Annotated in this window: 51 protein-coding genes (1 of these 51 cut by a window edge); 28 read left to right on the top strand and 23 right to left on the bottom strand. The window is 65.7% G+C overall.

The features are described from left to right. A protein-coding gene (locus B5X73_RS15555; RefSeq protein ID WP_079522470.1) for an MFS transporter crosses the window boundary here: on the top strand, positions 1-735 show its 3' portion. Its footprint begins 702 nt before the window's first position; only the last 735 of its 1,437 coding nucleotides appear in the window; its start codon lies beyond the left edge, outside the window; its stop codon occupies positions 733-735. Here B5X73_RS15555 and B5X73_RS15550 read toward each other — a convergent pair. Next, positions 667-1,911 carry a carboxylate--amine ligase gene (locus B5X73_RS15550; protein WP_139382805.1) on the bottom strand — a complete coding sequence of 415 codons (1,245 nt, stop codon included), beginning with the start codon at positions 1,909-1,911 and terminating at the stop codon, positions 667-669. The genes B5X73_RS15555 and B5X73_RS15550 overlap by 69 nt on opposite strands. A gap of 113 nt (positions 1,912-2,024) precedes the next feature. Continuing rightward, complete coding sequence (locus tag B5X73_RS15545) at positions 2,025-2,306, bottom strand: hypothetical protein (RefSeq protein WP_197056550.1); 282 nt, start codon at positions 2,304-2,306, stop codon at positions 2,025-2,027. Between the two features lie 161 nt (positions 2,307-2,467). Here B5X73_RS15545 and B5X73_RS15540 point away from each other — a divergent pair, with 161 nt between their 5' ends. After that, on the top strand, positions 2,468-2,677 hold the full coding sequence (locus B5X73_RS15540; RefSeq protein ID WP_079522468.1) for a hypothetical protein: 210 nt from the start codon (positions 2,468-2,470) through the stop codon (positions 2,675-2,677). Here B5X73_RS15540 and B5X73_RS15535 read toward each other — a convergent pair. From B5X73_RS15535 to B5X73_RS15510, 6 genes are all read right to left on the bottom strand, one after another. After that, positions 2,652-3,086, bottom strand: a complete 435-nt coding sequence (locus B5X73_RS15535) for a hypothetical protein (RefSeq protein WP_079522467.1) — start codon at positions 3,084-3,086, stop codon at positions 2,652-2,654. The two genes, B5X73_RS15540 and B5X73_RS15535, sit on opposite strands and share 26 nt — an antisense overlap. 77 nt (positions 3,087-3,163) lie before the next feature. Further along, positions 3,164-3,844: a basic secretory protein-like protein gene (locus B5X73_RS15530; protein WP_079522466.1), complete on the bottom strand. Its 681-nt coding sequence runs from the start codon at positions 3,842-3,844 to the stop codon at positions 3,164-3,166. A gap of 182 nt (positions 3,845-4,026) precedes the next feature. Further along, positions 4,027-6,462, bottom strand: coding sequence for a GH92 family glycosyl hydrolase (locus B5X73_RS15525; protein WP_079522465.1), 2,436 nt, complete (start codon positions 6,460-6,462; stop codon positions 4,027-4,029). Between the two features lie 25 nt (positions 6,463-6,487). After that, a complete protein-coding gene (locus B5X73_RS15520; protein ID WP_254857313.1) occupies positions 6,488-7,867 on the bottom strand; it encodes a glycoside hydrolase family 125 protein in 1,380 nt (459 codons plus the stop codon). Between the two features lie 53 nt (positions 7,868-7,920). Then, positions 7,921-10,608, bottom strand: coding sequence for a beta-mannosidase (locus tag B5X73_RS15515; RefSeq protein ID WP_176167867.1), 2,688 nt, complete (start codon positions 10,606-10,608; stop codon positions 7,921-7,923). Next, positions 10,605-13,223, bottom strand: a complete 2,619-nt coding sequence (locus B5X73_RS15510) for a TonB-dependent receptor (RefSeq protein WP_079522500.1) — start codon at positions 13,221-13,223, stop codon at positions 10,605-10,607. The genes B5X73_RS15515 and B5X73_RS15510 overlap by 4 nt, the downstream gene beginning before the upstream one ends. Positions 13,224-13,946: 723 nt before the next feature. Between B5X73_RS15510 and B5X73_RS15505 the strand changes: the two genes are divergently transcribed. Continuing rightward, entirely contained in the window at positions 13,947-15,602 is a 1,656-nt protein-coding gene (locus B5X73_RS15505) for a DUF3300 domain-containing protein (RefSeq protein WP_176167865.1), read from the top strand. A 45-nt stretch (positions 15,603-15,647) separates the two neighbouring features. Here the strand turns inward: B5X73_RS15505 and zwf are convergent, their stop codons facing one another. From zwf to recQ, 4 genes are all read right to left on the bottom strand, one after another. Continuing rightward, positions 15,648-17,501 (bottom strand): glucose-6-phosphate dehydrogenase, encoded by a 1,854-nt coding sequence (gene zwf / locus B5X73_RS15500; RefSeq protein WP_079522462.1) that lies wholly within the window; start codon positions 17,499-17,501, stop codon positions 15,648-15,650. After that, complete coding sequence (locus B5X73_RS15495; RefSeq protein ID WP_079522461.1) at positions 17,498-19,324, bottom strand: glycoside hydrolase family 15 protein; 1,827 nt, start codon at positions 19,322-19,324, stop codon at positions 17,498-17,500. The genes zwf and B5X73_RS15495 overlap by 4 nt, the downstream gene beginning before the upstream one ends. 76 nt (positions 19,325-19,400) lie before the next feature. Further along, on the bottom strand, positions 19,401-21,059 hold the full coding sequence (gene ybaL / locus B5X73_RS15490; RefSeq protein WP_197056549.1) for a YbaL family putative K(+) efflux transporter: 1,659 nt from the start codon (positions 21,057-21,059) through the stop codon (positions 19,401-19,403). 252 nt (positions 21,060-21,311) lie between these two features. Beyond that, positions 21,312-23,126, bottom strand: a complete 1,815-nt coding sequence (gene recQ, locus B5X73_RS15485) for a DNA helicase RecQ (protein ID WP_036115609.1) — start codon at positions 23,124-23,126, stop codon at positions 21,312-21,314. A gap of 148 nt (positions 23,127-23,274) precedes the next feature. On the opposite strand from recQ, the gene B5X73_RS15480 reads away from it, so the two are divergent. Then, complete coding sequence (locus B5X73_RS15480) at positions 23,275-23,565, top strand: hypothetical protein (protein ID WP_079522460.1); 291 nt, start codon at positions 23,275-23,277, stop codon at positions 23,563-23,565. A 6-nt stretch (positions 23,566-23,571) separates the two neighbouring features. On the opposite strand, the gene B5X73_RS15475 is transcribed toward B5X73_RS15480, so the two are convergent. Next, complete coding sequence (locus B5X73_RS15475) at positions 23,572-23,934, bottom strand: MGMT family protein (protein ID WP_139382804.1); 363 nt, start codon at positions 23,932-23,934, stop codon at positions 23,572-23,574. 74 nt (positions 23,935-24,008) lie between these two features. On the opposite strand from B5X73_RS15475, the gene B5X73_RS15470 reads away from it, so the two are divergent. After that, positions 24,009-24,413 (top strand): hypothetical protein, encoded by a 405-nt coding sequence (locus B5X73_RS15470; RefSeq protein WP_036118298.1) that lies wholly within the window; start codon positions 24,009-24,011, stop codon positions 24,411-24,413. Between the two features lie 36 nt (positions 24,414-24,449). Here the strand turns inward: B5X73_RS15470 and B5X73_RS15465 are convergent, their stop codons facing one another. Both B5X73_RS15465 and B5X73_RS15460 read right to left on the bottom strand, forming a co-directional pair. Further along, on the bottom strand, positions 24,450-25,574 hold the full coding sequence (locus B5X73_RS15465) for an inorganic phosphate transporter (protein ID WP_036115614.1): 1,125 nt from the start codon (positions 25,572-25,574) through the stop codon (positions 24,450-24,452). A gap of 13 nt (positions 25,575-25,587) precedes the next feature. Beyond that, positions 25,588-26,217, bottom strand: coding sequence for a DUF47 domain-containing protein (locus tag B5X73_RS15460; RefSeq protein ID WP_036115617.1), 630 nt, complete (start codon positions 26,215-26,217; stop codon positions 25,588-25,590). 138 nt (positions 26,218-26,355) lie between these two features. Between B5X73_RS15460 and B5X73_RS15455 the strand changes: the two genes are divergently transcribed. Further along, a complete protein-coding gene (locus tag B5X73_RS15455) occupies positions 26,356-27,681 on the top strand; it encodes a hemolysin family protein (protein WP_079522458.1) in 1,326 nt (441 codons plus the stop codon). A gap of 30 nt (positions 27,682-27,711) precedes the next feature. Here B5X73_RS15455 and B5X73_RS15450 read toward each other — a convergent pair whose 3' ends face one another. After that, on the bottom strand, positions 27,712-28,482 hold the full coding sequence (locus B5X73_RS15450; RefSeq protein WP_079522457.1) for an RNA methyltransferase: 771 nt from the start codon (positions 28,480-28,482) through the stop codon (positions 27,712-27,714). A 135-nt stretch (positions 28,483-28,617) separates the two neighbouring features. Here B5X73_RS15450 and B5X73_RS15445 point away from each other — a divergent pair, with 135 nt between their 5' ends. Next, complete coding sequence (locus B5X73_RS15445; RefSeq protein WP_036118304.1) at positions 28,618-29,421, top strand: inositol monophosphatase family protein; 804 nt, start codon at positions 28,618-28,620, stop codon at positions 29,419-29,421. A 148-nt stretch (positions 29,422-29,569) separates the two neighbouring features. Further along, the gene (locus B5X73_RS15440; RefSeq protein WP_079522456.1) at positions 29,570-30,652 is read left to right on the top strand and encodes a metallophosphoesterase; all 1,083 of its coding nucleotides are present in this window, start codon (positions 29,570-29,572) and stop codon (positions 30,650-30,652) included. On the opposite strand, the gene hda is transcribed toward B5X73_RS15440, so the two are convergent. The 3 genes from hda to B5X73_RS15425 are packed head-to-tail and all read right to left on the bottom strand — an operon-like array spanning position 30,649 to position 33,498. Continuing rightward, positions 30,649-31,344 carry a DnaA regulatory inactivator Hda gene (gene hda, locus B5X73_RS15435; RefSeq protein WP_079522455.1) on the bottom strand — a complete coding sequence of 232 codons (696 nt, stop codon included), beginning with the start codon at positions 31,342-31,344 and terminating at the stop codon, positions 30,649-30,651. The genes B5X73_RS15440 and hda overlap by 4 nt on opposite strands. Beyond that, the gene (locus B5X73_RS15430) at positions 31,341-32,507 is read right to left on the bottom strand and encodes an AI-2E family transporter (protein ID WP_079522454.1); all 1,167 of its coding nucleotides are present in this window, start codon (positions 32,505-32,507) and stop codon (positions 31,341-31,343) included. The genes hda and B5X73_RS15430 overlap by 4 nt, the downstream gene beginning before the upstream one ends. A gap of 4 nt (positions 32,508-32,511) precedes the next feature. Continuing rightward, positions 32,512-33,498 (bottom strand): DUF2066 domain-containing protein, encoded by a 987-nt coding sequence (locus tag B5X73_RS15425; protein WP_176167864.1) that lies wholly within the window; start codon positions 33,496-33,498, stop codon positions 32,512-32,514. A 136-nt stretch (positions 33,499-33,634) separates the two neighbouring features. Here B5X73_RS15425 and purM point away from each other — a divergent pair, with 136 nt between their 5' ends. From purM to B5X73_RS15410, 3 genes are all read left to right on the top strand, one after another. Beyond that, positions 33,635-34,672, top strand: coding sequence for a phosphoribosylformylglycinamidine cyclo-ligase (purM, locus tag B5X73_RS15420; protein ID WP_079522452.1), 1,038 nt, complete (start codon positions 33,635-33,637; stop codon positions 34,670-34,672). Positions 34,673-34,680: 8 nt separating this feature from the next. Continuing rightward, positions 34,681-35,316 carry a phosphoribosylglycinamide formyltransferase gene (gene purN / locus B5X73_RS15415; RefSeq protein WP_079522451.1) on the top strand — a complete coding sequence of 212 codons (636 nt, stop codon included), beginning with the start codon at positions 34,681-34,683 and terminating at the stop codon, positions 35,314-35,316. Between the two features lie 98 nt (positions 35,317-35,414). Further along, a complete protein-coding gene (locus tag B5X73_RS15410) occupies positions 35,415-36,113 on the top strand; it encodes a DUF3108 domain-containing protein (RefSeq protein WP_036115642.1) in 699 nt (232 codons plus the stop codon). Between the two features lie 85 nt (positions 36,114-36,198). Here the strand turns inward: B5X73_RS15410 and murA are convergent, their stop codons facing one another. Both murA and B5X73_RS15400 read right to left on the bottom strand, forming a co-directional pair. Then, a complete protein-coding gene (gene murA, locus B5X73_RS15405) occupies positions 36,199-37,458 on the bottom strand; it encodes a UDP-N-acetylglucosamine 1-carboxyvinyltransferase (RefSeq protein WP_036115645.1) in 1,260 nt (419 codons plus the stop codon). A gap of 57 nt (positions 37,459-37,515) precedes the next feature. Then, a complete protein-coding gene (locus B5X73_RS15400; protein WP_036115647.1) occupies positions 37,516-37,755 on the bottom strand; it encodes a BolA family protein in 240 nt (79 codons plus the stop codon). A 170-nt stretch (positions 37,756-37,925) separates the two neighbouring features. Here B5X73_RS15400 and B5X73_RS15395 point away from each other — a divergent pair, with 170 nt between their 5' ends. The 12 genes from B5X73_RS15395 (at position 37,926) to ptsP (ending at position 47,960) form a co-directional block, all read left to right on the top strand. Further along, positions 37,926-38,939 (top strand): KpsF/GutQ family sugar-phosphate isomerase, encoded by a 1,014-nt coding sequence (locus B5X73_RS15395; RefSeq protein WP_079522450.1) that lies wholly within the window; start codon positions 37,926-37,928, stop codon positions 38,937-38,939. A gap of 55 nt (positions 38,940-38,994) precedes the next feature. Further along, entirely contained in the window at positions 38,995-39,543 is a 549-nt protein-coding gene (locus B5X73_RS15390) for a KdsC family phosphatase (RefSeq protein WP_079522449.1), read from the top strand. Beyond that, positions 39,540-40,139 carry an LPS export ABC transporter periplasmic protein LptC gene (lptC, locus tag B5X73_RS15385; protein ID WP_254857312.1) on the top strand — a complete coding sequence of 200 codons (600 nt, stop codon included), beginning with the start codon at positions 39,540-39,542 and terminating at the stop codon, positions 40,137-40,139. The genes B5X73_RS15390 and lptC overlap by 4 nt, the downstream gene beginning before the upstream one ends. Then, positions 40,102-40,701 (top strand): lipopolysaccharide transport periplasmic protein LptA, encoded by a 600-nt coding sequence (lptA, locus tag B5X73_RS15380; protein ID WP_052191132.1) that lies wholly within the window; start codon positions 40,102-40,104, stop codon positions 40,699-40,701. The genes lptC and lptA overlap by 38 nt, the downstream gene beginning before the upstream one ends. 4 nt (positions 40,702-40,705) lie before the next feature. Continuing rightward, positions 40,706-41,425 (top strand): LPS export ABC transporter ATP-binding protein, encoded by a 720-nt coding sequence (lptB, locus tag B5X73_RS15375; protein WP_036115655.1) that lies wholly within the window; start codon positions 40,706-40,708, stop codon positions 41,423-41,425. A gap of 122 nt (positions 41,426-41,547) precedes the next feature. Next, entirely contained in the window at positions 41,548-43,035 is a 1,488-nt protein-coding gene (locus B5X73_RS15370) for an RNA polymerase factor sigma-54 (protein ID WP_079522448.1), read from the top strand. A gap of 122 nt (positions 43,036-43,157) precedes the next feature. Beyond that, positions 43,158-43,511, top strand: coding sequence for a ribosome hibernation-promoting factor, HPF/YfiA family (gene raiA, locus B5X73_RS15365; RefSeq protein WP_036115658.1), 354 nt, complete (start codon positions 43,158-43,160; stop codon positions 43,509-43,511). A gap of 116 nt (positions 43,512-43,627) precedes the next feature. Then, positions 43,628-44,578, top strand: a complete 951-nt coding sequence (gene hprK / locus B5X73_RS15360; RefSeq protein ID WP_036115660.1) for an HPr(Ser) kinase/phosphatase — start codon at positions 43,628-43,630, stop codon at positions 44,576-44,578. A gap of 20 nt (positions 44,579-44,598) precedes the next feature. After that, a complete protein-coding gene (gene rapZ / locus B5X73_RS15355; protein ID WP_176167863.1) occupies positions 44,599-45,480 on the top strand; it encodes an RNase adapter RapZ in 882 nt (293 codons plus the stop codon). Between the two features lie 38 nt (positions 45,481-45,518). Continuing rightward, positions 45,519-45,911, top strand: coding sequence for a PTS sugar transporter subunit IIA (locus tag B5X73_RS15350; protein ID WP_043692529.1), 393 nt, complete (start codon positions 45,519-45,521; stop codon positions 45,909-45,911). Further along, positions 45,904-46,173 carry an HPr family phosphocarrier protein gene (locus B5X73_RS15345; protein WP_079522447.1) on the top strand — a complete coding sequence of 90 codons (270 nt, stop codon included), beginning with the start codon at positions 45,904-45,906 and terminating at the stop codon, positions 46,171-46,173. Before B5X73_RS15350 ends, B5X73_RS15345 begins: the two co-directional genes overlap by 8 nt. Positions 46,174-46,205: 32 nt before the next feature. Next, positions 46,206-47,960, top strand: coding sequence for a phosphoenolpyruvate--protein phosphotransferase (gene ptsP, locus B5X73_RS15340; RefSeq protein WP_079522446.1), 1,755 nt, complete (start codon positions 46,206-46,208; stop codon positions 47,958-47,960). 621 nt (positions 47,961-48,581) lie between these two features. Here ptsP and B5X73_RS15335 read toward each other — a convergent pair. Continuing rightward, positions 48,582-51,053, bottom strand: a complete 2,472-nt coding sequence (locus B5X73_RS15335; RefSeq protein ID WP_079522445.1) for an acyl-CoA dehydrogenase — start codon at positions 51,051-51,053, stop codon at positions 48,582-48,584. A gap of 63 nt (positions 51,054-51,116) precedes the next feature. Continuing rightward, a complete protein-coding gene (locus B5X73_RS15330; RefSeq protein WP_079522444.1) occupies positions 51,117-51,992 on the bottom strand; it encodes an alpha/beta hydrolase in 876 nt (291 codons plus the stop codon). 140 nt (positions 51,993-52,132) lie between these two features. On the opposite strand from B5X73_RS15330, the gene B5X73_RS15325 reads away from it, so the two are divergent. From B5X73_RS15325 to B5X73_RS15305, 5 genes are all read left to right on the top strand, one after another. Further along, positions 52,133-52,723: a TetR/AcrR family transcriptional regulator gene (locus B5X73_RS15325; protein ID WP_036115672.1), complete on the top strand. Its 591-nt coding sequence runs from the start codon at positions 52,133-52,135 to the stop codon at positions 52,721-52,723. Between the two features lie 126 nt (positions 52,724-52,849). Further along, a complete protein-coding gene (locus B5X73_RS15320) occupies positions 52,850-54,640 on the top strand; it encodes a phosphoenolpyruvate carboxykinase (GTP) (protein ID WP_079522443.1) in 1,791 nt (596 codons plus the stop codon). Between the two features lie 192 nt (positions 54,641-54,832). Then, positions 54,833-55,387: an RNA polymerase sigma factor gene (locus B5X73_RS15315; protein ID WP_036115678.1), complete on the top strand. Its 555-nt coding sequence runs from the start codon at positions 54,833-54,835 to the stop codon at positions 55,385-55,387. Then, positions 55,384-55,806, top strand: a complete 423-nt coding sequence (locus B5X73_RS15310; protein WP_079522442.1) for a hypothetical protein — start codon at positions 55,384-55,386, stop codon at positions 55,804-55,806. The genes B5X73_RS15315 and B5X73_RS15310 overlap by 4 nt, the downstream gene beginning before the upstream one ends. A 24-nt stretch (positions 55,807-55,830) precedes the next feature. Beyond that, the gene (locus B5X73_RS15305; RefSeq protein ID WP_036115684.1) at positions 55,831-56,739 is read left to right on the top strand and encodes a DUF4097 family beta strand repeat-containing protein; all 909 of its coding nucleotides are present in this window, start codon (positions 55,831-55,833) and stop codon (positions 56,737-56,739) included. Positions 56,740-57,433 lie beyond the last annotated feature (694 nt).

The following is a 57,433-nucleotide window of genomic DNA, read 5'->3' as shown; positions in this document are numbered from 1 at the left end:
GCCATCGAGAAGCGCCTCGGCGTCTCGCCCCCTTCCGAACCGCTGCCACGACTGCGCCTGCGTCCGCGCGGACTGACCCTCGCCGATGTCGCCCGTACACTGTTCCGTGTCTACCCGAAGCGGACCGTCCTGGGCCTGGTACTGATGGCCACGCAGGCGTTTTTCTACAACGCGATCTTCTTCACCTATGCGCTTGTGCTCGGCCGCTTCTACGGCGTGGCCGATGCGGATGTCGGTCTCTATCTGCTCCCATTCGCCGCCGGCAATTTCCTCGGCCCGCTTCTGCTCGGGCGGCTGTTCGACACGCTGGGCCGGCGGACGATGATCGTCGCGACCTATGCACTGTCCGGACTGCTGCTGTTCGTCACCGCCTGGCTCTTCGTGCACGGCCACCTCGACGCGCGAACGCAGACGATCGCCTGGAGCATCGTGTTTTTCTTCGCCTCCGCGGCCGCCAGCTCGGCCTACCTCACCGTCAGCGAGAGCTTCCCACTGGAGTTGCGCGCCCTGGCCATCGCCCTGTTCTACGCCTTCGGCACGGCACTCGGCGGCGTCGCCGGCCCGTGGCTGTTCGGCCGCCTCATCGGCAGTGGCGAGCGCATGTCCATCGGCTGGGGCTACGCGCTAGGTGCTTCGCTGATGCTGATCGGGGCGGCAGCCGCGTGGTTACTTGGCATCGCCGCCGAGCGACGGTCCCTCGAAGATGTCGCCGCCCCGCTCGGCAGGGCCGACTGACAAACCGAACCGTTTACGCAGCAGGCCGCGGATGAAATGCCATGCAGGCCATGGATCGTCGCGGCGGAACACGTGCAGATCAGCACCGACCCACTCCATCAGCAGGCGGATCCAGCCCGGATGCCTGGCCGCCGGGGTAGAACAAATGCTGGCGATATCGTGATACAGGTCCACGCAGGCGATGCCGTCGCGATAGGCACGCGTCGCGCGTTTCACCGGCAGGCCCTGCGCGTCTTGCCAGGCCATTTCGCAGACGTTGACGCCGCTGCGCGCCGCGAACTCCACATAGGTCCAGGCGCGCGTATTCACCTCGATCAGGCGGAACGCCCCGTCGCGCGCATCGCGCTTGAACTCCGCGCTGAAGATGCCCCGGTAGTCCAGTCCATCGAGGACGCGACAGGTGCTGCGCACCGCGTCCGGCACGATCGCGAGCGGCACGGCCTCAGAGCACGAACTGTTGCCGAAGTCCGGAGGCGACATCCGGCGGCGACGACGGGCGAAGAGCCCGGTATACGCGCCCTGCCCGTCACGAAACCCGTCAATGAAGAAATGTTCGCTGGGTGGGCCGGGAACGTACTCCTGCGCCATGACGCGAAACCCCTGCGCGTGGAACCGGGCCCAGGCGTCACGCAATGCGCTCCGTCCTTGCACCCAGACGCCTTTGACGCCCGTGACATCACTGAATTTCTGCGAATTGACCGGCTTGAGGAAGACCCTGTCCAGGGTTTCGAACGGAATCGCCTCCACGTCCGCTGCGTCGGCCAGACGGAAGGTGCGCGGATGTGGCACATGAATCGCCGCCAGATAGCCGGCAAACAGTGACTTGTCCTGAAGCAGGGCCTGCGCATCACGTCGCGCGGTGCTTGCAAGGAAACGCCAGCCGAGCACGCTGTGCGGAAGATCGGCGAGCCACAGCGCGGCATCGTCGGCACCCGGGATGATCACGGCCCGGGCCAGCGGCAGTGCCGCCAGTGCCTCGATGGCTTGCGGCCCCGGACTACCGTCCCAGCCCCGACAGCCGGGTAACGCCCTGAAATAGCGCGATCGCGTGACGATGTCGTCCGGCGGACACGCGACATAGGCAGGGATGCCGGCCAGATGAAGGCTGCGCAGAATGCCCAGTGCGGTGGGGCCACGCCCCATCACGATGGCAGGCAACCGTTGATCCGTTTGCATCACGCCCCCTGTCGGGCACCGCGCCGGAGTGGCGCACCCTGCAGGTCCAATGTGACATCGGTATCGACCGGGGCACAGATCGCCACACGATCTATGCCGTGCGGACGAGGGCGTCAGACCGGAGCGTCAGCCACGGCGAAGGGGAGCACGCCCGGTTCCCGGCCCTCCGCCTGGCGACGCGGCGGGGCCTGACGCGGTACGGACGGCGAGGTACGCCCCAGTGTGATGTTCTTGGAAGCGCGGACTTCGCGATTGGCGAATGTCCAGATCTCACCCGTGGCCGTGATGAACACCGTCCAGTACAGATCAGACTCCGGGCCATAGTCGAGCAGGAAATGGGCAAATCCCTCGCCTTTCGGCGTATTCATGGGCAGCGGCGGATTCAGTTGCAGCATAGGGCTTCTCCTCGTGCCATGGATTTACAAGGAGGCGCCGTCGTGGGCGGGTGAACGTGTTGTGGGTCACGCGTCACCGTACGCGGACAGCATTTTCCTCGCCGGGCCCGCTAAAATGCACCGGACACACAGACAGCCAGTTCACCAGGGGTAACCAGCGCGTGCAGTCACGTAATTTCCGGGTATCGGTCGTCCAGCCCGGTGGCAAGCTAGCCATCGAGGTCGAATTTAACGAGAAAGTGCATGGCCTTTCCGGCGACACGCTATGGCTGTCCCTAGAGGACGACACCCGTATCGAGGACGCCGAGGCGCTTCGCGCGCTGCTCGAGCGCGTGGGTCACCGCATCACGGTAACGAACGTACGCTCCTGACGGGCGCGCTGGCGCTGTCTTTCACCGCAACCGCCAGAGGCACCACGGTCGGCAGCAGCCGGTGGTTGGTGCCGTGCACCTTGCCGCAGCCCATGCATTCGCGCGTCGTGCCGAGCCCGCGGCGTGCCGCCCGCGGAGACGCCAGCAGGCAGCCGCACACGTAGCAACCCGCGATGACACCGCGGTCCCAGAGGCGCAGCCTCAGCAACTGGATGGCGGCCGAGCCGACGGCCACGAAGAGGCCACCGGCGAAGAGCCAGGCGGGCAGGTTGGAATAAAGAGAAACCAGTCCGAAATCGCCCGGCGTCTGCTGGGCGGCCCGGGTCACGCCAGCGGCCAACGATCCCGTACCGAAGGCCAGAAGGCTCGGCATGAACAGTCGAAGATACATACGCCCGGCGTAAGACATGTCTGAAAACCCTCCCCCGCCGGCCCTTCCGGCGCGAGGAGAGTGTCGTTACCGGGGTCTAGCCGCCGTGAATGGGGTCAGATGCCTGGCGACGCGGTGTACTGCGCCCATAACGTATCGACATCCGCGCCCGTCAGCTGTGCCCAGGTCTGGTCGGTGTACGACCGCCCGCGCAACGCCGCGTCAAGACCCTGCACGGTTCCCGCGTGATGCTCCTCGACCCACACGAGGAACCGGGCGGTGATGCGGTAGCTGTCGGTGTAGTTCTGCCCGGCGGCGTAATCGGGTAGCGACCAGCCCGCGGCCGCGTTGTTCACCCCATAGCGGTTACGCGCGTAATCCGCGATACCCTCGACCAGCCATCCGGGAATATTCTGCTGCCCATAGTCCTGCACGATATGCATCGACTCATGTGTGACCGTATCGGTGTCGTTCGGATTCGCGATCATGTACGCCGCGCCGTACGTCTCGGTCGCATTAGCCGTCGCGGCCACGCCGTCGTAGGACGGATCGAGGACGATGTTCACCGTCTTCGACGTATTCGGATTGAAGTCAGCCGCTTCTTTGGGATAGATCGTGAAGAAGGTGCTTATCATGGTATCGACGGTGGACTGCGCGATGCCCGAATTCTTGTCGGTCACGGTAAGCGTGTAACCGTTCTGCTGATACGAGTTCACCGTGTCGGCAAATGTGGGCCCCGCGGCGACGAGCGAGGCGATGATGAGCGCGCGAGCGCCGAAGCGCTTCGATGGCTGCATGAGCGTGACTCCTGCGTTGTAGGGTCGTTCGATGGTGGACCCATGGCGCGGGATGTTTCGGTGCAGGTGTCACACTTTGCGGTTTGGACGTCTATACATACGTGAAGATTACGAATGACATGGGGCGCTTCCACAAGCACCCCATCGCCATCACGGTCGCTCCCGCCGTTAGCGGCAAAGCCTTACACGCTGGGGGCGCTACCAAAGGATGGTGGGCGGTCCGCAAGGGCCTTGCCGAATTCGACGTTGGGCTTATCCCCCATCGCGAAGCTCAGCGTGCCGCCCGCCTCGAGGTCCTTGTGGGCGATCCAGCTCTTCGTCCACGGCTTGCCGTTCCACGACACCGACTGGATATACGGGCGCCCGGGTCCGTTGTCTTTCGCCTCGATCACCAGCGTGCGGCCCGCACCCACCTGCACTTCCGCACGATCGAGCAGCGGGCTGCCGAAAACGTAGTGGGTGCTGACGGGATCCACGGCATACAGACCCATCGAGCTCATGATGTACCACGCGCTCATCTGGCCACAGTCTTCATTGCCGGGGAGGCCATCGGGCTCCGGCAGGTACATGGTCTCGAGCAGCATGCGCAAGCGCGCCTGGGTCTTGTGGTGCGCACCGGTGTAAGCGTACAGGTAGGGCATGTGGTGCCCCGGTTCGTTGCCAAAGGCGTACTGGCCCACCATGCCGGCGATATCCGGCGGCGCGTTTTCCGGCAGCGTGGGATCGGCATTGAACAAACCGTCGAGCTTGGCCTCGAACGCCTGCTCACCACCGAACAGCCGCATGTAGTTGTACAGATCGTGCTGATTGAGGAACGTAGCCTGCCAGGCATTGGACTCGGTGAAATCGCGCCAGCGCTTCGAATGCCCGATGGCGATGGGATCGAACGGCTGCAGCCATGAGCCGTCTTCCGCACGCGGACGAACGAACTGCATGTCCTTGTCGAACACGTTGACGTAATTCTGCGAGCGCTTGCGCAGCAGCTTCGCCTCGTCGGCGTGACCCAGTGCGTCGGCCATGTGCGCTACCGCCCAGTCGTCGTACGCGTACTCGAGCGTCTTGCTGGCGGCCTCGCCTTCCTTGTCGCTGGGAATGAAGCCGAGCTTGCGGTAGTACGTCAGGCCGAAGTAATCGTCCTGCATGGCACGACGCTGGAACACCGGCCAGGCCTTGGCATAATCGATACCCTTGAAGCCCTTGGCCTGCGCCTCCGCTACGACCACGGCGGAGTGATAACCGATCATGCAGACCGTCTCGATACCCTGGAGCGGCCAGACCGGCGCGCCACTGGGGCTTTCCACCGCGAGACGGACCAGACCGTCGACCAGGTCGGGTACGCGATCGGACTGGTAGAGCGTGAACAACGGGTGCTCGGCCCGATAGGTATCCCACAGTGAGTACGTGCTGTAGTTGTGCCGCCCCTCAGGCAACGTGTGCACGGCCTTGTCCATGCCACGATAGCGCCCGTCGAAGTCGCTGAAAACCGTGGGCGCCAGCATCGTGTGATACAGCGAGCTGTAGAACGTCCGCTTGATCTTGTCCGACGACGATTCGATGCGGATCTTCGACAGTTCCTGGATCCACTCGGCCTCGGCCGACGCGCGAACACCGTCGAAGTCCCAGCCGGGAATCTCGTTGTCCAGGTTGCGCATCGCGCCGTCGATGTCCACGCCGGAGATACCGACCTTGACCAGCAGGGGCTCGGATGAGGCCTTGTCGAAGTGCAACGCGGCCTTGAGGTGATTGCCCTTCGCCGTCGTCGACCCCTTGGGCAGCGCCTTGTCCTCGTCGTACAACGTGACGCTGGCGGCGGGACGCGACAGCTTCATCGCGAAGTAAATCACCCGGCCGGAGGCCCATTGCCATACGCGACGACCGCCGACCAGCGTGTCGTTACCGACCAGGGTCAGCTCGGCATCGGTCACGTTGGCGGGCTTGTCCATCGCATCGCCGTAGCCATGCGCCAGATCGAACAGGATGTGCGCGTCGCCTTCCTTGCCGAACGTATAACGATGGATGCCGGCGCGCAGCGTCGCGGTCAGTTCGGCGAGGATGTCGAAGCGGGTGAGCTTGGCGCGGTAGTAACCCGGGTGGGCCTGCTCGCCGGTGTAGTGCGAGCGGTAACCCTTTACGCCACTGCGATAGCCCTTCTCGGGCTTACCGTCGCCCTGCTTCTTCGCATCGAAGCGCGACACGTAATTGACGCCGTCGAAATCGCGGTCGCCAGGCTGCAGCAGCACGGGGCCCATCGAGGGCATGACCAGGAAATCGAGCATGTCGGCTGCACCGGTACCGCTCAGGTGGGTGTGCGAGAAGCCCATGATCGAGCCGTCGCCCTGGTGGTAACCGGACGAACCATCCCACTGCGCGTTGTACGTGTCCGGGCTCAACTGGACCATGCCGAACGGTCGGGTGGCACCGGGATAGGTGTGACCGTGACCGCCCGTGCCGACGAAGACGTCGACGTAACGCAAGACGCTGTCACCGACGGTGCCGCCGCCGGATGGTGGCGTTTTCAGGCTTTCTTGTACGCCACCGGCCAGCGCGGTGAGGGAGCCTAGCTGACCGATGGCGGTGAAGGCAGCCATCCCTTGCAGAAAACGTCGACGGTTGACCATGAATCGCTCCAGCTCGGATGTCGCGTCAGACGCGACGCAGGGTGTCGGGGTGCTTGTCGGCGAGATGAACGATCAGCTCACCGAAAAGGGTGTTGGCCCACGCGAACCAGGCTCGCGTGAACTTCTTCGGATCATCCTGATCGAAGGCTTCGTGCATGAAGCCACTACCGTTGTGCGTGGTCTTGAGCCAGTGCAGGCACTGCCGGATTTCAGCCGCGTCATCCGTCGTGAAGGCCTTCATCATGATCGACATCGGCCAGATCATACGCAGACCTTCATGCGGACCGCCGATACCTTCACCGGCCGTGCCCTGGAAGAAATACGGATTGGCCGTGCTCCAGACGCGCTGACGCGTGCGTGCATAGCGAGCATCATGCTTCGCGCTCTCCAGGTACGGCAGCGCGAGCAGGCTGGGCACGTTGGCGTCATCCATGAACAACTGGTTGCCATAGCCGTCGACTTCGTAGGCCCAGAAATCGTCCTGGCCGTCGTGCATCACGCCGTACTTTTCGACTGCCGCCTCGACCTCGTCGGCCAGCGCATTGGCCTCGCTGGCGAACGCCTGGTCACCGAACAACGTGCCGTGCATCTGTGCAAGGCGACGCAGCGTCACCACCGCGAACAGGTTGCCGGGGATATTGAACGGATAGACCGTCGCATCGTCCGAAGGGCGGAACATGGCGTGGATCATGCCGACCGGACGCGTCGGCTGACCGTAGCCATCGAGGAACTGGCTCTCGGTCGGCTTCGGCGACGGGCGCTGAAACTGGTACGGGCCGTGACCGTCCTTGCGCTGCTGTTCGCGGAAGGTCGTCACGATGCTGCGTGTGGCGGCACGCCACGATTCGTCGAACGGCTCGCGATCGCCCGTGGTCTGCCAGTAGCCATATGCGAGGCGGACGGGGTAGCAGAGTGAATCGATCTCCCATTTGCGCTCGGCCACGCCGGGACGCATGTCGGTGATGTCGGCCTGCGCCCAGTCCATCTTGCTCTTGCCCTTGGTATCGGGAAGGAACGCGTTGGCGTAGGGATCGATGAGTATGCAGCGTACCTGGCGACGGATCAGGCCACGAAACAGCTTGCGCAGCCCTTCGTCTTTCGGGGTCAGCGGAAGATAAGGCCAGACCTGCGCGGACGAGTCACGCAGCCACATGGCGTCGATATCGCCCGTCACCACGAAGGTGTCTTCGTAGCCGTCCAGGCGGCCGAGCTCCACCGTGGTGTCCAGCGTGTTCGGGAAGCAGTTCTCGAAGATCCAGGCGAGCTCCGGATCGGCGATTTTCTTCTTCGTCGCGGCAATGAGGTGTTCCACCGCCTCGCTGGTGAACTTGCGCTTGCCCACGGGTGGACGCTGACTGGTGAAGCGCGACGCGGCGGCGGCGCCCATGCTCATGCCCCCCATCATCGCGACGCCAGGTGCGAGCGAAAGCCATTTCATCACATTGCGACGGGAGGGATTCAAGGCGTGGTCTCCTTCAGGGCATCGACGAGCGAGCGTACGGTGATCGCGCGGCGAAGGGCTTCGGTATCGGTGGCGCCGTCGATCTCGATGTCGATGCTTTCACCGGGCAACAAATCGAACGCGTTCTGTGAAAGCCGCACGTCGATATCGCCCGTATCGACCCAGACCGCGCGGGCAAGACGTTTCGCACTCACCGTCAGCACCAGGCCGTGTCCGCCGTCATGCAGTGACGTGGTCAGCTCCGGCGTGGGCAACGCCAGCGTGCGGGCGGCGCCGAAATACAGGAGGTGATGCGCCGCGGGCTTGCCGTTCTCCAGCAGATCGAAGGCGACGACCGTCTTGCGCGGATCGGCGCCCTTGAGCAGCGTCGCATCGTCCACGGTCAGCGCCCGGGTGCTGGACAGGGCTTTCGCGTGCACAGGAAGACGGGTCTCCCGCAGCAGCTTGCCGCCCATGTCGTAGACACGAGTGCGCAGGACGGCGTCGAAGTCCCTCGTGCGGTCGGACACGGCGAAGACATCCGTCTTGCCATCACGACGCAGCGGCACGACGTCCACCGGCGCGTAGAAACGCTTCGCGTGGAACTGCAGCGCCTTCCAGCGGTTGAAGTAGTCGACGCTGGCCCACGACGCGCCCGGCCACACATCGTTCAACTGCCAGTACAACGTACCCATGTTGCGCGGGCGGGCGCTGCGCAGGTGCTCGGCGGCCAGTTCGATCCCTTCGGCCTGCATGACCTGGCTCAGGTAGACGAACGACGGGAAATCCTTCGGTTCGCCGTACTCCTGGCGGATGTACAGCAACAGACGCTGGTTGCCGTCGCCGTTGGCAAACTTCTGGTGCGCGCGCATCACCTTCGACTCCGGCTGCATGTCCTCCGGCTGGGCGAAGGCCTTGATCGTGGCCATCACCGGGAAGGACTGCAGACCGTATTCCGACTGGAAGCGCGGCGTGATGTCGAGGTAGTGCGAGATGGGCTCCGAGCCCGACCACACTTTCCAGTAATGCATGTCGCCGTCGGTCTCGACATTGGCCGGACCGTCGAAGTCCGTACTCGGCGAGCTTGCCCAGTACGGCACCTGCGGCGAGAGATCCGACACGACCTTGCGCAGCGTCTTGTCGAAGATCGTACGCATGCCGTCTTCGACCTTCTTCACTTCATCGGCGTTGACGAATTTCTGGAAGTCGATGCGATCGGGCCATTCCTCCCAGCCCGTCTGCACTTCGTTGTTACCGGCCCAGAGCACGATCGACGGGTGATCGCGCAGGCGCGTGACCTGCTCCTCGGCCTCGATGCGGGTGCTCTCGCGGAACGCATCGTCGTACGGCGTCACCGCGCCGCCGAACATGAAGTCCTGCCAGATCATCACACCCAGACGGTCGGCCGCCGCGTAGAAGGCGTCGTCCTGGTAGGTGCCGCCGCCCCACATGCGCAACATGTTCATGTTGGCGTCTTTGGCGGATCGAAGGATGGCTTCCAGCCGTTCGCTGGAGACGCGCGACGGGAACGCATCGTACGGAATCAGATTGGCGCCCTTGGCGAAGACCGGCACGCCATTGACGACAAACGCGAAGCCCCTGCCCCACTGGTCCTTGTCGCGACGCAGCTCGACCTTGCGCAACCCGGTTTCGCGATCGGCCCCGGCGACTGTCGAGCCGCCGGATTCGATGCTGGCGTGGAACCGGTAGAGATTCGGTTCGCCGTAGCCGACCGGCCACCAGCGTTGCGGGTGGTCGATGCTCAGCGGCACCCCGACGTGGTTCTCGCCGGCCTTCAGGGCGACCTCGCGCTGTTCGCTGCCGGTCTTGCCGTCCGGCCCGGTCCACTCGACCTTGAGAGTGACCGCGCCCGCCTTGTCGGCACGCACGTCGAGTTGCGCGTCCAGCTTCGCCACGTCCGCTTCGACCTGGGTCTGCGCGATATGGAAGTCGGCGACGCGGAGGTCATCCCAGCTTTCCAGGCGCACGGGGCGCCAGATACCGAGCGTGACGTAACGCGGACCCCAGTCCCAGCCGTACTGGTAGTTGGCTTTGCGGACGTAGTTGGAGGTCTGCTTGCCCTTCGGCTCATCGCCGAAGGACGAATCGAATTCGCCCGGCAACGCATACGGCTGCGTCAGCAGCCAGGGCTGCACGCGTGCGATGGGGGATTGCAGGTGCACGGTGAGCGTATTGCTTCCCGCGTGCAGGGTGCTCTTTACCGGCAGGCGCCAGCGGCGGAACATGTTGTCCGCCGAGAGCAGCTTCTTACCGTTGAGGCTGACCTCGGCGAAGGTGTCGAGGCCGTCGAAAACGAGATCGACATGACCGCGCCTGAGCGTGGCCGCGTCGACGTCGAAGCTGAGCTGGTAGTCCCAGTCGGAGAGGCCGATCCATTGCAGGCTGGCCTCGTTGTCGCGCCAGAACGGGTCGGGAATGTTCTTCCGGGCGAGCAGGTCGGTCTGGATCGCGCCGGGGACGGTGGCGGGTTGCCACTCATCCAGCCGCTCGCACGATGACGTGCATTGCCTCAGTCGTTTCAGCTGGGCTGAGGGTTCGCCAGCAGGGTTGGCTCCCGCCGGCGTGGCGGTATGGGACAGACGGAATTGCCAGCCGACGGAGAGGTCTCTCTCCGTCGGCGTGGCCGCGCCGGCGGCGCCGACGACTAGCCAGGCCGCCAGTGCCAGCGACGCGCGGGGCGTCACAGCTTGAAGCCCATCGTCACCATGTAGGTGCGGCCGTTCTTGTAGGCGTTGAGCGGCTGAGCCGGCGTGTTGTTGTAGACCATATACGTCTCGTCCAGCAGGTTGGTGGCGTCGAGCGAAAGGCGGATATGGTCATTTAGCTGATAACCCACCGTCGCGTCCAGTTCGCGGAAGATGCCCGTGATCTGCTGCGACTGGAGCTGGGCGATCGACGTGAAGTACGACGAACGCCAGCTATAGGTCAGGCGCGCGCTCCACGGACCCTGCTCGAAGAACGGCGACAGGTTGAACGAGTTCTTCGAGTTGTACGGCAGCGGAAAGTCGTTGCTGGTGTCCGCGTCTGAGTAGGTGTAGTTCGCCAGCATGCCGAAGCCATACGCGAAGTTCTGCTGGTAGGTCAGCGAGGCACCCTTGACCTTGGCCACGCCGGCATTGGTCGGCACCTGCATCTGGTACACGTCGTCGTGCTGCTCGGTCAGGTTGTACTGCGTCTGGGCGACGTTGGTGTTGAGGATGTAGCCCGAGATGCGACGGTAGAACAGCTCAGCGGACAGCACGCTGTTTTCCGAGAAGTACCACTCGGCCGAAGCGTCGTAGTTGGTCGACTTGTACGGCTTGAGGTCGATGTTGCCCGCGGAGCCGGTCAGGGTACGGTCGTCCAGTGCCACGTACGGGGTCATCTGCTGATAACGCGGACGCGCGATGGCCTTGGCCGCGGCGAAACGCAGCGTCACGTCTTCGGCGGCGTCGAACGCGATGTTGAACGACGGCAGCCAGTCGTGATATGCGCTGCGCTTGTTCACGGCGGCGTAATTGCCGTTACCGATGCTGTTGTAACCGTCCACCGTGTCACGTGTGCGGAAATAGCGCGCACCGATGTTGCCGCGATAACCGTCGCCGGCGAAGTCGCCCTGCACGTAGAACGCGCGGTTCTGCTCGGCGATGCTGTACGTGGCTTTCGGGTCGAGCGAGGTGTTCGTGACCAGACTCGACACATAGGCCTTCATCAGGCCCGGATCGATCGTGGTCCAGTTGCCCATGTTGCCGGCCGAGTCGAGCCCGTCGAGGTAGCCGCCCGGCGTGCCGCCGTTGGCAAGGTCGGCGAGGCTGGTACCGGCGTAAGCCGTGGCCGGAATATTGGCCGTGTATGCGTCCTGACCATCCAGATGATTGGTCGCCTTGATGCCGACCGAGATCTGGTTCAGCGGACCCCAGGCGACGTCGTGCGAGAAGTCGAACTGGAAGTAACGTTCGCGATCGTAGCTCGGCGCGTAGCTGTAACCGGCACCGTGAGCGAGCGCGGCGGACGGGTTGTCCGGGCTGTTGTAGTTGATCTGCGGATGCTCGCCGTCGAGCGCGTAATTGAAGCCGCCGAAGTTCTGGAACTGCATGTTCCAGATGCCATCCGAACCGCCGGTGGAGCCGGTGTAACCGACCTGGCTCGACGCCGTCCAGCCGTCACCGAACCAGTCGGCGCGAAGGTTGGCCACACCGGTGTTCACCGTCGAATCGCGCTCGTAACCGTCCAGATAGGTCGACGTGTTGGCGTCGTAGCTACCCGTGGTCGCGACACCGTTCTGGAAACCGAGTGCGGTCGCATTGGCCGCCGAACCGGACCACTCGCCGTAATGGCTCTGGTTGAAGTTGTTGAACTTCTCGGTGACGTAGAGGCCGGTGAAGTTCAGCTCGAATGCATCGTTCGGCTTCCACTGCAGACCGGTCGACACACCGTCGCGCTTGCGGCGCTGCTGGAACCACGCCGTGTTGACGGCGGTCGGGTAGACGCCCTGCTGGTTCGGCGGGACCACGGCCGGATTGAACTGGTGGTCCGGGTTGGTATCGGTCGGATCGTTGACGCGCTGGTAGCCGAAGACTTCGGTGCCCTGGCGGTCGATGATCTTGTCGGAGTGCATGATGGAGCCGAGCACGCCGAAGGTGTTGTCCTGGTTCTTCCAGCTGTAAAGCACCGACGCGTTCGGCTTGCCCTTGTCCGCGCGATCGTTGTAACCGTAGCTCACGGTACCGGTCAGCGTGTTGGCCTTGAGATCCAGCGGACGACGCGTGTTGACGATGACGGTACCGCCGATCGAGCCCTCGTCGATGTTCGCCTGCGGCGTCTTGTAGACCTGCGCATTACCGATGATTTCCGAGGTCAGCAGGCTGTAGTTGAACGAGCGGCTGTCGGGATTGTTCGGATCGGACGTCCAGTTGGTCGAGGCGACGGTCTGGCCGTTGAGCAGCAGGCGGTTGAGCGCCGGATCGGTACCCAGGATGCTGACCTTGTCGCCTTCGCCGAAGTTGCGGTCGACGCTGATACCGGGCAGATGCGAGAGCGATTCGGCCACGTTGGTGTCCGGGAACTTGCCCACGTCTTCGGCCGAGATGGCGTCGACGATGGAGTCGGCGTTGCGTTTCAGGTCGAGCGACTTCTGCAGGCTGGCGCGAATGCCGGTGACCGTCACGGCGCCCAGGTTAGCGGCGTCCTGCGGGTTGGCGTTCGGGTCGGCCGGCTTGGCGGCATCGGTCTTCTTCGTCGTGCTGGCGGCCGGGGCGGGGGAAGCCGCGTCCTGTGCGATCGCGTTGCCGGTGGCCAAGAGGCCGGCGAGGATAGCCATGGAAAGTACGCTGATGCGGGGGTTCACATCGTTCTCCTGAGGAATGCCTGGTGTTTTCGCGAGACGCACGACACCGCGCGGGCTATTGCCCGCGTTGATCGTCATGCGTATCGCCGGATTTCTTTCTGCCCTGCGCCCTGTCGCCGATGCGCCGCCTTCCGGCCCTGCGCTGATCGCGCTCATATCGCGATTGCAACGGTATTACCGAGCGGATTTTTAGGGGCCGCTGACAACGTTGTCAACCGCTTTTTTAACTCGATCTAAAGTCATACAAATGAGCACAAGTCATTGTCTTGAAAGCATTTAACCGAATGACGAAAATACTGCACTGCGGTATATCTCAAGAGTCATTTGGATCGATCCATGCACTTTTCAGTCCGGGTCGCGCTCACGAGAAACGGCGCTGTGACGCGGTTTTTATCGAACGGAACGTTCGGCGCCGCGCGCGGTCGACGCAATGGCGTCGCTTTGCTGCACTGCAACCAGAAATGCGACGGATTTCACACGTCGGCGGGATCGCGGGACCGCGAATTTGGACGATTCAAGCGCGCGACTTTGCGGAAAACACCGGTCAAAGCCGCAGTTTCTCGCGAAGACCGACGGGCGCATGAACGGGTTCCTCGCAACCGCGCATCGAACCGGCAACAGACAGCGACCAGTCACCCTTCCGGAACGAATCTGCTGGCGACACGTCGGCCCCCCGATTTTTTGCAAGGACCTTCCATGAAGCGCGTGAGTCTGCACCTCGTCCGCACCACCCTGCTTTCCGCCTCGCTGGTCGCCGCGCTCGGCGCCTGCAACCGCACGCCACCCGACGAGACGCCCGCCGCTGCCAGCGCGCTGGCGGCGCCAGCCAGCGCCGCTCAGGCGACGGCCGATCCCGGCTATGCGCGTCCCACGGCCGACCAGCTTTACGCGCTGGTGTCGCCCATCGCCCTGTTCCCCGACAAGTTGGTCGCACTCACACTCGCCGGCTCGACGCATCCCGATCAGGTCGATGTCGCACGCGGTTTCCTGGACAGCAATCGCAACCTCAACGGCGGAGCGCTCATCGACGCCGCCGACGCTCAGCCGTGGGATCCAAGCGTGAAGTCCCTCGTGGCCTTCCCTGCCGTTCTCGATCAACTGGCGAACAACCGCGACTGGACCGCGGCGCTCGGCGATGCTTACGCCAACGAGCCGACCGACGTCCTCAATGCGATCCAGGTCATGCGCGACCGCGCACGGTCGCATGGTTCTCTGAAGAGTTCGTCGCAGCAGGTCGTCCAGGTCGACGAGGCGCCGCCTGTGGACGAAGGTGCGAGCGTGGCCTCGATCGTTCCCGCGCCCGCCCGCACGATCGTCATCGAGCAGGCGCAATCCGATGTGGTCTACGTGCCGCAGTACGACCCCGACGTGGTTTACGGCGAACCGGTGTACTCCCGCGTATACCGCACGCACTGGTACGAGGCGCCCGCCACGCGTGGCGAGGTCGTCACCGCCGGACTGGTGTCCTTCGGCGCGGGCATCCTGGTGGGACAGCTGTTCGCCTCGCACGATCATTACGACCGTCCGCACGGCGGCTGGAACGAATGGAACACCGCGTGGGGACGTGGGCCGCGGGGTGACTATCGCGGTCGTCCCGCCGTGGTCTACGACAACCACCCCTACGTCGTGAATCGCACCACGATCAACCGCACCGTCAACAACACCTACGTCAATCGGTCGGTGAACATCGACAACCGCCACGACAACGACAGCGTCGCGATTCACAACGCGCCACCCCAGGCCCAGCAGCGAGCGCCGCAGCGTCCCGACTTCGACCACATGCAGCGCCCGAACTTCACGGCCGCCATGGCGCATCCGACCGCCGCGAACGAACGACCGGCGCTGCCGCCTCAGACGCGGCCGGGCCCGTCAGCGCCGCAGGCTGTCGCCCGGCCTGAGCAACAGCCGCCCATTCGCGCCATGCAGCACGAAGACCCTCGCGTCGCCAACGTGCATGCCGTCGGCTCCCGTCCGCAACCCTTCGACGACCGTCATGCGCAACCCGCCGAAGCGCCACGACCCGCTGCGTTCCAGCACTCCGCGGAAGCGCCACGACCGGCCCCGACACCTCGCATCGAGCAGCCGAGGCGTCCGGAACCGGCGTTCCAGCAGGAAGCCCGCCCGCAGGCTCAGCGGGAACCGCAGGCTCAGCGGGAACCGCAGGTCGAGCGGGAGCCACGGCCGCCGCGTGAGGCGCAGCCGCAGCGTGAGCCTCTGCCGCAGCAACGCAGCGAACCACCGCGTGAGCGTCCCGCGCCTCAGCAGCACCAGCAGCAAGCCGCGCAGCATCCGCAACCCCGGCACGAAGATCACGCGCCGCCTGCGCACCACGATCACGACAAGCACGACTGAGCAAAAAAAAGCCCCGGATTGACCGGGGCTTGTGATGACGTTCGCTTACTGCTTACGTGGTCGCTTCGCAGCCGCCGCCCTGGTGGGCGACGCCTTACGCGCGGCGACCACCCGCTTTGCGGGCGCTTTTTTCGCCGTCGCCTTTTTGACCGCGACTTTCCGCGCGGAGACCGTCTTCTTCGCCGGCGCCTTTGCCACCGCCGCCGACTTGCGCGCAGGCGCCGTCTTCTTCACCGACGTCGCGCGCAACGACTTCTTCGCCGCCGCACGCTTCTTCGTGGCGCGACCTTCCGCCGACTTCGTCGACGAAGGCAACACGTCCGACTTCGGTTTGGCCGTACGACGCGCGTTGAGCTCAGCCGCCGAATTCAGCGGACGCCAGGAGCGACCGCCCATGGCCAGGAGCGTGTCCGACGAGGCCGGACCCGCGCTGCCCGACGCATAGTTCGGGAAGTCCGCCGGCGTGCGCTGCGCCCAGTCGTCGAGAATCGGCTGCACCGCGCGCCAGCAGGCTTCGACCATGTCGGCGCGCTGGAACAGCGTGGCGTCACCGGTCATGCAGTCATACAGCAGCGTTTCGTAGCCCACGTTCGGCTCGGCGCGGAACCAGTCCGCGTACTTGAAGTCCATCCGCACCGGCGCGAGTTCCACGCGCGGGCCGGGACGCTTGACGTCGAACTGCAGCGAGATGCCTTCATCCGGCTGAATCTGCAGTACGAGCCAGTCGGGACCGAATGCATCCATGCCCGTGCCACGGAACGGGGCGAACGGCGCGGACTTGAAGCGGATGGCGATTTCCGTCGTGCGACGACCCATGTGCTTGCCGGTGCGCAGATAGAACGGCACGCCCGACCAGCGCCAGGTGTCGATCGACAGCTTCATGGCGACGAAGGTCTCGGTGACCGAGTCCGGTGCGACATTGGGCTCATCACGGTACGACGTGGCCAGTTCGTTGTTCACCGCGCCCGGACCGTACTGGCCGCGGACGGCGTCTTCCGGCTGGATCGGACGGATGGCTTCGATGGTTTCCGCCTTGCGCGTACGCACGGCTTCCGCGTCGAAAGAGGTCGGCGGCTCCATCGCGACCATCGCCAGCAGCTGGAACAGATGATTGGGCACCATGTCGCGCAGCGCACCGGTCTGCTCGTAGAACGAGCCACGACGCTCGACACCTACCGTCTCGGCCACGGTGATCTGCACGTGGTCGATGCGGTCGCGGTTCCAGATCGGCTCGAACAGGCCGTTGGCGAAACGGAACGCCATGATGTTCTGCACCGTCTCCTTGCCGAGGAAGTGGTCGATGCGATAGATCTGGTCTTCGCGCAGCACCTTGAGGATGCGCTCGTTCAGCGCGTGCGCCGAGGCGAGATCGTGACCGAATGGCTTTTCGATGATGACGCGGCGCCAGAACTCGCCGTCGGCACCGCCGTCGTCCACGAGGCCGGCGTTCCGCAGCTGTTCGATCACGTCGCCGAAGAAGCGCTCGGGCGTGGCGAGGTAGAACAGCACGTTGCCCTGGGTGCCGCGACGCTTCTCGGCGTCGCGCAGCTTGACCGCCAGGCTCTGGAACGCCGACAGATCGTCGAAGTCGCCCGCGTGGTAGGTCATCTGAGAGCTCAGCCAGCCCCAGGCGTCTTCGTCGAGCTTGCCGCCGCCATTGCTGACGTACTTCTCGAGCGACGTGTGCAGGCTCTTGCGCCAGGCGTTGTCGGTCATCTTGCCGTGGTTGAAGCCGATGATCGAGAAGTTGTCGGACAGCAGTCCGGTGCGGCGCATGTTGTAGAGCGCGGGAACGACGAGGCGGCTGGTGAGATCACCGGCGGCGCCGAAAATCACGACGGTACACGGGTCGGCCGGGTGAGCGCGCGAGGTAACGCGCTTCGTGGGGGCGGGGCTCATGCACGGACTCCTTGGGGATGTTGGGCTTCGGGGGTGGCGTGGATGTCGGCGGTCGCGCTGTAACCATGCGCCAGGCTAAAGGCGGCATTAATCAACGCAACGTGCGAAAAGGCTTGTGGGAAATTGCCCAACAGCCGTTTCGACCGTGGATCGTACTCCTCCGCGAGCAGTCCGAGGTCGTTCGTGAGGCCGATCAGGCGCACGAAAAGCTCGCGCGCCTCGTCCAGGCGCCCCAGCAGGACATAGTTTTCCACCAGCCAGAAACTGCACGGCAGGAACTCGCCCTCGCCCGGCGGCAGCCCGTCGACGCCGCTGCGTGTGTCGTAGCGGCGCACGAACCCATCGACCAGCAGATCCTCTTCGATGGCCCGCACCGTCGCGACGATCCGGGGATCGTCACGCGGCAGGAAATCGGTGAGGGTGACGATCAGCAGGCTGGCATCGAGTTCTCTGGAGCCATACGACTGCACGAAGCAACCGCGCTCGGGATCCACGCCTTTGGCGAGGATGTCGGCCTTGACCTCATCGGCGATGGTGCGCCATCGCTGCGAAAATGCCGGGTCACGGCCTTCGCGGTCCTGTTCGGAAGCCCGCTGGAAGGCCAGCCATGCCATCACCTTCGAATGGACGAAGTGGCGCGGCTCGCCGCGGATCTCCCAGATGCCTTCGTCGGGATGGCGCCAGATGCTGGCGAGATGCTCGAGGAAGACGTTCTGCACCTCGTCGGCCTCGGGCTGCATCGCGACGCCGTGCTTCACCGCGTGCGAGAACGCACCCACCAGCTCACCGAAGATATCGAGCTGAAACTGGTTCGAAGCCGCGTTGCCCACGCGTACCGGCTTTGCGCCTTCGTAACCGTCCAGCCAGTCGAGTTCGTATTCCTCGAGGCGGCGCTCACCGGCGATCCCGTAAAGCACCTGGAGCTGGTCCGGCGACCCGGCCACCGCGCGTCGCACCCAGTCCCGCCAGGCACTGGCTTCATCGTGGTAGCCCGCGTTCACCAGCGCGGAGAGGACGAAGGTGGCGTCGCGGGCCCAGCAGAACCGGTAATCCCAGTTACGCTCGCCGCCGAATTGTTCCGGCAGCGACGTCGTGGGCGCGGCCACGATGCCGCCCGTGGGGAGATAGCTCAGGCCTTTGAGGACGACCAGCGAGCGGCGGACGATCTCGCTCCACTCGCCGGCGCCATTGCAGCGCCCCGACCAGTCTTCCCAGAAGGCCAGCGACTTCTCCAGCGCGTCGTAAGGATCGATCGCTTCGGGAGGGGACAAATGCGACGGGCCCCAGGCCATCACGAAGGGAATGGAATCACCCATGGACACGGCGAAGCGGGCCACGCTGTGCATCCCTTCCCCTTCGACCGAGACGGGACTGCGGACGACCAGCATGTCCGGCCCGGCGACCGCCGTCACGGTCCGCTCGTCGACCCGCGTCACCCACGGCATGGCGTTGCCATAGTCGAAGCGAATGGTCAGCACGGCCTCGAAGTCGACCCGGCCTTCGACGCCCTCGACGATGCGGGTCACCCCGACCTGGTCGCCGGCGAACGGCATGAAGTCGATCACGCGGGCGACACCGGTGGCCGTGCGCCATTCCGTTTCGAGAATCAGGGAGCCGTCGACGTAGCCGCGCCGGACCGTGGCATCCGGGTCGGCGGGAGCGATACGCCAGCGCCCGTTGTTCTCGTTACCCAGCAAGGCGGCGAAGCAGGCGGCGGAGTCGAAACGTGGCAAACACAGCCAGTCGATCGATCCGTCCTTCGCCACCAGCGCCGCGCTGCGGCAGTTGCCGAGCATCGCGTAGTCTTCGATCCGGGATGCCATCGTGTCCTCGTCGCCAGCGGGTAGTCCCTTTTACGGTAGCCAGCCACGCGTTAGAACGACGTATCCGGGGCCGGTCTCAGTGCCCCGATGGCGCCCGCTGCGGGAGCGACGCGTTGAACATGCTGTGGGCCACTTCCTGTTCGCCGTAGATGACCTGCGTGGCACCCATGCCATCCATGTGAGCCACACATTCTTGCGAATGGGCACGCGCGACGATCGGCAGATCGGGGCGCAACGCACGCGCCGCACGTACCACCTGCCCCCCTTCGAAGGGGTCGGATACCGCCACGATCAGGGATCGCGCGCCGGCAAGGTTGGCCTCGGCCAGCACGAGCGCGGCGGCCGCATTGCCGATGACGATCTCGGCACCGTGCTGCTCGCGCAGTTCGCGCACGGCGTCTTCGTCGGTCTCGATCACGAGCGTACGCGTACCCGTGGCCTGCAACTCGGCGAACACGCGGCGACCTACCCGGCCGAACCCGACCAGCACGGTGTGACCCGCCAGCGATGGATCGGTGTGCTCGTCCGGCGCATCGCGGTCATGCCGCGCGATCCACCTGTCGAGCGCACCGAACAGCAGCGGATTGACCAGGATCGAGACGATGGCCGCGGCGAGCAGAATGTCGCGCGCCTCCTCGCTGAGCAGATGCAGGGATACGCCCAGCCCCGCCAGGATGAAAGAGAACTCGCCGATCTGGGCGAGACTGGTCGCGATGGTCAGCGCGGTCTTCTTCGGGCGACCGAATGCACGAACGATGGCGAACGCGGCGACCGACTTGCCGATGATGATGATCAGGCAGGCGGCGAGGACGATCCACGGCTGCTCGACGAGGATATGCGGGTTGAACAGCATGCCGATGGAAACGAAGAACAGCACCGCGAAAGCGTCGCGCAGCGGCAGTGTTTCTTCCGCGGCCTGCTGCGAGAGCTTGGACTCGCCCATCATCATGCCGGCGAAGAAAGCGCCGAGTTCGAAGGAGACGTCGAACAGGTGCGCCGCGCCGAAGGCGATACCGAGGGCGATGGCGAGAACGGCCAGACGGAAGAGTTCACGCGAGCCGGTGCCGGAGACGGCCTGCAACGTCCATGGGATCACGCGCTTACCGACGATCAGCATCAGCGCCACGAACACGATGACCTTGCCGATGGTCCAGGCCACGGTCTCGGCCAGCGCCATCATGCTCGGCGGGTGATCGCCCTGCTCCGCACCGAGGAAGCCGCCGATGGCGGGCAGCAGGACCAGCGCCAGCACCATGGCCAGGTCCTCGACGATCAGCCAGCCGACGGCGATACGTCCGCGATCGCTGTCGAGCAGGCGACGTTCTTCCATCGCACGGAGCAGCACCACCGTACTGGCGACGGAAAGCGCGAGACCGAAGACGAAGCCCTGCGCCACCGGCCAGCCAAGACCCCAGCCAAGCAGCATGCCAAGACCGGTCGCCACGCCCATCTGCACCGCGGCGCCGGGGATGGAAATCGCCTTCACCGCGAGCAGGTCCTTGAGCGAGAAGTGCAGACCCACGCCGAACATCAGCAGGATCACGCCGAGGTCGGCGAGCTCCTGAGCGATGCCCGCGTCGGCTACATAGCCCGGGGTGAACGGCCCGGCGACCACACCGGCGACGAGGTAACCGGCCAGCACCGGGAGTCGCAATCGGTGAGCGATGGCGCCAAAGATAAAGGCGAGTACGAGACCACCGACGATGGTGGCGATGAGTGGCGTGGCGTCGTGCATGGGCATCTCCTGGGCATGCACCCTCGTCTCGTCACGTCGATCAGACGAACGTATCGATGTCGGGCAATCCCCATAGAGTTGGGGATCGCGCGGCGTGCACGCAAGCGTTTCCGGCCATTTTTTTCAATCGCGGCGAGGACTTGAGGATAATCTCAATCGCACCCGCGCAGGTGGGAGCGCGCCTTGCGCGCGATGGGTGGTGCCGCGTCATCGCGTTGTTGGCTTTTCGCGCGCGGGGCGCGCTCCTACGGGTCAGCCGGGGCCATTCAACACCGCCAGAAAATCCTTCCCGTAACGCTTCAGCTTGTTCTCGCCGACACCACTGATCGACCCCAGTTCGTCCTCGTTTTCCGGCAGCGCCCGCAACATCGCCAGCAAAGTCGCATCATGGAAAATGACGTATGCAGGCACCCCATGCGCCTTTGCCAGTTCCGCGCGGACGCGACGCAGTTCGTTCCACAACGGCATCTCGATCTCTTCGATGCCCAGGGAGCCGCCGGCGACGGCAGGCGACGGACGCGAGTTGCGCTTGCCTTTCGACGGCCGCGCGTCCTCGCGCAGCCACACCTTGCGCTCGCTTTTCAGGACCGGTCCGCTTTCCTTCGACAAACGCAGCGTACCGAAGCCTTCGGGATCCGCTTCGACCAGGCCCGCAGCCAGCAGCTGGCGGAACACCGAGCGCCACTGCGTCGCATCCATGTCCGCGCCGATACCGAACACGCTCAGCTTGTCGTGACCGAGATCGCGTACCCGCTCACCCGCCTCGCCGCGCAGGATCTCGATCAGATGGCCGGCGCCATAACGCTGACCGCTGCGATAGATGCATGACATCGCCTTCTGCGCCGCGGTCGTGGCATCCCAGGTCCTGGGCGGCACCAGGCAGTTGTCGCAGTTGCCACAGGGCTCGGGATACACCTCGGCGAACGCCTCCAGCAGAAGCTGGCGACGGCAGCGTGTGGCCTCGGCATAACCGAGCAGCGAGTCGAGCTTGAGGCGCTCCACACGCTTGCGGTCGTCGCCCGAGTCCGACTGGGAAATCATCTGACTCATGGTCACGACGTCGCCCAGGCCGTAGATCATCCAGGCTTCCGCCGGCAGGCCGTCACGACCGGCACGGCCGGTCTCCTGGTAGTAGCCTTCCATGCTGCGCGGCAGATCGAGGTGAGCGACGAAGCGGACGTCCGGCTTGTCGATGCCCATGCCGAACGCGACGGTGGCGACCATGACGATGCCGTCTTCGCGCAGGAAGCGCTGCTGGTGGCGCTGGCGTACCTCGCCATCCAGACCGGCGTGATACGGAAGCGCGTCCACGCCCGCTTCGGCCAGCCAGGCGGCGGTCTCGTCGACCTTGCGGCGGCTGAGGCAATAGATGACACCGGCTTCGCCCCGATGGGCGTCGAGAAAATCGAGCAACTGGCGCCGTGCGTTCTGCCGTGGTGCCACGCGATAGCGGATGTTCGGCCGGTCGAAACTGGAAACGAAACGGCGCGCCTGGTGCAGGCCGAGGCGCTCGACGATTTCTTCGCGGGTGCGCTCGTCGGCCGTCGCGGTGAGCGCGATGCGCGGTACTTCCGGAAAGCGCTCGTGCAGGATCGCGAGTTCGCGGTATTCGGGACGAAAATCGTGTCCCCACTGCGAGACGCAATGGGCCTCGTCGATAGCGAACAAGGCAATGGGAATGCGATCCAGCAGGCCGAGGAAGCGCCCCGTGAGCAGCCGCTCGGGCGCGACGTACAGCATGTCGAGTTCGCCGGCGAGCAGGAGCTCCTCGATCTCGCGCTGAGTGGCGGCGTCGAGACTGGAATTCAGGTAGCGCGCCTTGACGCCGGCTTCCGTCAGCGCATCGACCTGGTCCTGCATCAGCGCGATCAGCGGTGACACCACGATGCCGGTGCCATACCGCATCAGCGCCGGAATCTGGAAGCACAGCGACTTGCCGCCGCCGGTGGGCATCAGGACAAGGGCGTCGGCGCCGCCGGCGACCTCCTCGACGATGGCCTGCTGCTGGCCGCGGAACTCGGGGTAACCGAAAACGGAGTGAAGGAGATCTAGGGCCTGGGACTGCATCCGCACATGCTAACAAACGGACGTGCCGGATCGGCCTTTACCTGCGCCTCAAGCCTCGGTAGGCCCACGCCGTTAACGGAAGAAGGTGATGTCCCCGGGTAGCGGACGGGCACCTAATGAAGCCACATCGCCCGAGGGGGAGCGCCACATGAACACTGCCATAGCCCTTTCCGCCGCCGTCGCGGTCAGCCTGTTCGCCAGCGCCCTCCCGGCCCGGGCGCAGCAAGGCGGTATCCGCTTCGAAGGCCGCGTTGTCGAACGGACATGCGGGATGCGCGCGGAACGCCCCGACTGTCCACCGGACCGCGCCGCCACCGCAACCGTCCGTGTTTTGCGTGGGATGTCCGCACTGACGTCCCTGCACGCCGACCTTCTGGACTACGCGATAAAACGCCGACCCGGGGAAACCTGGGAACTGGTCGAGGTCAGCTACCGCTGATCGCGCTCAGCCGCCCCAGATCGCACGGTCGAGGTCGTGGTCCAGACCGAACGCGCTCATGGGGACGCGGCCGTCCTTCACGGTGACGCCCTCGGCCTTGAGCAGCCGGCACTGCTCGCGATAACCCCGCGTTCCCACGGGTATCCCGATGCGGCCGTCCGCGCGAAGCACGCGGTGCCAGGGTAGCTTCATCCGGTCGGGCGCATCGCCGAGCACCCGGCCGACCAGTCTGGCGCGTCCGGGATACCCGGCGCGAGCCGCGATCGCGCCATAACTGGCGACCCTCCCACGCGGAATGGCGGCGACCGTTTCGATGATCCGCGTGGCCCGGAGGGCGCGGGCCTCGTCGTCGTCGAGTTCATCGGCCATGGTCGTTTCGTGCATGTTCGGAAGAGGCGTTGAGCGTACCATCGGTGGTCCCCGGACAGATTCACAAGGCGACCATGCGGCACTTCGAAGCGATTCGCTCCCATGTCGGCGGCATCCACAAGCTCCGCCACAACGAGCCATACCTGATCAGCTTCGACCTGGAGCTGCCCGATGGCAGGCATCAGGGCATCTATCTGGCCGAACTGGAAGACGCCGAGGGCCAGCGCTTCCTGCGGCTGTCCACGCCGATCGGACCACTCTCGGGCGTCGATGCGCGCCGCTGCCTTCGCTTCAACTGGGAGCAGCGCACGGGCTATCTGGCGGAGGCGGATCTCGACGGATCGCCCTACCTGCACCTCTGCGAGAACCGTCCCTACGACTACCTGGACGAGCGCGAGCTGGCGCGGATCGTCGAGGAACTGGGCGCCACGGGCGACCAGCTCGAGCAGGTGGTGAACGGCGAGGCGGACGCCCTCTAAGAGGGCGCCCTGCGGGCGATCAGTCCGGCACGCGAATCAGAAAAACAAGCGGCCGAGCTTCACCAGGGCGTACCCCAGCGCCGCCGTGATCGGCAACGTCAGGATCCACGCCCATACCATCCGTTCGACGACCGACCAGCGGATGGCGTTGAACCGCTTGGCCGCGCCCACGCCCATGATCGAGGCGGACACGTTGTGCGTCGTGGAGACCGGCACGCCCAGCATCGACGCCGTGAGAATGACCGCCGCCGAACTGCCTTCGGCGGCGAAACCATTGATCGGGTGCAGCTTGACCATCTTGTGGCCCAGCGTCTTGATGATGCGCCAGCCACCGCCGGCGGTGCCGCCCGCCATCGTCAGCGCGCAGACCACCTTCACCCAGACCGGGATCGGAAAGCCGCCGGGGGCCGCCGGATCGTGCGGAATACGCAGGAAGTGCAACAGCGCCGGCAGATGATCGAACTGCCCCGCCGCCGTGGCACCGGCCAGGGCCAGGGCGATGATGCCCATGCTCTTCTGGGCGTCGTTCATACCATGAGACAGACCCATGGCGCTGGCCGAGAGAATCTGCGCCTTACCGAAGAAGCTGTTCACGAACGGGGTGCGACCAAAACGATGCAGCGGTCCCTTCTGGCGGGAGAAGAACCCAAGCAACGCATAGAGGGCGCCCATCAGCAGGAAGCCAATGACGAAGCCGAGGAAGGGCGACACGATCATCGGCACGATGACCTTGGGGACCACGCCCTTGCCCAGCCACCAGTGCTCCCCACCCTGCCACCAGATGATCGAATGAAGGTTGCCGTCGGACGCGGCCAGCGCGGCGCCGCACAGTCCGCCGACCAGCGCGTGACTCGAACTGGACGGCAGGCCGAGCCACCAGGTGATGAGGTTCCAGATGGTCGCTCCGAGCAGCGCGCTGATCAGCAGGTGCGAACCGACGTCGACCACGCCGGTGTCCACCAGGCCCGAGGCGATCGTCGCCGCCACGGCGGTGCCCCACAGGGCGCCCGCGAGGTTGGTGACGGCCGCCAGCAGCACGGCCTGGCCGGGCGTCAGCACCTTGGTCGCCACCACGGTGGCGATGGAGTTCGCCGTGTCGTGGAAGCCGTTGATATAGGTGAACGCGAGGGCGATCAGGACGACCGCGATAACCATGCTCATGGGGCGGCCGCCGTCAGGAGTTCTTGAGCACGATGGAGTAGACGACGTTGCCGACGTCGCGGCACTTGTCCACCGCTTTCTCCACCAGCTCGAACAGGTCCTTGGCGAGAATCGCCTTAAGCGGATCCGAGCCTTCGGCGTACAGCGTGCGGTAGGGATCCAGCAGCAGGCGGTCGGCCTCGGATTCCAGCGCCTGGAGCTGGTCGCGAAGCTTCTTCACCGGGTCGATCTTCAGGCCATGACGCAGTTGCCCGATCATCTGGACGACCACCTCGGCCGAGCGCTCGAGCAGGGCGGCGCGCTGAGCGAAGTCGATGCCATGGAGGCGTTCGGCGACGATGACATAGCGTTCGGCGAACTTCTCGATGGTCTTGGGAATCTTGTACAGCGCCGAGTTGAGCGCCTCGATGTCTTCCCGGTCCAGCGCGGTGACGAAGGTGTTGACCAGTTCCTCGCCGATCTGCCCGTGGAGGGCCTTCTCGCGGGCGCGCGCCGTGCTGAAAGCGGCCATGACCGGCGTGCGGTCGGTCTTGGTGACCAGTTCGTGCATGGCGCGGGCGCTTTCGCGCGCCGCCTCCGCACTGGCTTCGAGCAGACCGTAGAACTTGTCGCCCTTACCGAAGATCGTCTGGAGAGAAAACATGGCGTCGCCTGGGGGAACTGGGGGTTTGTGACGCTAATGTTACCGGAGGGCGGGATCGTGTGCTCCTCCTCCCCGGCTACACCGCTCAGATGGCTTCTACCGGTGCCCTGCACAGGCTGGTCTGCTATATAAGCCTCGATGCCCACCGAACTTCTGCTCGTCCTCGTCCTCTCCCTGGCCAACGCGTTCTTCGCCTTGTCGGAGATGTCGGTTGTCGCGTCGCGTAAAAGCCGGCTCAAGGCCATGGCCCGGGAAAGCCGCCGCGCCCGCGTGGCGCTGCAACTGGCTGAATCGCCGGAGCGCTTCCTGTCGACGGTGCAGGTCGGCATGACCCTGATCATCCTCGTCACAGGCGCGATCGCGGGCGATCAGCTGGGCGAGCACTTCACCGCCCTCCTGCATGGCGGTGGCCCGGCCTGGCTGGAGCCTTACGCTCGCGCGGCCGGCTGGCTGCTCGGCTTCATCTATATGTCGCTGGTCCAGATCGTCATCGGCGAACTGGTGCCCAAGCGCGCGGCGCTGACAGCCCCCGAGCGCATTGCCTGCCAGATCGCGGTCCCCATGCTGGTGATCTCGCGGATCACATTGCCGATGGTCTGGCTGCTCAACCACCTGTCGAGCGGCATCCTGCACGTGCTGCGACTGAACCGGGCCGGCGGCCATTCGGCGGCGACCGAAGAGGAAATCCGCCTGCTGGTCGCCGAAAGCGCCGAGCAAGGGATCCTCGACAGCGACGAACGCAACATGGTCAACCGCGTTCTGCGCCTGGGCGACCGCACGGTGGGCTCGGTCATGACCCCGCGCATGAAGATCGCCTGGCTCGACATCGCGGCGCCCCGGGAGGAGAACCTCGAGGTCCTGCGCGAGTCGCAGTTCTCGCGCTACCCGGTCTACCGGAACGACGAAACCGACGTCGTCGGCACGGTCGAAGTGAAGACGCTGATCGGCTCGTTCGAGCGCGGCGACTTCGACCTGTTCGCCCATATCGCCCGGCCGCTCTTCGTCCCGGGCACCGCCCGCGCACTGGACCTGCTCGAAGCCTTCCGCGATGCGGACACGGAGCTGGCGCTGGCCGTGGACGAGTACGGCGACATCGAAGGCATGGTGACCCTCAACGATCTGCTGACGGCCGTGGTTGGTGCCACCGCGCCCGCCGCGGACGACACCGAGCACGAGGGCCCGATCGTTCGCCGTGACGACGGCAGCTGGCTAATCGACGGCGGTCTGCCCGCCGACGACCTGCGCGACCTGCTGCAGATCGACCGGCTGCCCAACGAGGAAGAGCACGATTTCCGCACCGTGGCGGGCATGATCACCACCCAGTTCGGGCGCATCCCGCACGCCGGCGAGTCATTCACCTGGCAGGGCAACCGCTTCGAAGTCGTCGACATGGACGGGGCAAGGATCGACAAGGTGCTGGTCAGCACGGCAAGCAGCGAAGAGTCCGTCGTCGACGCGCCATGACCGCTGCCGAGCCCCGCAAGGCGACCTGTTTTAGCCGTCGCGCTTGTGTGCGATACCGGCCATGCGCTGCGCGTCGGCCAGAATCCCGTGAAGAATGCGCAGTTCCCGCAACTCGGGACGGGCGCGCAGGAACAGCTTGCGCAGTTTCAGCATGATCGTGGTCGGGGAACGCCCCTTGTGGAACTCGATATCGTCGAGCATCTCACCCAAATGCGTGAAGAACCGCTCGAGCTGCTCGGCGTCGGCGGGAATCTCGTCCGGATCGGGCTCGGCCTGCGTCACGACCGGCTGTTCGTCGGCGAGCAGGGCCGTGCGCAGCTCATAAGCGACCACCTGCACCGCCTGCGACAGATTCAGCGAACTGAAGTCGTCGACACTAGGGATGCGGACCATCGCATGGCACCGAGCGAGCTCGTCATTCTCCAGTCCCGTGCGCTCGTTGCCGAACACCAGGGCCACCTGTTCGCCGCGGCGGGCGGCGGCGATCGCCTGGGCGGCGCCTTCGCGCGGGTCCAGTTCCGGAAGATTGACCCCGCGGCGACGCGCCGACAGGCCCAGAGAAAAGGTGGCGCCGGCCAGGCCGGCCACCAGATCGTCATGGATCGCGGCCTGGCCGAGCACGTCGTCGGCACCCGCGGCCAGGGCCGTGGCTTCCGGATCGGGGAACCGGTGGGGGGCGACCAGGGTTAGGCGGTCGAAACCCATGGTGCGCATGGCGCGCGCGGCCGAGCCGATGTTGCCCGAGTGCGAGGTGCGGACAAGGACGAAACGGAGGCGGTCGTGGAGCTCGGAGAGGGCCATGGGCGACGGGCGTGCTGGATGGAGGACCGGAAAGTCTACAACGGCAACGACTTGGGCATAGGGCGAGCCGGTGTTAAACTCACCGACCGACGCGGCCCGACCGCGATCTCCCGTTCTTTTGACAAGTCGATCCCCATGCCAAGACCCGCCGTCAACGTCGCGGCGCGCGCCGCGCGCTCCGCAGGAAACATCATCCTGCGTTACATGAATCGCATCGAGGGCCTCGCGGTCGTCGAAAAGCAACGGATGGACTTCGCGTCCGAGGTCGACCGCCTCGCCGAAGCCGAGATCGTGAAGGAACTTCGCCGCGCCTACCCCACTCACGCCATTCTCGGCGAGGAGTCGGGGCAGATCGGCAAGGGGCCGCTTGTCTGGGTCATCGATCCGCTCGACGGCACCCACAATTACCTGCGTGGCATCCCCCACTTCTGCGTGTCCATCGCGCTGGTGGAAAAGGGCGAGCCGGTCTACGGCGTGGTCTTCGATCCGCTGCGCGATGAGCTGTTCACCGCGAGCAAGGGCGACGGCGCCTACCTCAACGACCGCCGCATCCGTGTCGGCAAGCGCGAAGGTCTCGCCGGTTCGCTGCTCGCCACGGGGTATCCCTACCGCGCGCGCAACCATCTCGAGGCGCAGCTGGCCATGACCGGCGAACTCCTCAAGGAAGCCGAAGACATCCGCCGGATGGGCTCGGCCGCGCTGGATCTGGCCTACGTCGCCGCGGGCCGTCTGGATGGCTTCTTCGAGCCGTCGCTCAACGTATGGGACATCGCCGCGGGTGCTCTGCTCGTGCGCGAGGCCGGTGGCGTCTACGGCGACTTCGGCGGCAAGGAAGGCCTCCCGGAGAGCGGCAACATCATCGCCGGCAACCACAAGGTGGCTGCCGCCATGACCGACGTGATCAAGGCTAACGCTACCGCGCGACTGCTCGGGGTTTAACGCCCCACGCGGCGAAACCCTACAAGCGGCGAGGCCTTCCCCTCGCCGCTGCTTCACCAAGCCTGACAGACGCTCAGACTCCACCGTCTTACCTTGTCGTCGCGAACGGGACGTTCGCAGCCGCCCACGACGCACAAGGAAACGTACCGTGCAAACCATACTCCCTGGCCGCATCGCGGCCGCGCTCGCCATTACCACGGCCTCCATGCGCAACCTTCTCACGCGTGTGCCTTTGCAGGCAGCCGCGCTATGCCTGGCCTTCACCAGCAGTGGCGCTTACGCGGAAACACCACGAATCATGGTGATCACCTCGGATCCACAGTACCCCTGGACACCGGCCACCGATGCCGGCGAACACTCCGACCTCGCCGACAAGGCACTCGCCGAGGCGCTCATACGCGAACAGTACGAAAGCATCGCGGCTTTCCGGCGCAACTATCCGGGGCAGCACATTCCGGTGATCGTCAACGGCGACCTGACGTCCCAGGCCGCTCCAGGTGAGCAGGAGAAGATCCACGACCTTCTCGGTGTGCTGGGCGACGAAGTCTACTATGGGCTCGGCAACCACGATTATCAGAACAACCTCACCAACTTCGTGTGCTCGGCTCTGACGCACTGCGCGATCGACGCCCTCGACAATCTCGCGCAGCACGTTCATCGCCACCGACAGAAAGGACGCGTGACCGATTTCGACTACGCGGCGTTCGCGGGCGGCCTGTTCACGGGTCTACGCAAGCAAGGGAGCTGGTCGTACGCGTTCACGCCGGACGGCTGGGAGCAGGTGCTCAACCTGCAACTCAACAATTCGCCGGACTATGCCGCGACGATCAACTGGGGGGCCGGGTCGGCGAGCTATCGCTACGAGGTGACACCGAGCACGCCATGGCTTACGCAACACCTCCCGAGATGGAGCACGCCGGGTGCTTACGACTTCCTGCTGGTGCACGTGCACAAGCCCGACGAGTTCGCGTCCGGCTTTCGCGCGCCCACGCCCTTACAGGCGATGCTGGCGACCCATCGTGTCGCCGCGGTGTTTGCGGGTCATTACCACGGGCGCATGGGCTATTACAGCGGCGGCTTTGGCGCGCCTCCCGTGTTTCTCAGCGGATCGGCATCGCAGCGTACCTATCTCATCGTGGAGCACTGGCCGGAGTCGAAGAAGCTGAGGGTGTACGGCGTTCGCGACAACGATCCGGCGAAACGCGAGTTGATCCGCGAGATCGACGTCTAGTCGTTCTTCAGAAGGTTACGCAGGAACGGCACCGTCACGCGTCGCTGTGCGGCGAGTGACGCGCGATCCAGGGTATCGAGCAGATCGAGCAAGGTACCCAGGTCGCGCGCGTGATGCGCGAACAACCAGTCCAGGACGACGTCGTCCAGCTCGATGCCGCGAGCCCCGGCCTGCTCGCGCAGCACGACCCGGCGCTCCATGTCGCCCAGTGGCTTCAGCAGAGCCTGGGTCAGCGAGCCCAGTCGCGAACGAAGATCCGGCAGCGCGATGTCGAGCGACACGGGCGCACCCAGTGCCGAGAACAACAGCGTCGCGCCCTCCGCGCGGTAGCGGTTGAACGTATCGAACAGCGCGTGCTCCGCGTCCGCCTCACCAGCGACCGAGTCGATGTCATCGATCGCCAGCACGTCGCTGCCAGCCATGCCGCGAATGGCGTCCGCACGCGACCCGCGCAAGCCCGCCAGCGGCAGGTATTGCGCCGTACGCCCGGCATCGATCGCCGCCTGGCAGGCGGCGATCAGAAGATGCGTACGGCCGCTTCCCAACGGACCGGCCATGAAGACCCACGGCGCCGATGCATCCACGGCCGCGGCGTGCACGGCGTCGACCGCCGCGGCGTTCTCGCCGGCGTGGAAGTGCTCGAACCGCTGGCGCCTGGGCCAGCGCAGCGCGAGGGGAAGCTGAGTGCTCATGGACCGGGATCGCGAGGCAGGATCGGGTTATCCGGGCGCGGCTTGACCTTTACGTCGACCGCCACATCCACATCGAGCTTCTGAGCTGCCGGGGTGTGCGCGGCCGGCTCCTTGTAGAGGTCGCTCTCGCGGTAACGGGCGAAGACATAGCGGAGCAACACGACGACGACGGAGGCCGCCGGCAGCGCCAGCAGCACGCCGAGGAAACCGAACAGGTGACCGCCCGCCAGCACGGCGAAGATCACCGCGACCGGATGCAGGCCGATCTTGCCACCGACCAGACGCGGCACCAGGACATAGCCCTCGAGCAACTGTCCGATGGTGAAGACGACGCCGACCAGGATCACGTGCGTCCAGTCCCCGTACTGGACCAGCGCCGCGATCAGGGCCGCGACGAAGCCGATCATGAAACCCAGGTACGGCACGAAGCTGAGCAGGCCGGCGACCATGCCGATCAGGGGACCGATCGAGATGCCGACGAGGGTCAGGCCCAGGCCGTAGAAAACGCCAAGCGCCAGCATGACCAGCAACTGGCCGCGGACGAACGCACCGAGCACCTGATCCGACTCGCGCGCCAGACGAACGACCGTCGGCTCGATGGAGCGCGGCAGCAGGCGCTGGATGTGCGCGATCATCGTGTCCCAGTCGCGCAGCAGGTAGAACGCCACGACCGGAATCAGCACGACATTGGTCAGCCAGGTGACGATGCCCATGCCCGACTGCGTGATCTTGGTCATCGCCTTGGCGGCGATGCTGCCGACCGACCCGATGTGCTCCCGTACCGTCGCCAGGAGGCGATCGGTGTCGAAGACGTTGGCGTCCAGGTGCAGGCGCACCTGAATCCACGGCAGCGCGGTGGTGCGCACCCAGTCCACGTAGCGCGGCAGGTTCTCGGACAGATTCTCGAACTGGTGCTCGATCAGCGGCACCAGCAGGAGCAGGACGCCGACGAACACCAGCGAGATGACGGTGAAGACGATGCTGACCGCCCACGAACGCCCCATACCGAGGCGCTGGAGGCGGTCGGCAAGCGGATCGCCCAGGTAAGCCAGCATCGCGGCGATGGCGAACGGCATGAGCACCGGCGCCAGCAGCCAGATCACGAAAATGATGACCGCCGAGATCGCCAGCATCTGCCAGCGGCGGGAAGTGTCGTGGGTCATCGGGTCAGGGGACCCAGCGAACGGCAAGGTCGGCACCGGCGTGCGCGTCGGCGACCAGCACATGGCCGGCGGACGCGTAGCCCGCCACGAGGCGGGCCAGTGGCGCACCGGCGCTGATGTTGAACAGCACGCCGTCGGCCGTCGCGGAAATCGGCGCCACGCTCTTGATCGACGGATCGTTCTGGAAGGTCGCCAACAGGCCCGCGTAACCGGAGGCCGAATGCAGACCCGACACCCAGACCTTGCCGGACGAGCTGCCGCCCTGCGTCGATGCGAACTGGCGGTCCAGCTTGTCGGCCATCGCGTTGGCGCCGTTGCTCAACAGTGCGGCGCGCGCCTCACCGCTGTCCTTCCAGCTCGTCGTCTTGCCGGCCGAGACCAGGGTCCAGTCGGTTTGGTCGTCGCCGATGCTGCCGACCAGCACGACGCCGGTGTTGTACTGGCGCGCCGTCGTCGCGACCGCGGCGGGGTCGCCACTGGCCAGCGCCTTGGCGTCGGGCACGGCGTCGGCGCGCGGGACGACGATCTGATAGCCACGCGTGTCGGCCATCTGCGCCAGCGGGACCAGGTCCTGCTGACCGAGCAGCTTGCCGCTGGCGTCGCGGGCAACGACCAGGACCGGCGCCTTGGGCGCCGCCACCGCCGAGTCGCCGACCGCGAGGATGCGGCGGATGGCGCCCGGGTCGAAGACGATGTCCAGACTCAGCGGCGCACCATTGGCGCCGCCGGTGCGAGCGTACTTGTACTGCTGAACCATGCCGCCCGGCTGCTTCATCGCGTCCGCGTAGCCAGGCTTGCCCCGGGGGTCCGCTCCGTTGGAAGCCCGCGACAGCACCTGGGTCAGGCCGTTGGCGAAGGCCTGATCGCGCACGGCGGCACTGGTGTCGGCGACCGGTACGGTGACCGTATAAATGGAGGTCTGCGCCACGGCGGAGCCGAGGCAGGTCGCCACGAGGAGCGTCAGGAAGACGATGAGACGGGCTGGGCGCATGGTATGGCGTCGCTTTGTGAAGACGGGAAGTCTGCCCAAACCTTGGCATGCCGTCCATCCAAAGCGCGTGCAGGGCAAGGCCGGGCGCCCGCTTGCTGCTATCATTCCGGGTTTCCAATTCGCGCCGGAACCGCTTATGTCCTCCGACCAGGGCTCCCTCACCTACCGCGACGCAGGCGTCGACATCGATGCCGGCAACGCGCTCGTCGAGCGCATCAAGCCGATGGTCAAGCGGACTTTCCGCCCCGAAGTCATGGGCGGACTGGGCGGCTTCGGCGGCCTGTTCGACCTTTCCGGGCGTTACAAGGAACCGGTCCTGGTCTCGGGTACCGATGGCGTGGGCACCAAGCTCAAGCTCGCTCACCAGCTTGATCGCCACGATACGATCGGCATCGATCTGGTCGGCATGTGCGTCAACGACGTGCTGGTGCAGGGCGCGGAACCGTTGTTCTTCCTGGATTATTTCGCCACCGGCAAGCTCGACGTCGACACCGCGGCGTCCGTCGTCGGCGGCATCGCCCGCGGCTGCGAACTCGCCGGCTGCGCGCTGATCGGCGGTGAAACCGCCGAAATGCCGGACATGTACCCGCCGGGCGAGTACGACCTGGCCGGCTTCACGGTCGGCGCGGTCGAAAAGGCCGCGATGAACGACGGCTCGTCGATCGTCGCCGGCGACGTCATTCTCGGTGTCGCCTCGTCCGGCCCCCATTCCAATGGGTACTCGCTGATCCGCCGCATCCTCGAGCGCGCCGGTTCGCCGCTGGACAGCGACATCGGTGGCGTCAGACTGGTCGACGCGCTGATGGCGCCCACCACCATCTACGTCAAGCCGATCCTCGAGCTGATCGCCAAGGTGCCCGTGCATGGCATGGCACACATCACCGGTGGCGGCCTGAAGGAAAACATCATCCGCGTCGTACCCGACGGCCTCGGCGTGTCGATCGACGCGTCGTCGTGGGAAATGCCGCCCGTGTTCCAGTGGCTGCAGCGCGAAGGCAACGTCACCCGCGACGAAATGTGGCGCACGTTCAACTGCGGCATCGGCTTCACGGTGCTGCTGGCTCAGGACCAGGTCGACGCGGCGAAAGCCGTGCTGGCCGGCCACGGCCTGAACACGTGGACCATCGGCTCGGTCGTCGCCGCCAGCGGCGACGAGCGCGTCCACATCGCCTGAGATCATTCGTGGATCGGCCCCTGCGCGTCGCCGCGCTCGCGTCCGGGCGCGGCAGTAATCTCGCCGCGCTGATCGCGGCGCGGCTGCCTGTCGAATTCGTGCTGGTCGGCAGCGACAAGGCCAGGGCCGGAGCGCTCGCTGTCGCCACCGAGGCCGGCATTCCCACCGTCTCGCTCCATCCCCGCGACTTCGCGACGCGTGCCGACTTCGACCGGGCACTGTTCGGCCACGTCGCCGCCAGCGGCGCCGATCTGCTGGTGCTGGCCGGCTATATGCGCATCGTCGACGCCGACGTGGTCGCCGCCTGGGAAGGTCGGGCGATCAACGTCCACCCTTCACTGCTCCCGAAATACCGTGGACTGCATACGCACCGGCAGTGCCTCGAGGCGGGCGACGCGGAGCATGGGGCAAGCGTGCATTTCGTCACCGCGGAGCTGGATGGCGGACCCGTCGTGGCGCAGGCGCGCATCCCTGTGTTGCCGGGCGATACGGAGATATCGCTGGCGGAGCGCCTGCTCGTCGAAGAACACAAGCTGCTGCCGGCCGTGGTCGCGGCGATCGCGTCCGGGCGACTGCGCTGGGAGGGCGGCGCGATTTTCGATGGTCTGCCGCTCACGAGGCCCCTAGGCCTCACCGACCTGTAGGAGCGCGCCCCGCGCGCGAGCTCTCCGGACACGCGGACTATCCCCGGCACGCCACCCCGTCGCCCCGCATTCAGCCACCGCGGCTAGAATCGGATGTCATGAAGACCTCAATCCTCCGCGCCGGCTTCGCGCTGGCCCTCGCCCTGCCCGCCGCCGCGTTCGCCGCGGCCGTGCCGCAGTCGTTCACGGCTACCTACAACGTCCTTCAGGGCGGCAGCCCGCTTGGTGAAGCCACCATCGTGCTGAAGTCGGCCGGCAACGGCCAGTTCGAGTACACCAACGCCAGCAAGGGCACCGCCGGCCTGGCCGCGGCCCTCGGCGCCAATGCCACCGAAACCTCGCGCTTCGCGTGGGCGGGCCAGGTCCCGCAGGCGGTCAGCTACCACTACCAGATGGATGCGTCGTTCAAGCAGAAGACGCGCGACATCAAGGTTCAGGGGGCGACCGTGCAGGTCCAGGACAACAGCAAGAGCTTCAGCTACGCCGCCGTGCCGGGCATGATCGACCGCAACACCCTGCCTCTCGCGCTCGGCGTCGCGCTGCGCGACGGCAAGCAGGAAGCCGCTTTTCCCGTGGCGGTGAAGCAGGCCGTCGAGAACCAGCAGTTCAAGGTGTCGGGCAAAGAAAAAATCACGGTCCCCGCAGGCTCGTTCGATACCGTGCGGGTGGACCGCACCGATGCGGACCGCGGCTTCAACGCGTGGTACGCGCCGGCGAAGTATCCGGTGCCGGTAAAGCTGGCGCAGAAAGATGGCGGGGATCTGACCCTCGAGCTGGTGAAGTTCGAGGGTAAATAAACCTCAACTGTAGGAGCGCGCCCTGCGCGCGACGCTCTTCGCGGGCACCTGTCGCGCGCAGGGCGCGCTCCTACAACGAGCTGGATCAGCCGGGCAGGCGGCGGATGTGCGCGCCGAGGACGCCGAGCTTCTCTTCGATATTCTCGTAACCACGATCGATGTGGTAGACGCGGTCGACCGTGGTATCGCCTTCGGCGACCAGGCCGGCCAGCACGAGGCAGGCCGAGGCACGCAGGTCGGTGGCCATGATCGGTGCGCCGGTCATCTTCGGCACGCCGGTGATGATCGCCGTGTTGCCTTCGAGACGGATGTCGGCACCCAGACGCTGCAGTTCCAGCGCGTGCATGAAGCGGTTCTCGAAAACCGTTTCGGTGATGACACCCACGCCCTCGGCGACGCAGTTGAGCGCGGTGAACTGCGCCTGCATGTCGGTCGGAAACGCCGGATACGGCGCGGTGACCAGATTGACGGCCTTCGGACGACGTCCCTGCATGTCCAGCTCGATCCAGTCCGGACCGGTGCTGATGTGCGCACCGGATTCCTCGAGCTTCTGCAGCACGGCATCCATGGTGTCGGCGCGCGCGCCACGGGCGCGGACCTTGCCACCCGTCATCGCCGCGCCGACCAGGAAGGTGCCGGTCTCGATACGGTCGGGCAGCACTTCATAATGCGCGCCGTGCAGGCGCTCGACGCCTTCGACGATCAGCGTCGACGTGCCGACGCCGTCGATCTTCGCGCCCATCGCCATCAGGCAGTGGGCCAGGTCGACCACTTCCGGCTCCTGCGCGGCGTTCTCGATGACCGTCGTGCCCGACGCCAGGGTGGCGGCCATCAGGATGTTCTCGGTACCGGTGACGGTGACCATATCCATGACGATGCGCGCGCCCTTGAGGCGACCGGCCTTTGCCTTGATGAAGCCGTTTTCGACCGTGATCTCGGCGCCCAGCGCCTGCAGGCCACGGATGTGCTGATCGACCGGACGCGAGCCGATGGCGCAGCCGCCGGGCAGCGAAACCTCGGCCTTGCCATGGCGCGCCACCAGCGGCCCGAGCACGAGGATCGACGCACGCATGGTGCGGACCAGATCGTATGGGGCCACGCAGGAATTTTCGGGACGCGGGTCGATGTGCATCTTCATGCGGTCGTCGAGGACGACGCGCACGCCCATGCGGCCCAGCAATTCGATGAACGTGGTGACGTCGTGCAGGTGCGGCACATTGCCGATGCTGACCGGTTCGTCGGCGAGCAGGCAGGAGGCGAGGATGGGGAGCACGGCGTTTTTCGCGCCGGAGATGCTCACCTCACCGTTGAGCGGCTGGCCGCCGCTGATCAGGATCTTGGCCATGGAAAGGGAGTGCCTTGAGAAAGGGAACGAACCGGGAATGCCGGGCGGCGCGCTGGATCAGCGGCGGCCGGCGGCTTCTTCGGGGGTAAGGGTCTTGAGGCCCAGAGCGTGAATCGCACCGCCCATGAGGTCGCCCAGCGTCGCGTAGACGAGACGATGACGGGCGAGCGGCAACTTGCCGGCGAACTGTTCCGAGATGACGTCGGCTTCGAAATGAACGCCGTCGTCGCCGCGAACGTCCACCAGGGCGCCGGGCAGGCCGGCTTCGATCAATGCCTGGATGCGCGCAGCGTCCATGGAGTCTCCGATGAGGGGGTCGCCGCGGCCGTGAGGGTTCCGAAACGGACCCTGAACCACCGGTCGATGGCAGCGACGATAAAATGAGAATATGTAATGGTAATGGAAATCCGGTGTCGCAGAAATGGACATCCCGGGTCAGAAGCCACCACCCGGACCTCCGAGGCCGCATGAACGCCCGCACCGCCCCGCCTGCCGATCATCCCGTCGTGAATGCCGATACCATCGTCCGTAGCGCGCGCACCGTGATCGTCACCGAGGCCGCGGCGATCCGTGCCCTGGAGTCGAAGATCGACGCCACCTTCGTCCGCGCCTGTCAGATGATTCTGACCTGCAAGGGGCGCGTGGTCGTCTCCGGCATGGGCAAGTCGGGCCACGTCGCCCGCAAGATCGCCGCGACACTGGCCTCCACGGGCACGCCGTCCTTCTTCGTGCATCCGGGCGAGGCCAGCCACGGCGATCTCGGCATGATCCAGCCGGACGACATCCTGCTCGGCATCTCCTACTCCGGCGAGACGGACGAACTCCTCTTCATTCTGCCGGCGGTGAAACGCCAGGGCATCCCGCTGATCGCGATCACCGGCAATCCGAAGTCCTCGCTGGCTCGTCAGGCGGAGGTCAATATCGACGCCAACGTGCCGTCGGAGGCCTGCCCGCACGGACTGGCGCCGACCTCCAGCACGACCGCGGCGCTGGTCATGGGGGACGCGCTCGCCGTCGCACTCCTCGAGGCCCGTGGTTTCACCTCGGACGACTTCGCCCGCTCGCATCCGGCCGGCAGCCTCGGGCGCCGCCTGCTGCTGCATATCGCCGATGTCATGCATACGGGTGACGACGTGCCGCGTGTCGGCGTGGAAGCCTCCGTCAGCGAAGCGCTCGTCGAGATGACCCGCAAGCACCTGGGCATGACCGCCGTGGTGGATAACGAAGGACGGCTGCTGGGCGTATTTACCGACGGCGATCTTCGTCGCGCCCTCGACGACGACGATGTCGATCTGCGCAACGCCACCGTCGGCCAGCTGATGACCCCCGGGCCCAAGACCATCGGCTCGGACAAGCTGGCCGTCGAAGCCGCCCAGCTTATGGAAAAACACCAGATCAACGCGCTGCTGGTCACCGACCCCTCCGGCCAGGTGGTCGGCGCGCTCAACATCCACGACCTGCTCCGCGCCCGCGTCGTCTGACGACCCGGTCCCGGCGCGCCTCGCGCGCGCCCTTTTCGTCCCCATATCGAAACCCATGGCCTACACCCACTACACCGACATCCCCGCCGATATCGCCGAACGCGCGGCCCGCGTGCGCGTCGTCGTCTTCGACGTGGATGGCACCCTGACGGACGGCCGCCTGTGGTACGCCGAGGACGGCCGCGAGACCAAGGTTTTCCACGTGCATGACGGTCTGGGCCTGAAACGCCTTCAGGAAAACGGCATCAAGGTCGCCATCATCACGGCCCGGATCAGTCACCCGGTGTCGCTGCGCGCCGAAGAACTGGGCATTCCCCACGTCTATCAGGGTCAGAAGGACAAACGGGCCTGCCTGAATGCCCTGCTCGACGCCCTCCGCCTTACACCGGAGCAGGCCGCTTTCGTCGGCGACGACTTGCCTGACCTGCCGGCCATGGGTATCGCCGGCCTGGCCGTCGCCGTGGCCAATGCCCACCCCTGGGTGGCCGAGCGCGCCCATTGGCGCACCCGGCTGTCCGGCGGCTACGGCGCCGCCCGCGAGGTCGCCGACATGATTCTCGCCGCCCAGGGCAAGGCCGAAGCCGAACGGGACCGCTGGCTGTGAGCGCCTTCAATCTGCTCAAGGACCGCAGTACCGGCGGTATCGCCGGCATGCTCCTGGTCGCGCTGGGCGCCAGCGTACTGTTCTACTACTGGGTCGCCCCGGAGAAGAAGCTGCAGGACTTCGTCGGTCCGCCGCGCTCGGGCTACGTCCTGACCAACTTCGACCTCGACTCCTACAACGAACAGGGCAAGCTGGCCTTCACGCTCATCGCGCCACATCTGGAGCGCCGCGAGGGTGACGATTCGCTGTACATCAATGCGCCCGACTTCGTGCTGCCCTCGACCAAGGAAGTCGACGTGCCGCCGTGGAAGGGTCATTCGCAGTACGGCTGGGTCAACAAGGACGGCAGCATGCTGAAGCTGCAGGGCAAGGTGCACATGGACCGCGTCGCCTTCGCGCAGACGCCGCCGGCCAGCATCGACACCTCCGAGGTCACCGCGTGGCCCAAGCGGAACTACCTGGAGACCGCCGAGGCGGCCCGTATCGTCCAGGGAACCTCTACAATGAACGGCGTTGGCATGCGCGCCAATCTCGATACCAAGCACCTGGAGCTTCTCGATGCAGTCCACACCACGTATCTGCCGCCCAAGCGCTAACGCGCTGCTTGCGCTGCTTGGCCTGGCGCTCGTGGCCAGCCTGCCGGCCGCCGCCAAGCAGTCCGATCGCAACCAGCCGGCCGACGTCGTCTCCAAGTCGTTCGATGGCTCCCAGCAGCCCAACGGCAAGGTGATCTGGACGGGTAGCGTCGTCCTGACCCAGGGCACCCTGAAGATCACCGGCAGCAAGGCGACGGGTTATTTCGACGCCGATAGCCAGCTCAACCGGGTGGTCGTCGACGGCAGCCCCGCCACCATTCATCAGCTGGACGATTGCGACCAGCCGATGGACGGCAAGGCGTCCAACATCGACTACAAGATCGACAAGGACTTTGCCGTGCTGACCGGCGGTGCCCATGTCAACCAGCCGGCGAAGGGCAGTGCCGATGGCGACAAGCTCACCTATAACACCCAGAACAGCACGATGACGGGCGAGAGCAACGGTCCCGCACCCGTGCACATGACCTTCCAGCCGAAGAGCACCACGCCGGGCGCTCCCGCCAAGGCGGCCGGTGCCTGCCCCACTCCGGCGGCCGCGGCCGCACCTGCCAGGAAGCCCTGACCCGATGCTTTCAGCCCAAGGCCTGCAGAAGCGCTTCCGTGCACGCAAGGTAGTCCGCGACTTCGCCTTTTCCATCCGCGAAGGTGAGGTCGTCGGCCTTCTCGGTCCCAATGGCGCCGGCAAGACGACCTGCTTCTACATGGTGGTCGGGCTGATCCAGGCCGACGCGGGCGTGATCAAGCTCGACCAGCAGGACATTACCGGCCTGCCCATGCACGCGCGTGCCAAGCTCGGCATCGGGTATCTGCCGCAGGAAGCCTCGGTCTTCCGTCGCCTCAGCGTGTCGGACAACATCATGGCGGTGCTCGAGCTGCGCGACGGCATGACGCAGAAGCAGCGCGACGACGAACTCGACAGCCTGCTCGACGAACTGAAGATCGCGCATATCGCCGATCAGAAGGGCATCAGCCTGTCCGGCGGCGAGCGTCGTCGCGTCGAAATCGCCCGGGCGCTGGCGGCACGCCCGCGCTACATGCTGCTCGATGAGCCGTTCGCCGGCGTCGATCCCATTTCCGTGGGCGAGATCCAGCGCATCGTGCGACACCTCAAGGAACGCGGCATCGGCGTGCTGATCACCGATCACAACGTCCGCGAAACGCTCGGCATCTGCGACCGCGCGTACATCCTCAACGACGGTGAGGTCCTCTCGCGCGGTACGCCTCAGCACATCCTCGCCGATGAGAAGGTGCGCGAGGTGTATCTGGGTCGTGAATTCCGCATCTAGAGCGCGTCACCGGCCATCTGCGCCGACGCGCAGATTCGGCCAGAGGTGCTAGCCGGCCGGACCGCTGGTTTGTGGAGGCCGCAAGGGGTTAGGATGGATTCGACACCTCACGCATCGAAGGCATGAAACCCGGACTTCAGTTTCGCCTGCATCAGCAGCTCACGCTGACCCCGCAGCTACAGCAGGCCATTCGTCTGCTCCAGCTGTCGCAGCTGGAGCTCGAAGCGGAACTCCGCCAGATCGCGGAGAGCAACCCGCTGCTCGAGTTTGCCGAAGATGCGGAGTCCGACGCGGATGCCGACGGCGACGCCGCGGACGAGAACGGTTTCGACGCGGAGTTCCCGTCCCGCCAGGAGCTCCCGGCCAAGTCCTCGAAGGAGGACGAGTCCACCGCCACCCCGTCCGAAGAACTCGCCCCGGAGTGGGATGACGATCGCTTCCACGGCGAGGCGGGTGACTACGCCGGCGCCCCATCGCGTGCCAACGGTGGTGACGAAGACGGTTTCGAGCCGCAGAACGCCGCGCCGGAAAGCCTCCAGCAGCACCTGGAGTGGCAGCTCAATCTTTCCCAGTTCTCCCCACGCGACCACGCGATCGCCACCGCGATCATCCACGCGCTGGACGAGGACGGGTACCTGCGCGACGGGGTCGAGGCGGTGGAAGTCGCGCTGCCCGCCGAACTGCGGGCCAGTGCCGGGGAGATCGAAGCGGTACGCCAGCGCGTGCAGCGATTCGATCCCACCGGCATCGCCAGCCTCGATCTGCGCGACTGTCTGCTCTGCCAGCTCTCGCAGTTTTCGACCGAAACCCCGTTCCGCGACCTGGCGATCCGTATCGTCCTTGAAGAGCTGGAGCTCCTCGCGCGAAACGACAGCGTCAAGATCGCCCGTCGGCTCAAGGCCGCCGAGAACGAGGTGGCCAGCGCCGCGGCGCTGATCCGCAGCCTCGATCCGCGCCCGGGCGCCGCGCTGGATGCCACGCCCGTCGAATACGTCGCGCCCGATGTGTACGCACGGCGGGAAGCGGGTCGCTGGACGGTCAGCCTCAACGCCGACGCGCAGCCCCGGCTGGGGCTCAACCAGCATTACTGCAACCTCATCGCCCGCGCGCGCGGCGACGACGCCACCTGGATGAAGGGCCAGCTGCAGGAAGCCCGCTGGTTGCTGAAGAGTCTGCAGTCGCGCGCCGAAACCCTGACCAAGGTCGCGGAAGTCATCGTCCGCCGCCAGAGCGCCTTCCTCGATTACGGCCCCGAGGCCATGCATCCGCTGGTGTTGCGTGAGGTCGCCGAAGAAGTCGGCATGCACGAATCGACGATTTCACGGGTCACCACCCGGAAATACATGCACACGCCGCGCGGCACTTTCGAACTCAAGCATTTCTTTTCCAGTGGCGTGGCGACGGAAGACGGCGGCAGCGCATCCGCCACCGCCATCCAGGCCATGTTGCGCAAGCTCATCACGGGCGAGGACGCACGCCGCCCCTTGTCCGACCAGGCCCTCGCCGAGGAGCTCCATCGACGCGGAATTCAGGTCGCACGCCGTACGGTCGCCAAGTACCGTGAAGCGATGCGAATTCCCAGCTCCAGCGAACGCGTTCGCGCAGGTTGAGAAACATCGGGGGGAACCCCGGCGGAGGTCCACGGTCTCATCAGTTCAGGCTTGAGGAGCGGCAACCCCGCCGTTCCGATCTCGTCGCCATAAGGCGACACCCTCAGCAAGAAGGAGGCGTCATGCAAATCCAGATCAGCGGCCAGCACGTCCATATCACCCCCGCTCTGCGCGAGCGCGTGGAACAGCAAATCGGCCGCTTCGAACGCCTTTTCGACAATATCAAAGCCCTCGACGTGGTCCTTTCCGTCGACAAGAACGAGCACAAGGCCGGAGGCACCCTGCACTGTGCCGGCACCCGGCTCCATGGCGAAGGCGTGGCCCGCCTGGAAGACGACAACAAGGGCGACACGCTTTATTCCGCCATCGACGCCATGATCGGCAAACTCGCCGACCAGCTTCGCAAGCACAAAGAGAAGCTGAAGGATCACCATAACGCCGAAGGCCGCGACGCGCGCGTTGCCAGCACCGACTGACGCGAGCGCCCGGCGGCCGCTCGCGCGCGCCGCCGGGCCTCCTCCCGCGTGTTGATGGCACAATAGCCCCAGCCGGCGCCCTCACGCCGGCTTCGCCATCTAAAGGGATCACACGCGTGGATCGGCTCACCGCCAGACAACTCTTCGACGGCGTCTACGAACGTATGGCGCTTCGCTGGGCCGCCGGCATGCGCGGCGAGGCCCGCGTGCTCGAGCCCAATGCCAAGCAGAGCCGCCGTCCTTCGCTGGTCGGCTACCTCAACGTGATCTACCCGAACAAGGTGCAGATCATCGGCACGGAGGAGCTCAACTACCTCGACGGCCTCGAATCGCGCCAGCGCTGGGAGGTCATCCACAAGATCGCCGCCTACCAGCCGGCCGCGCTGATCGTCACGAAAGACCAGTCGATCCCCTCCGACCTGCGTGAAGTCGCGGAAGAAACCGACACGCCACTGTGGCAGAGCACCAAGCGCGGCCACGAGCTGCTCACGTATCTGCAATATCACTTGGCGCGGACGCTCGCACCCCGGGTCACGCTTCATGGCGTCTTCCTCGAGGTGTTCTCCATCGGCGTGCTGATCACCGGCGACCCGGGCTCCGGCAAAAGCGAGCTGGCGCTGGAACTCATCAGTCGCGGCCACCGCCTGGTCGCCGACGACGCGACCGAATTCACCCTCATCGCGCCAGACGTCATCGACGGCGCCTGCCCCGAGCTGCTGCAGGACCTCCTCGAGGTGCGCGGCCTGGGTGTGCTCAACATCCGCGAGATGTTCGGCCACACGGCGGTCAAGCCATCGAAATACCTGCGTCTGGTCGTGCACCTCAAGCCGTTGACCTCCGGTGAAGACATCGACGCGATGACCCGCCTTACCGGCGACGTCAGCCGGCGTAACGTGCTGGACGTGGACGTGCCCAAGATCACCATTCCCGTCGCTCCCGGCCGTAACCTCGCGGTGCTGGTGGAGGCGGCCGTGCGCAATCACGTGCTCAAGAGCAAGGGCATCGATCCCGCACAAACCTTCATCGACCGGCAGGCGCACCAGATGCGCCGCCTGCCGCCGTGGTGACCGACGTGACCGAGCAAACCATGAGCCCCATCGTCGAACCTGGCGCCATCCATCTGGTCGTCCTTACCGGTATGTCCGGCGGCGGCAAGACGGTCGCCCTGCGTGCGCTGGAAGACCTCGAGTTTTACTGCGTCGACAACATGCCCGCCGAGCTGATTCCCCAGCTCGTCGCCGCCGTCAGCCAGGGCGAGCACGGACCGCGCCGTCGCATCGCCGTGGGCGTCGACGTGCGCAACCGGCGCATCGACCTCTCGCGCATGCCTCACGTGCTTTCCGAGCTTTCCACGGCGGGCGTCCACGTCCATCTGATCTTCCTGGACAGCCGCGACGACGTCCTGATCAAGCGCTACTCCGAGACCCGCCGCCGTCACCCGCTGGCGGCGGAAAAACTCTCGCTGGCCGATTCCATCGCCGAAGAGCGCCGCTTGCTGCGGCCCCTGGTCTCGATCGCGGAAAAAGTCATCGACTCCAGCGACCTCAACGTCCATCAGCTGCGCCGGCTGTTCGCCACGGGATACGCCGCCGCCTCGGACGGCACGACACTGCTCTTCGAGTCGTTCGCCTACCGCCGTGGTTTGCCCTCCGACGCCGATTTCGTCTTCGACGCCCGCTGCCTGCCCAACCCCCACTGGGACCCCCGCCTGCGCCCGTTCTCGGGCCGGGACCTCCCCGTACGCGAGTTCCTCGACGCGAACCCGCTCGTGGGCGAGTACTATGCGGACGTTGCCCGCTGGCTCGACACCTGGTTGCCGCGCTTCGAGGGCGAGGATCGTAGCTATGTCACGGTCTCGATCGGCTGCACGGGCGGGCGTCACCGCTCGGTCTATCTGGTCGAGAAGCTGGCCCAGCATTTCCGCTCGGAACGCGGCAACGTACTTACCTTTCATCGCGAGCTAGAGTGAGCCATGACCCAGCCCATGCCAGTACGAGAAACCGGGCGATGAGCGTCGGCGTCCTCCTCATGACCCACGAAGCCGTCGGCAAGGCGCTGATTTCGGCGGCCCGCCACGTCATGCCCAAGCTGCCACTCGAAGTCGATGCCGTCGAGGTTCCACCCAGTTCGGATCCGGACGTCATGCGGACGCTGACCGCGAAGCATGCGCGCGACCTCGACCACGGTGACGGCGTGCTGGTGCTCGCCGACCTTTACGGCGCCACCCCGTGCAATATCGGCCTCTCGCTGGCCGAGCTGGGCGTCCACCTGCGTTGCGTATCCGGCCTCAACCTGCCGATGCTGCTTCGTGTCCTCAACTATTCGGAAAAATCGCTGACCGAACTGGCCGACATCGCGGCCGCTGGCGGTCGCGGAGGGATCTTCATCGACCATGCTTGAACGGGACATCGTGGTATCCAACCGGCTGGGCCTTCACGCTCGTGCTTCAGCCAAGCTCGTACAGCTGGTGGCGGGGTTCAAGTCGACGGTATGGCTGATCAGCAAGGGGCGTGAAGTCAACGCGCAGAGCATCATGGGCGTCATGATGCTGGCCGCGGGCATGGGCACCTCGCTCGTCGTGCGCGCCGAGGGTGAAGATGAAGAAGCCGCGCTCAACGCCGTGGTCGATCTGTTCGATCGCAAATTCGACGAGGGTGCCTGAACGATGATGCCGCCGCACAGGACGAGCCCCCCATGAGATACGTGCTGACCGGCACGCAAGCCGCCCGGGGCATGGCCCTCGGTCGCGCGCGTCTGGTCCAGCCGAGCATCTACGCCGTCGACACGCGGATGCTCGAGGACAACGAAATCGCTCCCGAGATCGAGCGCCTGCACAAGGCGATCGATACCGCCCGCACGGAGTTGCGTGAGCTGCGTGGCAAGCTGCACGGCGCGCTGGCCCGCGAAGTCGGCGATTTCATCGACGCGCACAGTCTGCTGCTCGATGACGAGGAACTACTGCGCGGCCTGGACGAACTCGTCGCCGTCGGTCACTACACCGCGAGTGCCGCGCTCAAGATGCAGCGCGATCGTCTCGCGGCGGTGTTCGACGCCATGAACGACCCCTACCTGAAGAGCCGCGGCGAGGACATCGACCAGGTGATCGGCCGGGTCATGTCCGCCCTGCTCCAACAGTCCAGCCGCGAAGAACGCAAACTGGCCGCCCGCGTGGGCGAGATCGTCGTCAGCGATACCGTCGCTCCGGCGGATATGGCCAGCATGGCGGGACAGGGCATGCTCGGCGTCATCGCCAGCGCCGGCAGCATCTACTCGCACAGCGCGATTCTCGCGCGCAGCTTCAACCTGCCCATGCTGGTGGGCACGAAGGACGCGCTGGCGACGATCAACGACGACGACCTCGTACTGATCGACGCCGAACACGGCGAAGTCATCGTTCATCCCACCGCCCAGGACCTCGCCCGTTACCGCCAGTGGCAGCGCCAGGCCGCCGCGGAGGGCCGTCGCCTCGCCGCGCTGGCCACAGCGCCGACGCTGACCCGCGACGGTGCCCACGTCCGCCTGTATGCCAACGCGGAGCTTGCCGGCGATATCACCCTCGCCCGCTCGCGCGGCGCCGACGGCGTCGGCCTGTACCGTTCGGAATTTCTGTTCCTGCGCCAGCGCGGCCTGCCTTCGGAAGAAGAGCAGTTCGTCGCCTATCGCGACGTCGTCCTCGGCATGGGTGGCCTCCCGGTCACCATCCGCACGCTCGACCTCGGTGCGGACAAGGCCGACTCCGCCGGACTCGCGATCCGCGGCGAAGACAACCCGGCACTCGGCGTACGCGGCGTCCGTCTGTCGCTGCGCTATCCCGACATCTTCAGCGTGCAGCTGCGCGCCATCCTGCGTGCCGCCTGTTACGGCCCCGTGCGCATCCTGGTACCGATGATCACCCACCTCGGTGAGATGACCGAGGTGCGACGGCTGATCAAGAAAGCACGCGAAGACCTCGCCCGCGCCGGTCAGGAATTGCCTGAGCGCCTCGACATCGGCGCCATGATCGAAGTACCCGCCGCCGCTATCGGCGTCACATCGATCCTCGAGAAGGCCGACTTCCTCGCGATCGGCACCAACGATCTGGCCCAGTACGTGCTGGCCGCCGATCGCAACAACGACGCGCTCGACGGCATCTACGATCCGCTCCAGCCAGCGTTCCTGCGCCTCATCGCGCATGTCATCGCCAGCGCCCGCCGCGCGAAAAAACCGGTAAGCCTGTGCGGCGAGATCGCGGGAGACACGCAGTTCACCGCGTTGTTGCTGGCGATGGGGCTGGAGGAGTTCAGCATGCACCCGGGACAGTTGCTGCAGGTTCGCGACCGGCTGACGCAGCTGGACTGCCGTGCGCTCCGGCGTGCGGCGCCGCGCCTGTTCCGTGCGCACACCCGCGACGATGTCGAAGCGCGGCTGCAGGAAGTCGAAGCGCTGCAGGACGGCTGCGCCGAAAGCTAGGATTACCGCTGTACTGTAGGAGCGAGCCTGCTCGCGACCCAATGCACCTCAGTCTGGTCGATCGCAGGGCTCGGCTGCGCCATCGCTTTCGTCCTTGCGCGCTGACGCAAGGGAGTCGCCGGCTGCCATGCCTGTCGCTACGTCCTCCTACGGCCTTCGCCTTCGTGCGGAAGCGCTCCAGGCACGGCAGCCGACGACTCCCCTCGAACGTGGCATTGACTTGAAGGGCGAGCACGAAGGGATCCTTGGCAGACACGATTGAAGACCCGCCCGGCGTCCGGCCACGGACGGGCCGATGAGGTTCATCGTGCGAGCGAGGGTGCACCCGTTGCGTTTTTGCGTGCGACAACTCGGGGCGGAGTGAATCGCCAGCAGGGCTGGCTCCTACATACGCCGCTTGCCTCAACGGTAGGAGGGGCGTCGCCGGCTGCCGTTTCTGGAGCGCTTCCGCACGAAGGCGAAGGCCGTAGGAGGACGTAGCGACAGAAATGGCAGCCGGCGACGCCCCTGCCGCAAGGCGAGGCTTCGAGGCAAATGCGAGGGCAAAGCCGAGCCCGCTTCCACCAAAACAAAAAAAGGCCGCGATCCCTCGCGGCCTTTCCGTGAAACGATGCGAACGGCTTATGCCGCGCGCACCTTCTTCATCGCTTCCGCATTGCGCACCACGTTCGCACGCAACTCTTCGCTGTCGAAGTCATCGACCGAGATGAACTCGGCGACACCGTCACGGACACGCTGCAGCAGATCGCGCTCGGCGGCGTTGATGGCGCCCAGCTTCTCGGCTTCGGCAAGCTGCTCGTTGTAGGTGTGAGCCTTCAGCTGACCACCCTTGAGCGCCTTGACGAACTTGCGCTCCACCGGCTCGGCGGCGATGACGTCCGGCAGCAGCGCGTTCATGCGACCGACGGTGTTGTTTTGCGTTGGCGTCAGGTAGCTCCACGTGGTCAGACGATCGCGGGCTTCGCTGGGCGCCGTGATCAGCGCGGCGACGCGACGGCCGAGGCGATCCGACGGCGGCACTTCGCGACGACCGAACGGGAACACCAGCGCACGCAGGAGCCAGGCTACCGGGCGGACCGGGAAGTTGCGGATCACGCCGTCCAGCGCCATCTGCATGTTCCAGACGCACTGGTGGAACGCCCAGGCCAGCAGCGGACGATCCGCTTCCGGACGGCCCGTGTCTTCGTAGCGCTTGAGCATCGCGCTGGCGATGTAGAGATACGAAAGCACGTCACCCAGACGGGCCGACAGCTTTTCCTTGAACTTCAGCTTGCCACCCAGTACGCCCATGGCGACGTCCGCGCAGAGTGCCAGCGCGGCGGAGTAACGGTTGAGCTTGCGGTAGTAACGACGTGTATAGGCATCGCCCGCGGTGTCGCCGATCTTCGCCGCGGTGATGCCCAGCACGAAGCTGCGGACCGCGTTGGAGAAGCCGAAACCGATGTGACCGAACAGCGCCTTGTCGAAGGTCTTCAGACGCTCGCGATAGTCCGCGATGCCGAGGGCCTGCATTTCCTTCAGGACATAAGGATGGCAGCGGATGGCACCCTGACCGAAGATCATCAGACTGCGCGTCATGATGTTCGCGCCCTCCACCGTGATGGCGATGGGCACCGACTGCCAGCCGCGACCCATATAGTTCTTCGGACCGAGGATGACGCCCTTGCCGCCGTGCACGTCCATCGCGTCGGATGCGATCTGGCGGCACCATTCCGTGGCGTGATATTTCGCGATCGCCGACGGTACGGCTGGCTTCTCACCGCGGTCGACCGCGGCGGCCGTGGCACGCGACAGCGCCTGCATGGCATAGGTCAGGCCGCCGATACGGGCGAGTGCTTCCTCCACACCTTCGAAACGGCCGATGGCGAGGCCGAACTGCTTGCGCATACGGGCATAGGAGCCCGTCGCCGAGACCGCCATGCGCGACGCGCCCGTGGCGTTGGACGGCAGCGAGATGGCGCGACCCACCGACAGGCACTCGACCAGCATGCGCCAGCCCTGGCCGGCCATGTGCGGACCGCCGATGAGGACGGACAGCGGCACGAACATGTCCTTGCCGTGCACCGGACCGTTCTGGAACGGCGTGTTGAGCGGGAAATGGCGACGGCCGATTTCCAGCCCCGGGGTTTCGCGCGGCAGCAGCGCCAGCGTGATGCCGAGGTCTTCCTTCTCACCCAGCAGCTTGTCCGGGTCGTACATGCGGAAGGCCAGACCGACGATGGTCGCGACCGGCGCCAGCGTGATGTAACGCTTGTCGAAGGTGAGACGGATGCCGACGGTTTCTTCGCCGTTCCACATGCCCTTGGTGACGATGCCGAAATCCGGGATCGACGTGGCGTCCGAACCTGCGTACGGGCCGGTCAGCGCGAAGCACGGGATTTCACGGCCGTCGGCCAGACGCGGCAGGTAATGGTTTTTCTGCTCGTCGCTGCCGTAGTGCATCAGCAGCTCGCCCGGTCCGAGCGAATTGGGCACGGCCACGGTGGAGGCGACGGTCTGCGACATGCTGGACAGCTTCTGCAGCACGGCCGAGTGAGCCAGCGCGGAGAAGCCGAGGCCGCCGTAGCTCTTGGGAATGATCATGCCGAAGAACTTGTTCTTCTTGATGAACTCCCAGACGTTCGGCGGCAGGTCGGCCAGTTCGTGAGTGATCTGCCAGTCGTCGATCATGCTGCAGAGTTCTTCGACGGGGCCGTCGAGGAAGGCCTGCTCTTCGGTCGAGAGTTCCGGCTTCGGCTGGCGGAGCAATTCCGACCATTCCGGCTTGCCGGAGAACAGCTGGCCCTCGAAACCGACGGTGCCGGCTTCGAGCGCGGTCTGTTCGGTATCGGACAGCTTCGGCGTCACCTTGGCGAACATCGACAGCAGCGGTGCGCTGATCTTCTTGCGGCGGAAATCCACCATCAGCAGCGGTGCGGCGATGAGCGCCAGCAGGATGAGCAGCACGACGGTGGTCACCGGCGCGCCGGCAAGCAAGCCGACGACGACGATGGTGACACCCGTGGCGATGGCCCACGTCTTCAGGGACGTGCGGTGGTAAGCGCAGGCACCGGAGGCGATGAGCGCCGCCAGCACAACCAGGATCGCAGACATCGGAATCACCTCGTTACAGTCGAACAGTGGAAACAGCGGATAGACAATGCGTGAAACGGTGGATCAAAGCTCGAGCATGAAGCGCGCGATCTCGCGGGTAAACGCGTCGTTCGCGTCGCCGGCGACCATATGGGTAGCATCATGCAGTGCCACGTGGCGCGCATGCGGCACGAGGCGAAGGAATTCTTCCACGGTGTGGCTGGAGACGACGTCACTGCGCGTACCGGAAAGCAGCAGCACGGGGACATCGACGTTGGCGGCGGCCTCGAAAAGCCGCGGCTGGTAGCGCTCGCTTTCGGCCACCACGCCGTCGAGCAGAGCCGGATCCCAGTGCCAGCGCAGGCGTCCGTCGCTACCCGGCCGCAGCAGCGGTTTCAGCTGCGACTCCGTCTTGCGCTCGCGGCGCTGCGGCAGGTACGCCTCGATGGCCGAGGCCGCCTCGTCGTAATTCGCGAAACCGTCAGGGTGCGCACGCATGAAGCCGAGGATACGTTCGACCCCGGCGGTTTCCCAACGCGGCGTGATGTCGACGAGGACCAGCGCCGAAAACGGCGACGCCCCGCCGGACTCGCCCGCCGCGATCAGGCCGAGCAAGCCGCCCATCGAGGCACCGACCAGGACGGGAGGCCGGCCGTCCGGCGATGTCGCCACGCCGGCCACCGCAAGCAGGTCGTTGACGAACTGCTCCATGTGGTATTCGCCTCGCGGGACACGCTCGCTCTCACCGTGACCCCGGGCGTCGAAGGTGGTCGCATCGAAGCCCTGCGCCGCCAGCGTACGTGCCGCGCCAGTCCAGGCGTGCCGGGTCTGCCCGAAGCCGTGAGCGAACAGCAGCCCCGGCGAGCGTTCACCCGGCCAGCGCTCGGTCGCGAGCACGATCCCGTCGATCGAGACGAGACTCGCCTTGGCGGAACTGACGTGGACGGGATCGGCAACCATACGGCGGAGTATGTAGCGGGTCGACGGGTGCGTCAATACGCCCGCGTACGGTCATGCAATAACAGCCAAGTCAAGGTCTTATGCAGCATGCACCGAAGGGCACGGATTGCAAACGGCGACGGCTCCGCTACCATGCGCCGATGAACGACGGTGCCAAGAACGAACGAGTCCGCCTCTCCGCCGAAGACTGGGAAGACGGCGCCCTGGCCCTTATCGCCGAGCAAGGCGTCGGCGCCCTCGCCGTCGAGGCGCTCGCGCGCCGGCTCGGCGTGACCAAGGGCAGCTTCTACTGGCACTTCCGCACGCGCGAAGCCCTGCTTCAGGCCGCGCTCGAGCGCTGGGAGGAGTACGGCGAACGCGAGGTGCTGGCCGAGATCGAGCGCATCCCCGACCCGCTGAAGCGCTTTCCGGAGCTCTTCCGCCGGGTGGCCCACGAGATGCAGCCGCATCGCGTCTACGCGGCCCTGCTCAAAGCGCTGGATCATCCGCAGGTGGTGCCGGTGATGTCGCGCGTGTCGCAGCGGCGTATGGAGTTCCTCACGCGGCTGTATCAGGAAGCGGGCCTGGATCCCGTGGTGGCGCTGCACCGTGCACGGCTGACGTATGCCGCTTATGTCGGGTTCCTGCAGCTCAACTTCACGCTGGGTCTGCCGCGCCTGAGTCATGAGGAGTTCGATGCGTATGTCGAGCACATGATTGCGACGTTGACGCCGGCGCATGTGAACGACTGAGGCGAGAGGGTCGCGCGCGAGGCGCGCTCCTACAGGGGTGCGGCGGGATATGTTGCGCCGTGCCTTGCCAATACCACGAAGCGCAAACTACTGTCTTCAGGGACTTTTACCTGGAGACCACAACGGATGCGTTCGAACGGCAGTTCTCTTGAAGCATTGAACCGATGGGTGGACGACGTCGCACGGCTGACCGACCCCGCTTCCGTTCGCTGGTGTGACGGCTCGGATGCCGAATACGCCGACCTCATCCAGACGATGCTTGCCAGCGGCGATCTCGTGCCGTTGAACGAGGCGACCAACCCGCGCAGCTATCTGCATCGCTCGCATCCGTCCGACGTCGCGCGCGTCGAACACCTGACCTTCGTCTGCACGCCGAAGCAGGACGATGCCGGTCCGAACAATCACTGGATGGCGCCTGCGGACGCGCACGCGAAGATCGACGCCCTGTTCGCCGGCGCCATGCGCGGGCGCGTCATGTATGTAATTCCCTATTGCATGGGACCGATCGACTCGCCGCTGTCCCGCTGCGGCGTGGAGATCACCGACAGCCCGTACGTCGTCGCCAACATGCGGATCATGACGCGCATGGGCGCCCCTGCCCTGGCGCGGATCGAGCGCGAAGGTCGCTTCGTCAAAGGGTTGCATTCGACGGGCGACCTGGACCCGGAGCGCCGCTTCATCATGCATTTTCCCGAGGAGCTGTCGATCAAGTCGATCGGCTCCGGTTACGGCGGCAATGCGCTGCTCGGCAAGAAATGCCACGCCCTGCGCATCGCCAGCTATCAGGCACGTCAGGAAGGCTGGCTCGCCGAGCACATGCTTATCGTCGGCATCGAGAACCCGCAGGGTGAGAAGCACTACATCGCCGCGGCGTTCCCATCCGCCTGCGGCAAGACCAACCTGGCCATGCTGATTCCGGCCGAGGGTTACCGGAAGGCGGGCTGGAAGGTCTGGACCGTCGGCGACGATATCTGCTGGATGACGCCGGGTGCCGATGGGCGCCTCTGGGCGATCAATCCCGAGGCGGGGTATTTCGGTGTCGCACCGGGCACGAGCGCGGGCACGAATCCGACCGCGCTGGAGACGCTGGGACACGATGCGATCTTCACCAATGTCGCGCTGACCGCCGACAACCGACCGTGGTGGGAAGGCCTCGGCGACGGCGAGCCGGTGACCGACTGGCAAGGGCGCGCGTTCGATCATGCCAATGGCCCTGCCGCGCATCCCAACTCGCGCTTCACCGTCAGCGCCAGGCAGTGCCCGAGCTGGGCGCCGGAGTCGGAGGACGCGGCAGGCGTACCCATCTCGGCCATCGTCTTCGGCGGACGTCGCCCCTCGCTGGTACCGCTGGTCTTCGAAGCGAAAGACTGGGCGCACGGCGTGCTGATCGGTGCGGCGATGGGCTCCGAAACCACGGCGGCGGCGACCGGTGCGGTCGGCGTGCTCCGTCGGGACTCGATGGCGATGAAGCCGTTCTGCGGCTACAACTTCGCCGATTACTTCGCGCACTGGCTTTCGTTCGACAAACCAGGCGCGAAACTCCCGCGGATCTTCCACGTCAACTGGTTCCGTAAGGATGGCGAAGGGCGTTTCATGTGGCCCGGTTATGGGGAGAACCTGCGGGTACTGGACTGGATGATTCAGCGGGTCGCCGGCAAGGCCGAGGGTGTCGAGACGCCGATCGGGGTGGTTCCCGCGAAGGCCGAACTCAATACCCACGGACTCACCGTGGCGCCCGCGACGCTCGACGCGCTGCTCCACGTCGATCTGGAGGGCTGGTCGGAAGAACTCAGGGCGATCGACCTTTATCTCGATGGGTTCGGCGAGCGGATGCCGGCGCGGCTGAAGGCTGAGCGGGTACGCGTCAGCGAGGCTTTGCAGAAAGCCATGGAGACCCGGGAAACCGATGCGGCCTAGCGTTAGCGCCCTGTAGGAGCGCGCCTCGCGCGCGAAATCCGCCCCCCTGACGCGGCCTGCCTTCGGCATGCCCTTCGCGCGCAGGGCGCGCTCCAACGGTGGCGGCGTGGCCGCCCCCTGTTAAACCGTTTTCCCCTTGCCCGCATCCAAGCTGGCAAGATGAATGCCCTATGCCTCGCCGCCACGTCCTTCATGCAGCCTGAGCTGCCCGTCGCATCGACCGATGACGACGTCGTGCGCGCGGCGATCGGTGGCGACCGCAAGGCTTTCGAGACGCTTTACCGTCGGCACGCCGACCGGGTCTACGGCGCGGTACTGCGCCTGGCCGCCTTCGATCACGCCCGTGCGGAAGACCTGACCCAGGAGGCCTTCGTCCGCGCCTGGCAGAAGCTGGAAAGCTTCCGCTTCGAAAGCGCCTTCGGCACGTGGGTCTACCGTCTGGCCGTGAACGTCGCACTCATGTCCATACGCGCCCGCAACGCCGACCCCGTCACCATCATGGACGACGAACATCTGCCGGACATCACGTCCACCGACAATCCCGTCCGCGCCATCGAGCGCGACGAGCTGGAAAAGGCCATCGCGGCATTGCCACCGCGGGCCCGTGCGGTCCTCGTCCTGCACGACGTGGAAGGCTGGAAACACGAAGAGATCTCCATCGAGCTGGGCATGGCGGTGGGGTCTTCAAAAGCACAGTTACACCGTGCGCGCGGGCTCCTCCGCCGTGCACTGGGAGAGACGCCATGAACGAACTCGACTATCTGCGCCAGATGCGCTCGCTCAACCGCCCGGTCACGCCGCATCGCGACCTGTGGGCCGATATCGACGCCCGCCTCGGCGAAGCGCCTGCGATCGCTCAGCCGCGCCGGCGTCGCGCACAGCCCTGGCTAATGGCCGCCGCCATCGCCGGTGTCGCGGTCCTGAGCGGCGGCGTCGGCCTTCATCTGGCCAGGCCCACCGGCAGCGATGGCATGGCCAGCACGACGCAGGCATGGAAGCCGGCCGATCCGCGCCTGTCCGGCGCGGCGGTCGAACTCGACGCAGCCCACATGGAGCTCACTCAGGCCATGAAGGACTCCCCCGACTCTCCCGCGCTGCAGCGCCTGCTGCTACGTACCGAACGCCAGCGCGATCGTCTGCGCAATTTTGAAAAGCAAGCCGGCTAACGCGAACAGCCAGGACAAACCGCTATGAAAACGCTCTACCTCACTCCCCTGCTGCTGGCGCTCTCGATCGGTCAGGCATTCGCCTCGACACCGATCAACCTGTCGAAAGACATCCGTCCGACCGCGAAGGTAAGCATCGACAACGTCAAGGGCGAAGTCACGGTGACCGCCTGGGACAAGAACCAGGTGCAGGTCTCCGGCACGCTCGGCGACGGCGCCCGTCCGCTCGAGATCGAAGGCAACGACCAGAACGTCGACATCCATGTCGATGGCGACGAGAAGAAAGGCAACTGGTTCAGCTGGGGCAACGACACCCGCATGCAGCCCACGGTACTCAACGTGCGCGTGCCGCGCGGCGTCTCCATCGATATCAATGTCGTGAGCGCCCCCGTCAGTGTCGACGGCCTCGACGGCGGCAAGATCGACATCAACTCCGTGAGCGGTCGCATTCGCGCCAACCTGCGATCGCCGAACGTCAGCATGCAGACGGTGAGCGGCACGATCGACCTCGCCGGCCGTTCGGACAAGGCCGAACTGCAGACCGTCTCCGGCGACATCACGGCACCTCAGGTCACGGAGCGCGTCGAGGCCCAGACGGTCTCCGGCCGCATGACGATCGGTGGTGGTCCATGGAAGGAAGCGAGCTTCAGCACGGTCTCCGGGGACACCCAGGTCACCGGTGGCCCGGCACGCGACGGCAAGATCAACGTCGACTCGATGAGTGGCGATGTCCAGCTGCAGCTGCCGACCGACACCTCGGCAAAGCTCGAGGCCTCAACCTTCAGCGGCGAGATCCGCAGCGACTTCGGCAGCCCGTCCAAGGGTGACGATGGTCCGGGTAAGGAACTGAAGACCACCCTGGGCGGTGGCAACGGTTTCATTCACGTCGAGTCGTTCAGCGGCGACGTGCGGTTGAGGGGCCAGGGGCGCTGAGGCGCTTCGATGGGCTGAGGACGGAGTTGGTTTACGGCTCGGCTGTCGCCTTCGCATTGGGCTTGCCGCGGCGTGTGATGTCGCGTTGAAGAGCCGGCGGGTGCCACCCTCGCGTCCACGCCTGCGGCGACCCCTCAGGGAAGGGCCGCTCCGCGGCCGTATTTCAATGGCCTTCGGCCGGGTCGGGCTCCGACTGGGGGTTTTCGAGTCGGCTGTCCCTGCCTCCCCGAAAACGGCCGGTCATCCCTGACCGGCCCCCTGCGGGCCTCTTCCAGTCGGAGCCCTCGCCTGCGGCTACCGGACGCGAGGGTGGCACCCGCCGGCTCTTTGGGGGACTGAGGCAGCGTGGGGTCGAGCGGCGGCTCGCTTTGTTGGCTGGGACCGCTCGCTTGCCTGGGGTGCATGGCCTCGTTCGCCTTAGTGGGGCTGAGGGTTCGCGAACGGGGTTCGCTCCTACCCAGCGAGGACGACGCGGCGACCGCAATGGGGGGATACATGGCGGCCTGTAGGAGCGCGCCCTGCGCGCGAAAAGCCAACGAAGCGGTGAAGCCGTACCCCGCTCGACCGCCACCCACCTCAGTGCACGGAAGAGACGGCGGGGGTGACCCTCGAGGCCGGTAGCCGCAGGCGAGGGCTTCGACTGGACAAGGCCGCGCAGGCGGGGCCGGTCAGGGATGACCGGCCGTTTTCGGGG

This window comes from Luteibacter sp. 22Crub2.1, from assembly GCF_900167995.1.
In the GTDB taxonomy this organism is placed as follows: Bacteria; Pseudomonadota; Gammaproteobacteria; order Xanthomonadales; family Rhodanobacteraceae; genus Luteibacter; species Luteibacter mycovicinus.
This window is presented reverse-complemented; position numbering and strand designations above follow the sequence as displayed.

Bases quoted from the DNA above. Each gene is read 5' to 3' on its own strand.
- B5X73_RS15425 (WP_176167864.1), bottom strand. From the start codon at position 33,498: ATGCGCCCAGCCCGTCTCATCGTCTTCCTGACGCTCCTCGTGGCGACC.
- B5X73_RS15550 (WP_139382805.1), bottom strand. From the start codon at position 1,911: ATGCAAACGGATCAACGGTTGCCTGCCATCGTGATGGGGCGTGGCCCC.
- B5X73_RS15345 (WP_079522447.1), top strand. From the start codon at position 45,904: ATGCTTGAACGGGACATCGTGGTATCCAACCGGCTGGGCCTTCACGCT.
- ybaL (WP_197056549.1), bottom strand. From the start codon at position 21,059: ATGCACGACGCCACGCCACTCATCGCCACCATCGTCGGTGGTCTCGTA.
- lptB (WP_036115655.1), top strand. From the start codon at position 40,706: ATGCTTTCAGCCCAAGGCCTGCAGAAGCGCTTCCGTGCACGCAAGGTA.
- B5X73_RS15330 (WP_079522444.1), bottom strand. From the start codon at position 51,992: ATGGTTGCCGATCCCGTCCACGTCAGTTCCGCCAAGGCGAGTCTCGTC.
- B5X73_RS15395 (WP_079522450.1), top strand. From the start codon at position 37,926: ATGAACGCCCGCACCGCCCCGCCTGCCGATCATCCCGTCGTGAATGCC.
- B5X73_RS15475 (WP_139382804.1), bottom strand. From the start codon at position 23,934: ATGGCCGATGAACTCGACGACGACGAGGCCCGCGCCCTCCGGGCCACG.
- ptsP (WP_079522446.1), top strand. From the start codon at position 46,206: ATGAGATACGTGCTGACCGGCACGCAAGCCGCCCGGGGCATGGCCCTC.
- purM (WP_079522452.1), top strand. From the start codon at position 33,635: ATGTCCTCCGACCAGGGCTCCCTCACCTACCGCGACGCAGGCGTCGAC.
- hda (WP_079522455.1), bottom strand. From the start codon at position 31,344: ATGAGCACTCAGCTTCCCCTCGCGCTGCGCTGGCCCAGGCGCCAGCGG.
- B5X73_RS15370 (WP_079522448.1), top strand. From the start codon at position 41,548: ATGAAACCCGGACTTCAGTTTCGCCTGCATCAGCAGCTCACGCTGACC.
- B5X73_RS15325 (WP_036115672.1), top strand. From the start codon at position 52,133: ATGAACGACGGTGCCAAGAACGAACGAGTCCGCCTCTCCGCCGAAGAC.
- murA (WP_036115645.1), bottom strand. From the start codon at position 37,458: ATGGCCAAGATCCTGATCAGCGGCGGCCAGCCGCTCAACGGTGAGGTG.
- B5X73_RS15310 (WP_079522442.1), top strand. From the start codon at position 55,384: ATGAACGAACTCGACTATCTGCGCCAGATGCGCTCGCTCAACCGCCCG.
- rapZ (WP_176167863.1), top strand. From the start codon at position 44,599: ATGAGCCCCATCGTCGAACCTGGCGCCATCCATCTGGTCGTCCTTACC.
- B5X73_RS15335 (WP_079522445.1), bottom strand. From the start codon at position 51,053: ATGTCTGCGATCCTGGTTGTGCTGGCGGCGCTCATCGCCTCCGGTGCC.
- B5X73_RS15305 (WP_036115684.1), top strand. From the start codon at position 55,831: ATGAAAACGCTCTACCTCACTCCCCTGCTGCTGGCGCTCTCGATCGGT.
- B5X73_RS15530 (WP_079522466.1), bottom strand. From the start codon at position 3,844: ATGCAGCCATCGAAGCGCTTCGGCGCTCGCGCGCTCATCATCGCCTCG.
- recQ (WP_036115609.1), bottom strand. From the start codon at position 23,126: ATGCAGTCCCAGGCCCTAGATCTCCTTCACTCCGTTTTCGGTTACCCC.
- raiA (WP_036115658.1), top strand. From the start codon at position 43,158: ATGCAAATCCAGATCAGCGGCCAGCACGTCCATATCACCCCCGCTCTG.
- B5X73_RS15315 (WP_036115678.1), top strand. From the start codon at position 54,833: ATGCAGCCTGAGCTGCCCGTCGCATCGACCGATGACGACGTCGTGCGC.
- B5X73_RS15445 (WP_036118304.1), top strand. From the start codon at position 28,618: ATGCCAAGACCCGCCGTCAACGTCGCGGCGCGCGCCGCGCGCTCCGCA.
- B5X73_RS15520 (WP_254857313.1), bottom strand. From the start codon at position 7,867: ATGATGGGGGGCATGAGCATGGGCGCCGCCGCCGCGTCGCGCTTCACC.
- B5X73_RS15470 (WP_036118298.1), top strand. From the start codon at position 24,009: ATGCGGCACTTCGAAGCGATTCGCTCCCATGTCGGCGGCATCCACAAG.
- B5X73_RS15465 (WP_036115614.1), bottom strand. From the start codon at position 25,574: ATGAGCATGGTTATCGCGGTCGTCCTGATCGCCCTCGCGTTCACCTAT.
- B5X73_RS15320 (WP_079522443.1), top strand. From the start codon at position 52,850: ATGCGTTCGAACGGCAGTTCTCTTGAAGCATTGAACCGATGGGTGGAC.
- B5X73_RS15535 (WP_079522467.1), bottom strand. From the start codon at position 3,086: ATGTCTTACGCCGGGCGTATGTATCTTCGACTGTTCATGCCGAGCCTT.
- B5X73_RS15480 (WP_079522460.1), top strand. From the start codon at position 23,275: ATGAACACTGCCATAGCCCTTTCCGCCGCCGTCGCGGTCAGCCTGTTC.
- zwf (WP_079522462.1), bottom strand. From the start codon at position 17,501: ATGAGCCCCGCCCCCACGAAGCGCGTTACCTCGCGCGCTCACCCGGCC.
- B5X73_RS15410 (WP_036115642.1), top strand. From the start codon at position 35,415: ATGAAGACCTCAATCCTCCGCGCCGGCTTCGCGCTGGCCCTCGCCCTG.
- B5X73_RS15400 (WP_036115647.1), bottom strand. From the start codon at position 37,755: ATGGACGCTGCGCGCATCCAGGCATTGATCGAAGCCGGCCTGCCCGGC.
- B5X73_RS15390 (WP_079522449.1), top strand. From the start codon at position 38,995: ATGGCCTACACCCACTACACCGACATCCCCGCCGATATCGCCGAACGC.
- lptA (WP_052191132.1), top strand. From the start codon at position 40,102: ATGCAGTCCACACCACGTATCTGCCGCCCAAGCGCTAACGCGCTGCTT.
- B5X73_RS15510 (WP_079522500.1), bottom strand. From the start codon at position 13,223: ATGGCTATCCTCGCCGGCCTCTTGGCCACCGGCAACGCGATCGCACAG.
- B5X73_RS15450 (WP_079522457.1), bottom strand. From the start codon at position 28,482: ATGGCCCTCTCCGAGCTCCACGACCGCCTCCGTTTCGTCCTTGTCCGC.
- B5X73_RS15505 (WP_176167865.1), top strand. From the start codon at position 13,947: ATGAAGCGCGTGAGTCTGCACCTCGTCCGCACCACCCTGCTTTCCGCC.
- B5X73_RS15545 (WP_197056550.1), bottom strand. From the start codon at position 2,306: ATGCTGCAACTGAATCCGCCGCTGCCCATGAATACGCCGAAAGGCGAG.
- B5X73_RS15430 (WP_079522454.1), bottom strand. From the start codon at position 32,507: ATGACCCACGACACTTCCCGCCGCTGGCAGATGCTGGCGATCTCGGCG.
- B5X73_RS15495 (WP_079522461.1), bottom strand. From the start codon at position 19,324: ATGGCATCCCGGATCGAAGACTACGCGATGCTCGGCAACTGCCGCAGC.
- B5X73_RS15525 (WP_079522465.1), bottom strand. From the start codon at position 6,462: ATGGTCAACCGTCGACGTTTTCTGCAAGGGATGGCTGCCTTCACCGCC.
- B5X73_RS15350 (WP_043692529.1), top strand. From the start codon at position 45,519: ATGAGCGTCGGCGTCCTCCTCATGACCCACGAAGCCGTCGGCAAGGCG.
- B5X73_RS15460 (WP_036115617.1), bottom strand. From the start codon at position 26,217: ATGTTTTCTCTCCAGACGATCTTCGGTAAGGGCGACAAGTTCTACGGT.
- B5X73_RS15455 (WP_079522458.1), top strand. From the start codon at position 26,356: ATGCCCACCGAACTTCTGCTCGTCCTCGTCCTCTCCCTGGCCAACGCG.